Raw genomic sequence first — 57,671 nt, forward strand, 5'->3', positions numbered from 1 at the left:
AAACAAATCTTCGGTCGGGGAACGCCCAGCGGCAAGGGGCGGGACCACCCGTCCCGACGAGCGTTGGTTTTCAGTGTTTACAAACATAGTAACTATTTTATGCATTAAATGGTCATTAATTATAGATTCTAATATCCCGGATTCTGATCCTCTTCGCTGATATCTTCATTGTTTTTAATCTCTGTATCCGGTATAGGATAGCGCATATGGAAATCTTTGATTGTTCCCGACATCTTAGCCCAAGGATTGCGTTCTTTGATTAACTCTACAAATTTACCGGTACGAATCAAATCCATTCGTCTCCATCCTTCAAAACAAAGTTCGCGGATACGTTCATTCATAATCTGTGTGCGGAATTCATCCTGACCATAGCTCCAAGCCATTTCATTAGGTAAAGTTCCACCCCAAGCACGGGCTCGTACCTGATTTACAATCGTATTTGCCTGTCCGGTTTCTCCAAGTTCATTTAGACATTCGGCATAACATAGCAAAACATCTGCATAGCGCAATACAATAAAGTTCTTGCCGGAATACCATTCGTTAGCCAAATTCCCGTTGAACTGGTCCGTACGTTCGTCTTCATACTTCTTGATATGCGGATCTAATTCGTCGGCTCCCCACGAAACTTCAGTAAGTGTAATGCCCATATAGGTAAAATCATAGCGTATACTTTCATCTCTGCGTAAATCACCTTCTTCCCAAATACCTCCTTCAGATTTTGATTTATAAGCATATTCTGTTGGTAATGCCACATCATAGCCGGCAAAATAACATCCCTCACCCAATTGAGCAACCACCGTACGGGATCCCATATCAAACTGCCAATGGTTGATGCGATTCACATTGTCATAATCTAACTCAAAGATCGACTCTGGGGAATTAAACTCTAAGTTTTCATCAAAAAGATTACTAAAATCAGGATCCAGCTCATAACTATTCAGCATTGCTTCAAAACTCTCTTTCGCCAGTTTAAAATCTCTCATTCCCGTCTCTACGGGCACCGACATATATGCTTTACCCAACATAGCAAAAGCTGCACCAGAAGTCGCACGGGTTTTATCACCGGCCTCTGTATACTTTTCTTTCAAGGATGTTGAAGCAAACGTAAAATCATCAAAGATCTGTTTCCAAACCTTCTCCAATGGATGACGGGCAGAATCTTCCATCTTTGCAATATCAACTACCGGAATTTCTCCCCAATACATAGTAAGCTCCATCATCACCATGGCGCGCATGAAACAAGCTTCACCTCTCAGGCGCTTAATTCTGTCTAAGGTTTCTTCATCCTGAGTTGTTTCGGCCAATATATCAAGCGCATAAACCGCATTAGCGGCAGCAATAACGATCGGCCATCTTTTTGACCACATCTTATCTACCTGTGTAGACATCGGATTGAGCAAACCGTTGTAAAGATCCAGACTTGCTTGTGGTGCATCATCCATCTGTACGATACCTTGTTTGCTCTCATCCAATCCCAACAATGAAAAGGTCAATCCTTCGCGTCCCGATTTCGAGTCGCGAAAAGCAGTATATAAACCATCTACGGTTGGTGCTATATTTTCCAGACTGGAAAAGGCCTCCTGCTCTGTTAATGATGTTTTAGGCTCTTGATTTAAAAAATCAGAACAAGAGCATATTCCTAAAGAACTTGCCAATATACAGGCTGTTACTAATTTATTTATTTTCATTACGTTTTTCATAACTAACTTTATTTTAAATATCCGTGAAGATTATTTACAATGAAACACTCAATCCAAAAACAAACATTCTTGTAGGAGGATACCAATCTCCGGTTTCCGGATCATAACCTTTATAAGGAGTCCAGCAGAACACATTTGATACGGTAGAATAAACTCGTAAGTTTCCTAACTTCATTTTTTCTGTAATTGCCTTAGGGAATGTATATGACAAGCTCAATGTGGACAAACGCAGATAAGAAGCATCCTGCACAGAAAAGTCCATTTGACTGGCAGAGTAGGTACTATAAGACAAAGTATTAATATCTTTAGGATCATTATAGATAGGGCGAGGGAACTTTGCATCCGTATTCTCTGGACTCCAGCGATCAACTAAATCGACAGAAGCAATTCCTTTTCCATTACTTGTGATCAATGATTCATAATAAGGACTCAGTTTCTTAGCACCATATGAGTAATTGAAGACTGCATTCAATGTTAAGCCTTTGTATGAAAAATCGGTTGAGAAACCACCATAAAACTTAGGATCGGGAGAGCCCACAATCACACGGTCTTTATCATCAATCACTTTATCACCGTTTACATCCAACGGATAGAGATCTCCCGGATTGACCTGACGCCCCGGAAACTTAATATCCTTCAAACGATCCATATCTATTTCCTGAGCAATACCTCCAGTTCTCCAGATATAAATTGTATTACGGGATTCACCTAAGAACAGATTACCCTCTTTCTGCATATTACGGTTATCATCAATTTTGTAAATAGCATCATTCGTGCCATAAAATTGTGTCACCTTATTCTTATCAGCAGAAATATTAGCAGAAACATTCCATTGAATATCTCTTGTCGTAATCAGTTTGGCATTCATAGAAAACTCGATACCTTTGTTCTCTATTGCTCCGATATTTTCTACAGCCGAGCTAAAGCCAGAAGTCAACGGTAAAGAACGCGTCATCAGCAAATCCTTATTCTTTATAAGGAACGCATCCAATGAAGCAGTAATACGTCCGTTCAGAAATCCCATATCCACCCCTACGTTAAATTGTCGTTGAGACTCCCAGGTAACATCTTTTGTTCCACGACGCCCCTTAGGAACATAAGTCACTTTACCGTCTTCAAGTCTGGCATCGTAAAGTGTATAATAAGCAAAATCATCAATATTTTGATTACCTACCAATCCATACCCTAAACGCAGTTTCAACTGGCTTAACACATCTTGTTCTTTCATAAAACTCTCTTCTGCTATGTTCCATGCTGCAGAAAAGGAAGGAAATAAGCCCCAACGATTTCCGTCGGCAAACTTTGAAGAACCATCATAACGCGCAGTTGCAGTCAGGTAATACTTACTTGCATAATTATAATTGGCACGTACTACATACGACATCAAAGTAGAATTGACAAAGTCTGAACCAATAGAACGTTCACCTGTCTTATAAGAACCTCCTATATTGTGATAAGAAAATCTATCAGTACCAAAACCTTTACCGGTTGCATAGGTATAATCACGACTGGTTTGAGTTGCACTGGTACTGAAGAGAGCATTAATTTTATGATTGCCAAAAGTACGGTCATAAGAGACAGAGTTGTCCCATTGCCAAGTCGTTCTCTGATCACGGGTATGCTCTGCCTGCCCGTCTTGCGAGTTACGAATAGATTCCTGAATATCTTTCGGAGTGTATTTAAAACGATCTTCCTGAAAAAAATCAATAGAGAATGTGGTACGGATATTCAATCCTTCAATAGGATTGACATTCAAAAAGTTAGTAGAAGACAAACGATTGCGTCTACGATCATTCTCTATTTTCAAAGTACGAATTGGATTAAAGTAGTTGTTATCTTGTACTCCACCATAATTCAAGGTATAAATCTCTGAATTTACCGGCAACATTGGATTAGCACCACGCGCTTTGTCATAAACACCGTCGTCCGAAAAGATGTCAGAGTCAGTATGGGTAAACGAAGTATTGGTACCAACTTTTAACCAAGATTTTATCGCATAATCCGAATTAATACGTCCGCTATATCTCTTATCTCCAAGATTTTCAACCATTCCTGTTCTATTAGAATAACCAAAGCTCAAATAATATGCACCCTTTTCGGAAGCTCCACTAAAGCTTAATGCATGATTCTGTTCGATACCGGTACGGGTCACTGCGTCCAGCCAATTATAATTATCATTATTCTTATAAGCGTCAAATTCGTATTGGGCAAAAACATATCCACCCTCTTCAAGGCTCACATAAGGTGTCATCACCCGGTCATTCAAAAATGTATTAATCTCATCCTGTGTAGCACCCGGATGGCGTGCAGTAAAAGAGTTCATCGCTGCATCTTTTCTCAATTCAAAAAGGTCTTTTGTTCCCATAGTCTTGGGAAGTTTTGCATCTGTCTGAAAACCGACCCAACCATCATAAGTAACTTTTCCGATACCGTTTTTACCTTTTTTAGTTGTAACTAAAATCACACCGTTGGAAGCACGAGAACCATACAGGGCCGTAGCAGATGCATCTTTCAATACCTCAATAGAAGCAACGTCATTCAAGTTGACTGAATTAAACCCACCTCCGAAGTTATCCATAACCTGGCCATCTATTACATAGATAGGGTCAGTACTTCCATTAATAGTATTAATACCACGGATTTTAATCGTTGCGTCATCACCAGGTTTAGCAGCATTGGAAATAAATACACCAGCAACACGTCCTTGCAATGCCTGATTAATGTTAGTAACCGGTTTCTCTTCCAATACTTTGGCGCTCACACTTGAGACAGCACCAGTCAAATCACTCTTCTTCAGAATAGTACCAACCACTACTACTTCTTCCAAATCCTGAGCATCTGCTTTCAAAGAGACATTTATTAATGATCTGTTTTTTACAGCAACCTCTTTCGTTTCATATCCAAGGTAACTGAATACCAATGTAGCATCAGCTGCTACGGAAAGTGAATACTTTCCATCCAGGTCTGTAATAGTACCTTGAGTAGTACCTTTTACAGAAACACTTGCTCCCATTAGCACTTCAGAATCAGGAAATCCTGTAACAGTCCCTTCAACTGTCACTTTTTGAGCAGCTAATAGAGTACAACAAAATAACAGGGAGAAAAACCAAATTAATCTGTTTCTTTTCATAATACATTAAGATTAATAATTAAATGAATTTTATATTAATATCCTGTCATCGGCTACCAAACAAATACATAGCCAATAAATAGAATTAGATCAGACTGTTATCAAATCGTAGTTTTATACTTTGCTGTTTCTCAATAAACTATTGATAACATAAAATCTATTTCACATATGCAAAATTAGGCGAACGCATAGGAGTACACAATGGAGAAATATACTATAAACATGGACAATCTTACGATAAATAAAAAAAAGAAAGTATAAGTATTCTCAACTCTATAAATAGATGTAATATATGGGCTCATCAAGCATTCGCGTCCATCCAAGAAATCTTTTTTAGAAATAAATTAAAAAAAGAAGAAGACATTTATGGAATCTTTCCACTAATAGCATCTATAAAGTAAAACATCGGATTTATGTATCACATTAAAACAATAAAAGGCATGAAAACAAATCAATTAAAAGCAATAATGCTGGGATTGCTGATAGCAATCATTTCTTTGGGAGCAGTAAATGCACAGACACTCACAGTAAAGGGTAAAGTGACCGACGCCGCAGACGGTTTTGGCATTACAGGATGCACGGTACTGGTAAAAGGAACTACGCGTAGTACAATAACCAATGTAGACGGCGAATATACAATCCGTGCTAATAAAGGTGAAAAGCTGATATTCTCCTACATTGGTTATGAAACACAAACAGTGAAAGTTACTTCTGAACGGCTGAATATCACCATGCAGGCAAATAGTCAGATACTTGAAGAGTGTGTTGTAGTAGGTTATGGCATGCAAAAACAGGTAAGCATGTGTGGTGCTGTATCGAACATTATGCCTGGAATAATGACAAGAAGGGCCTATGCCTACGATATGAGTACGGAAGAATATAAAAACATTGAAGAAAACGGTTTCAAAAAAGTAAACGAAAATCCATTATCAACTTTTTCTATCGATGTAGATGCCGCCTCTTACAGTAATATGCGCCGTTATCTAAACAGAGGTGAACTACCGCCTGCTGATGCTATCCGCACAGAAGAGTTAATAAACTATTTCTCGTATAATTATCCCCAACCTACGAGTAAAGATCCGGTAAAAATCACTACTGAGGTAGGTTCTTGCCCATGGAATAAAAATCACCGCTTAGTACGCATCGGGTTAAAAGCTAAAGAAATTCCTACCGAAAAGCTTCCGGTATCCAATCTCGTTTTCTTAATTGATGTATCGGGATCCATGTACGGACCACAGCGGCTGGGATTAGTTCAGTCTTCTCTCAAACTATTAGTAAACAATTTGCGCGATGCAGATAGAGTGGCTATCGTTGTTTATTCCGGTTCAGCAGGAGAGCGTTTGCCGTCAACCAGCGGAAGTGATAAGCAGAAAATCCGTGAAGCGATTGATGAATTGACTGCCGGAGGTTCTACAGCCGGAGGCGAAGGTATAAAACTTGCGTATAAAATTGCGAAAAAGAATTTTGTGAAGGGAGGAAACAATCGTATTATACTTTGTACGGACGGCGATTTTAATGTAGGGTTATCTTCTAACGAAGGTCTGGAAAATCTGATTGAACAGGAAAGAAAAAGTGGTGTATACCTCACTGTTTTAGGTTACGGCATGGGTAACTATAAAGATAGTAAAATGCAGATACTTGCTGAAAAAGGAAATGGGAATCATGCCTATATTGATAATCTGCAAGAAGCCAACAGGGTATTGGTAAATGAGTTTGGAGCTACTATGCATACAGTAGCCAAAGATGTAAAATTACAAATAGAATTTAATCCATCTCAAGTGCAAACATACCGCCTCATCGGTTACGAGAGCCGCCTATTGAAAGATGAAGATTTTAATAATGACGCAAAAGATGCCGGTGAAATGGGAGCCGGACATACAGTAACTGCTTTTTATGAAGTAGTACCCGTAGGTGTGGAAAGTAATTTCGTGAACAAGGTGGATGATTTGAAGTATCAGAAGAAGGTAAAACCTGCTCTCCAACCAGCAACTGGTTCAAAAGAACTACTTACAGTCAAATTGCGCTATAAAGCACCGGACGAAGATATCAGCAAGAAATTAGAACTCCCACTTGTTGATAATAAGGGAAACAATGTATCCTCTGATTTCCGTTTTGCGGCGGCAGTAGCCATGTTCGGGCAGTTACTTCGCGATTCTGACTTTAAAGGAGATGCAACATATGCACAGGTTATCGCAATGGCAAAAACAGCATTGGATAATGATGGAAAAGGGTATCGGAGGGAATTCCTCAGACTAGTAGAAACAGCAGATGGATTGAAGCAATAAAGTATCAATAAGAGCGAACGCAGATTAACGCTAATTTTCGCAAATTTAATCTTTGCGTAAATTAGCGTTAATCTGCGTTTCTAAAGTTACATATTAATAACTTTATGAGACTTTTAAGTCATCTACTTCCTTGTTAAATAAGTTCGTAACTACTACTCTGAATGGGCATATCAAGATTATGTAATACCTTTTCCAGAAGAATGCCTTCACGATTATCGTACTCGTAACCAAATGTAGCACGGATACCCTGAAGGATAAATTGTGTAGCACGATCAAGAGCAATAGGCAGGCTGTCACCTTGTAATAAAGCTCCGGTAATAACACTGGTGAAAGTATCTCCCGTTCCCGGATAATGAGCCGGTAGATAAGGACAGGTTATTTTCCAAAAACGATTCCCGGAACGATTATAGGCATACACAGACGTCTTATGGATATCATTCAGCACAGGGACGCTGGTAATAATCACTACCTCCGGTCCCTGATCTGAAAGTTGACGGAGATAAGATTTCAGCTCTTCATCTGTATTCTGTTCTTTATATGGTAAATCGAGCAAATAAAATAATTCAGTAAGATTAGGAGTGATGACATCAGCTTTAGTTATCAGCTGGCGCATCTCCTTTATCATAGAATCATGAAAGTTGGCATACAGTTTACCATTGTCACCCAAAACAGGATCTACTACCACAAGACTTTCCGGTTGACGAAAATCGTCAATGAAGTCCGACACAATTTGTATCTGAAGCGGAGAGCCGAGATAGCCTGTATAAAAAGCATCAAACTGCATACCCAGTTTTTCCCATTCGGAGATAATCTTAGGCATCTCTTCCGTCAAATCAAGGAATGAGAAACTGGGATATTGTGTATGACTTGATAATACAGCCGTAGGCAACGGACATACCTGAAAACCCATAGACGAAAGAATGGGAATAACAATTGTAAGAGATACCCTTCCAACTCCCGAAAGGTCATGAACAGCAACTACTTTCTTTACTTTATTTGCATACATAGATACTAATTTTTCAATGTGCTAATATGCCAATGTGCCAATTGGCCGCGCTATCAACAGACGATAAATCATGCCGCATTGCACATTGGTACATTATTTAAGAATAACCAGCACATCTCTTGCCCCATGTGCTCCCATCACCAAAGCCTGCTCTATATCAGCTGTTTTGGAAGGGCCGGAGATAAATGTACCGAATTCATATTTTTCATTTTTTACTATTTCATAAGCTTCATGCATATTGCTGACAATCCGGTTACGATCAAGAATTATCACCAGTTTTTCTGCTATGAAGTAAAGGGCTTTATACTTTACTGTCTGGGGTATCCATACAGCAGCATTTTCAGCAACACCCAATTCTCCTGCTACTACAGCTATGTCCGTACCATCCAGATCTTGTGCACGATCTAATTCATCAAGATTGAATGTAGCACAAGTCACTTCATCTAAATCCGAAGCAATACGTGTAGCCTCAGGATAGGTCCGGCGGATGACAGCATTGACATCTTCTTCCTTTCCCAGAAGCATCGCCTCACCACCTACTGCACGAGTCATTTCACAAAATTCAGTTACCACATCAGGATAAACCGTTGTCTTTATTTGCCACTCCGGATAGTCAAAACGCTTTTGCGTATTCTTGCGAATATTGGCTAATATTTCTTCTCTGCTACTCATTTCGTATTCTCCTTTCCTTGTACTTTATTCTTCTTCCACATCTCATTGAATGACTCACCGGCAAATTTCGGAAGTTCTCGCCCTTTCCCCCATGCATCGAGATCATTATACTTGATGAAACGTGGTAAATGATTGACCACCGGAGCTGCCCACAAAGCTGCATTAAACAACACAGGCCGATCCATCAATGCCTTCATTCCGCCAGACATGATCTTCTTTCCGGTATCCGCTTTTCCAATTTTATCGAGTATCTGACGCCATTTATAAATTTGCTCGGCAAGATCTACCTTTACCGGACAAACATCAGAACAAGACATACAGAGTGAACAGGCCGAAAGATTATCATAATACTTCTCCGGATTGTGTGCCATCCCCAGATTGATACCGATAGGACCGGGAATAAAATACGTATACGAATAACCACCACTACGACGGTATACCGGACAAGTATTCATACAAGCACCACAACGAATACAGTTCAATGTCTTGATATGATCGGGATGGGCAAGAATCTCACTACGTCCATTATCCACAATGATAATATGATATTCACCCCCTTCACGAGGTTTACGATAATGCGAAGTATAAGTAGTCACGGGCTGCCCGGTAGCCGAACGAGCCAATAACCGGGTAAATACTCCCAATGACTCCATATCAGGAACTATCTTTTCAAGACCGAATGCAGCAATATTCAGTGTAGGACAAGAGGTTCCCATATCAGCATTCCCCTCGTTAGTACATACCACAATATCTCCGGTAGAAGCTACGGCGAAGTTGGCTCCTGTCATGGCAGCCTCCGCATTCAGAAATATATTTCGCAGATTCTTACGCGCAGCATGTGTCAGATAAGTAGGGTCAAAATTGCCTTTCTCCGTCCCCATCTCCTTCTCAAAGAGCTCACCTACCTGTTCACGTTTAATATGAATGGCAGGCAACACGATATGACTCGGTGGCAAATGCATCAATTGCAGAATACGTTCACCAAGATCGGATTCCACAACATCAATACCTCTCTCTATAAGGAAAGGGTTGAGTTCGCACTCTTCGGCAAGCATGGATTTACTTTTCACAAAACGGTGTACCCCATGACTATTAAGAATCTCATAAACAATAGCACAGTATTCATCGGCATCTTTCGCCCAATGAACGATAGCACCATTGGCAGTCGCATTCTTCTCAAACTCTACCAGAAGCTCGTCAAGGTGGCTATTAGAATAAAGTTTCAGCTCACATGCCTTTTCCCGCAAATCTTCCCACTCGGGGACCTCTTTGCTCATCTTATCTCGTTTGGCACGAACCATCCAAAGGGTTTCATTGTGCCACGCTGCCATTACAGGATTCTCTAAGAATTTCTCGGCAGCCTTTGCATGTTTGGTACTCATAATTGCGACGCTAAGATTTCTACTACGTGAATAATTTTAACAGGCAGTTTATCACGTTCGATAACGCCTTGCATATGCATCAGACAAGAACTATCGGCTCCGGTAATATATTCCGCTCCGGTTTCCATATGGTGCCTTATCTTATCACGGCCCATACAGACAGATACGGCCTGCTCTTCGACAGCAAACATACCACCGAAACCACAGCATTCATCTACATGACTGGGCTCAAAGATTTCTATTCCTTCAACCAGCTGAAGGAGATCGCGCAGTTTATTAAAGTAAGGAATATTCAGCTCGCTCGGAGCAGATAACATGAGTTCGCGCACACCATGACAACTATTATGGATACTCACTTTATGCGGAAAACGGGCTTTCAGTTTTTCGGGTTTAATCACATCATGAATAAAAGCACAAAGATCATAAATCTTGCCAGCACTTTCACACTGATGCCCTTCCTTCGCCAGGATACCCGGATGATTCAATTTGACAAAAGCCACACAACTCCCGGAAGGACCTACAATGTAATCGTACTGTTTAAACAGATCATCAAAACGAAGCGCCAGTTTAGAGGCTTCGTCTTCAAACCCCGCATTTGCCATCGGTTGTCCACAGCATGTCTGATCTAACGGATAATCAACATCTACCCCCAAACTCTTCAGAAGTTTATACGATGCCACCCCCACATCAGGATAAATAGCATTAATGTAACAAGGAATAAATAAACCTACTTTCATAATTAGTCAGTTATTAGTTATGAGCTATGAATTACGAGCCGATAACTTGTAACTCATGGCTACTGAATATCTATCAGTTTGTGCGTTTGCAGGCTTAGTCTCCATTTGGGATGTCGCATCACGCAGTCCACCGTCAATGCGGTGTTACTACAAGAACAAGGTTGGAGGAAAAAATGTTCGGCGGGAAGTAACTCATAAACGTCAATATTTTGTCCTTCATAGACAACTTTCACTTCATCTATCTTGTTTAAGCTTAATTTTACACCCTGCTTGGGCGAACAAGTTATCCAGTCGATAGAATCCGGCAGCGGACGAGTACCATTCGTTTCAATACAAACGTACTTCCCTGCCTGATGTAAAAGATCAATAAAATTATCATCAATCCACAGAGAAGGCTCACCTCCGGTAAGTATCACCATAACTGCCGGATATCTTTTCACTTCAGCTATGATTTCTTCATCCGTCATCATCGTACCTTCTTCATGGCGGGTATCACAAAAGCTACACTTCAAATTGCATCCGGAGAAACGGACAAAAACAGCAGGGGTACCTGTATGATACCCCTCACCTTGCAGACTATAAAAAATTTCATTAATCTTTCTCATAGATAGCCGTGTTTGATTCAGATTCCTGTACTTCTACCTTAAAACAATGCGGAACTCGTTCACAAACCCAACGGGCTATATTCTCAGCGGTAGTATTAAAAGGAAGTACTTCATTCAGATTCTGGTGATCCAGCTTTTCTTTTACAGCCTTCTTGATATGGCTAAAATCCACTACCATCCCATCGGCATTGAGTTCCGCAGAGCGACAGTAGACTGTGATAACCCAATTGTGACCATGAAGATTCTCACATTTGCTGCTGTATGAAAGGTTCAGGCTGTGCGCAGCCGACACTTCCAGGCGTTTAATTACTGTATACATCGTCATATATATTTAAAAAGTCCTGCATCTAATGTCACCTCGATGCAGGGGCAAAGGTAATACAAAATCATATTTCCATTCTGCAAACATCGTTATTTTTTCTACATTTGCAGAATGAAAACTATCTGTATCATTTTAGGAACTGTATCACTGGCACTGGGCATTCTGGGTATTTTTCTACCACTGCTCCCCACAACCCCTTTCCTGTTGCTTACTGCGGCACTCTATTTCAAAGGGTCACCACGTTTGTATCAATGGTTACTGAATCAGAAACATCTCGGCCCTTATATTCGTAATTTTCGCGAAAACAAGGCAATACCGTTACGGGCAAAAATCATCTCATTACTACTAATGTGGGGCACTATGCTTTATTGCATCTTTTTCCTCATCCCATTGGTATGGGTTAAGATACTACTATTTCTGATTGCTTCAGGAGTTACCTATCATATACTTTCTTTCAAAACATTAAAGAAATGAGATAATCCGGTACGGGCATCAGCCAGTTTGTCTTCCCAATGTTTTACAGAGTTCTGTCCAATCACGTCCGATACATATTTCACTGAAATAAAAGGGATCTCTTTGGAAGTACAAACAAACGCCTGTGCATAGGCTTCCATATCAACCACATCTCCTTCAATATCGGTCAATTCGGTAAGAAAACTATCACCGGTATTACAGGTAGCCGATTCAGTCCAATGCCGACAGAAACCTTTCTGCTCAAGCAATGCAGAGGTATCCAACTCATAACTTAATCCCAATCCTGCAAGTTTATGCATATCCCGATCAATGAAATGGCGGCAAACAAATACATCTCCTACCTGATGATTGATTGTCCCTGCTGTACCCATATTTATCACAATATCCGGCTCTACCTGACGAATTGCTTCGGCCAGATGAAAAGCTGCTTTTACTTTACCAATACCGGTACGCACATAATACACTTCCACATCGGGCCATTTGATCTCTGCAAATTCGCCTTGTACGGCGTAGGTTACTAATATTTTCAACATATACTATTTTTCAAATTGATTATTTGGAATAACGTGACACCACGATATTCATACAAATATAAAAGAATAATCTTGGGCGTACAAATAAATTCAGAAGATATAGTATGGAAAGCCTTAAAATTAAGAATGAATTACTGGTATATTTTTCATAAAAAGCAAGATCGGCTACGTACGTTGTTTTATTCCAACAATTTCTAAAATTAAAATATATTTCTTAACTTGCAACCGTTAGCATTATTCACTATATTGACGGCTAATATTTTTTACCACATTCACCATCCGGAACACCTGATCCTTATCGCCTTTAAAATAATAATAATCAAGCACAACTGAGCGTGCAAGTATCTGATAGTAATTATTATGTTCAGCATTGGCACGCTGATAAAGTGTATCTGCCATTTTCAGGACTTCCGGTGAGTGAAGCTGAGACATGCATGCATTGAAATATTGTTTTAATACAGCATTCTGTTCTGTCAATCTGTCGGCAAAGCTGCATTGATTAACAAAAAAAATGAAAAGTAACGACAGCATTATGCGTTCGACAAACGAAAGATGTAATTTCATATATACATGAATATTTGTGTTCATGGAATTGAATGCAAATGTACATATAAAATATGAATATTGTTATGATTTGCTTTCTAATAATAAAGCCGTTTACTGTTTAAAAAAGACTTCTAAAAAGCTCAGAAAAAGAGTTTAACATTAATGCTTGTTCCCCTACAAATCATCAATGTATTTTTGCCTCATTTTCCCAACATCTCCCATTTGTCTTTAACACTTTCCTCTCCGTCAAAATAACCAAGCTGAACATCTTTATCAAATATCTCTCCCGATGGAACAAGATATATCTTATTTGAGTCCGGATATTCACACACATCGTATCCCAAGAAAGTTCGTATATCCAAATAAACGCAAGGTTCTGTAGTGTGATTATACAGTTGATGCGCCCCTGTTTCACCCTTTTCAAAAAACACAAGATCTCCCTTGTTCACAACTTCCAGACCTTTAGGAGTTCTCAAAGTAGCAGCACCCGAAATTATCATAAATAACTCTTCTGCAAATCTATGATAATGATATGCCGAACAATATTGCCCGGGATTTAACCGGCGCAAATCAAAGTTTAAATTTTGAGGTTCTACTCCTTTACTCATCCTAGAGATATCAGTAAATAATCTGAAGTTATCTATTCTGTTTTCATTCTCTTTAAACTCTCTCTCGGTTGATTTCAGAATTGTTGCCATAAGTTATTTCTTTATTAAATTATTAATCTGTATGTGGGGATTAATTCAAATCTGAAAATAATAAACTATTACATTAATAACTATATTGTATCAGTACAACTTCCGTTAGAAATTATTTACTTTATAATATAGCTCTTCAACGCCTCCACATACTCTTCAAAAGCATCTACCCCTTGCGGCGTAATTTTACAGATAGTACACGGCATCTTCCCTTTAAAAGTCTTTGTCACTTCCACATAACCCGCTTTGTTCAGTTTATCAATCTGCACACTCAGATTCCCTGCCGTAGCTCCTGTCTGCTGACGGATATAGACAAAGTCCGCTTCCTCTACAGAAATAAGCAACGACATCACCGCCAGGCGAAGTTCGGAATGGAGTAACGGATTCAGTTCTTTAAACATTGTTTCTCTTTGCTTTATGATTGACAATATGTCCCGGAATGATCATCACCACTACAATAGCAAGGGCAAAAGCAAAAACCTGAGGTAAAGGACCTTCTACGATGGTGTTAATATTAAAAAGCATACCCAAAGAAATAGCAATACCAAAAGCGGCACAGTTATAGAATGACTTTTCCTGAATGACAGAGCCTGTTATGCCTGCACCAACGGATAACACAAGTAACAGCAGAGGTAATATAGCAATGTTGTTTCCATAATTCAAGGCCAACAGAGCAATAATGGCACAAGTTCCCCCCACTATTTGCCATACATTAGAAATCACTTTATCGACATAACTCATAGTTCTTTTCCCATCTCTCCGGGACATCCACCAGATATACAAACATCCTATTACCGGAATGACACTTCCAATCCAGAACCAACTCTGACTTCCTGTGAAATAAAGTAATACAAAAATTGCAATAGAAACGGCAAGCGTTAAATATCCCCAGAACAAAAAGGAGTTACCACTTCCTACTACCAAACCTTTTTTACTATTTTGAATCATCTGTGCTATCAGCGCCAGGCTCTCTTGTTCATTCAATTTCTTATCTTCCATTTTTCTTAACTATTTATTTCAACCGTTTGCTACTCAACAATGCATATAAAGAAACAAGCAACAAAGGTAAATGATACATTCCTAAATAAAAACCCGCAGGGGAAGCAAATTGCCCTATATTATAAACTCCGATAATGAGTCCTACCATTGCTGTCACCCTGTAAGTAGTCATATTAATTCGGGGACGACATAGCGTAAGCAATGTCAGAAACACAGGAGTCATTGGGCAAAAAGCCAGCGATGCATAGCCCGAAAAGAGATAGGCCGGATTAAAATCCGGTTTCACATTCAACAAATCCATAGGAAACCATAAGCAGAAAAAAGCTACAGGAATCAGCCATGATGTTCTCCAATTGAGATTGGAGAAATCATACTCATTCTCCCCCTTCCAGCAATCCCGAAACCAGACAAAAGCAACAAATGACATCATTACCAGATTAACCGTTACCACGCTGACTCCATATTTATTGGTAATGGCTATGCTCTGAATAACTGCATACAACAAATAACAGGCCCCCACATAAGCCGAGAAAAAACGCCCGATTCTATTTCTAAAAAACAGCAAGGCTACAATCAATGCAAGTGCCATCCACTGAAATATAAAGGAATAAGGATAAAAGCGGTTTATCAAAGCATGTCCCAGTGTAGTAAAAATAATCTGCCCTATCTCTTCAAAGCGAAAACCTTTAGTGGCTATCGGCATTAATATAAACTGCAAGACTATCAGTACCAGAAAGAGTTTCCAGGAAGTGCAAAAACGCTCGAAACGTGTCGAAGTATCTTTCATAATCATTTCCCCTTCTTATTTCCTTATATTTGTACTGTAATTTATCATATGTCCGGGAATAATCATCATAAAGATGAAAGCAGGAGCAAAAGCAAGTATCTGATTTACACCTGTTACCCAAATGCATCCCAAAGAAGATAGCACCCCCAGCAGACCACCTATCAGTGCTATTTTAGAGTGTATCAGCATTCCGGTCAATATCACTCCCATTCCCATAAGCAAAAGAATAATAAACAAAATAGGAAGAGGATAGACAATAGAAACACAAGATACCAAAAAACCAGCACTCCCAAATACAATCCAGATATAGCTTACAACCCGATCTATATAAGTCTTTACAGCCGATTCATTCTTTCTGCTCACCCAAAGAGTGCCAGGAAATCCGATAGCCGGCAAAAGAAACCATAAATATTGCCACTCATACTTTCCGGTCGACGCAACCATATACCATACCAGTAATGAAATAATCACTGTTCCATACCCCCATATCAAAAAAGGAGTACCACCGTCCTTTTCAACTCTTGTCCGCGTGTTTTGAATCATTTGAGAAATAAGCTCTAAACTTTCTTTCTCATTCAGTTTTTTGTTTTCCATATATCTTATGTCCTTTAAATTATTCAACTACCTGTTGTACTCAAAACTATAATATAAGGCTACGATAACCATAGCACACCAAACTCCCAATATTTTCAAAATAATGTCTTCCATCGTATTTTCTGATTTAATAAACGAATTAAATACATTGCATCAAAGATTTAAATCCGATGCAAACATAAGTAGTTTATTTTATAAACCAAACTATTTAATAAATTAATTTATAGAAATATTAGTTCATCCAATTTCAGTAACAATAAAGAGGGCGATTAAGTATAGGTTTAAACTACACTCAATAACATACTTTATTAGCAACTGTATACCAGTTTATTACAAGTATAGCTCGTGTAGTAAGAAAGTAAAACACCCGGATGTTATACACTACAACATGGGGATGTTTTCAATAAGAACATCCCCATGTTTTGATAGCAGACTTCAGAAGTTAATGATAGCAGGATATAAAGAACGAACCACTAAAAAGTATGCACTTTGTCTCTACTTAACTCCGATAGTAAACATCCATCTAATAGCTATTTTCGCCCCAAACGACTAATTTCTGCAGAAAAGTTTTTGTAATCTCAGACTTAATTGTATTTTTGTGTACAATTTTGGTGTAGTAATGACAGAAGAAGCAAAAAAGCTATTAAGTACCTTTGAAGCGAGACTACGGCATTTAATCTATCTTCACGATGAATTAAAGCGTGAAAATGCTGAACTTAAGCAACTTCTCGAAGAGGAGAAGAAAGAAAATGAAAGGATACTGGCTGAATATAAAGAATTGGAAACAAGCTACACGAACCTAAAAACAGCTACGGCAATCAGCCTTAACGGCAGCGATGTAAAAGAGACAAAGCTGCGATTGTCTAAATTAGTGCGTGAAGTCGACAAATGCATCGCTCTGTTGAATGAATAAAAGAAGAGATGTATGAACGATAAAATAAAGATAAACCTGCAAATTGCAGACTCATATTATCCTATCACAATCAATCGTGACGAGGAAGAATTGATGAGAGAAGCAGCCAAACAGGTAAATATCAAGCTCAATGCTTATCGGGAGCATTACAAAAGCCTGGAACCTGAGAAATTAATAGCTATGGTAGCCTATCAGTTTTCACAGGAGAATCTAAAACTAAGGCAACGTAACGATACCGGTCCGTATACAGAGAAGATAGAAGAATTGACGGAAATGCTCGAAGAGTATTTCAAGGGTGAGTGAAAACACGCCCTATCAACAAATTTATAGAAAACCCACGCACTGCAAGATACTCGGGAGAAAGAATTTCCTCGTATTTGCGGTGCGTTTTTATTTATACTTAAATTAAATTACAATGTTAGTAACAATAGTAGCATCCATTGCTTGCTTCATCGTAGGTGGCATATTGTCATACGTATTATTCCGATACGGACTAAAGGCCAAATACGATAACGTCTTGAAAGAGGCGGAAACCGAAGCGGAAGTGATAAAGAAAAACAAATTGCTGGAAGTTAAGGAGAAATTCCTCAACAAAAAGGCAGATCTGGAAAAAGAAGTAGCGCAACGTAACCAAAAAATTCAGCAGGCTGAAAATAAACTGAAACAGCGCGAAATGGTATTAAGTCAACGTCAGGAAGAGATTCAGCGTAAGAAAGCAGAAGCTGACGCCGTAAGAGAAAATCTGGAAGCTCAACTGGGAATTGTTGATAAGAAGAAAGAAGAACTGGACAAACTGCAACATCAGGAGATAGAAAAGCTGGAAGCACTTTCCGGTTTGTCTGCCGAAGAAGCAAAAGAACGCCTGGTAGAATCTTTGAAAGAAGAGGCCAAAACACAGGCACAGTCCTATATCAATGATATCATGGACGATGCCAAGCTGACAGCCAGTAAAGAAGCAAAACGCATTGTGATACAGTCTATTCAGAGGGTAGCTACGGAAACAGCTATTGAAAACTCTGTAACCGTATTCCACATTGAATCTGACGAAATCAAAGGACGTATTATCGGTCGCGAAGGACGTAATATCCGTGCACTGGAAGCTGCTACAGGTGTAGAAATCGTAGTAGATGATACTCCGGAAGCAATCGTTCTTTCTGCATTTGACCCTGTACGTCGTGAGATAGCCCGCCTTGCTTTGCACCAGTTGGTAACCGACGGACGTATCCATCCTGCACGTATTGAAGAGGTAGTATCCAAAGTACGCAAACAGGTTGAAGAAGAAATCATCGAAACCGGTAAACGTACCACTATTGACCTCGGTATCCACGGATTACATCCGGAATTGATCCGTATCATCGGTAAGATGAAATACCGCTCTTCTTATGGTCAGAACTTGCTGCAACACGCTCGCGAAACCGCGAATCTCTGTGCTGTAATGGCCTCGGAATTAGGCTTGAACCCCAAAAAAGCAAAACGTGCCGGATTGTTGCACGATATTGGTAAAGTGCCTGATGAAGAACCAGAATTGCCGCACGCATTACTTGGTATGAAGTTAGCCGAGAAATTCAAAGAGAAACCGGATATCTGCAATGCTATCGGTGCTCACCATGACGAAACGGAAATGACAAGCTTGCTCGCTCCGATCGTACAGGTGTGTGATGCTATCTCCGGTGCACGTCCGGGAGCACGCCGCGAAATTGTAGAAGCGTACATCAAACGTCTCAACGACCTGGAGCAATTGGCTATGGCTTATCCGGGAGTAACAAAGACTTATGCCATCCAGGCGGGACGCGAACTCCGCGTTATCGTAGGTGCAGATAAGATTGACGATAAGCAAACAGAAAGCCTGTCGGGTGAAATTGCGAAGAAGATACAGGACGAAATGACTTATCCGGGACAGGTGAAGATTACCGTAATCCGTGAAACACGTGCGGTTAGCTTTGCTAAATAAAAAAACGAATAAAGAAGAATATCAAGATAAGGGCGAAGCAATTCGCCCTTTTTTAATAACGTTTTCCTGCTATGAGAAAGTATAAATTCGAAATATGTACCAACTCGGTAGAGAGTTGCCTGGCTGCACAGCAAGGTGGAGCAGACCGCGTAGAGTTGTGTGCCGGAATACCGGAAGGAGGAACAACGCCTTCGTATGGTGAAATTGTTGTTGCACGGGAACTATTGCATATCAAACTCCACGTAATAATCCGTCCTCGGGGAGGTGATTTTCTCTATTCACCCTTAGAAGTGAAAACGATGTTGAGGGATATAGAAATGGTAAAGAAAACAGGTGCAGATGGTATTGTATTGGGCTGTCTGACACCAGACGGAGAAGTTGACATGCCTTTAATGAAGGAGTTGGTAGCAGCTGCTGACGGGTTATCGGTTACCTTTCACCGGGCTTTCGATGTATGCCGTAATCCACAGAAAGCATTGGAAGAAATTATAGAATCAGGTTGTAACCGCATACTGACTTCCGGACAACAAGCAACCGCAGAAGCCGGGATTCCTTTATTAAAAGAGCTCCGGAGACAAGCTGCCGGACGGATTATCCTACTTGCCGGCTGTGGTGTAAACGAAAAAAACATAGCACGTATTGCCTCAGAAACAGGAATTGAAGAATTCCACTTCTCGGCACGTGAAACAGTGATCAGTGGCATGCAATACCAAAACCCTACCGTTTCAATGGGAGGAACAGTACAAATTGACGAATACACCAAACAGATAACTACCGCAGAAAGGGTGGAAAAGACGATAAAAGCAGTGAGTAGTGATAAGTGATTAGTGATTAGTGATTAGTACCATGCGGCAATACGATGGCGCAGTTTACTTATCACTACTCGCTTATCACTAATCACTAACTACTAATCACTAATCCCCCCCTATCTTACAAGTATGGTATAATCGTTATATAGATACCAGTTATGATAGCAGAGGTGATGACGCCGGAGATATTGGCTCCTAAAGCATCACCAAGAATAAAAGAGTTAGGATTGTCTTTACTTACTATCTTCTGTGCTACTTTTGCAGTTGTCGGCACACAGCTTACAGCAGCAATACCAATCACCGGATTATAATTACCCTTTTTGATAAAGTACATAACATACCCTCCCAAGATGCCTCCTATGCCAGAGAAAAGCAGGGCGATAACACCTAAAACCAGCAATTTCAGAATCTTTGGATCAAGTAACAAATGGGCATCACAAAGTACCCCCAGTAACAATCCAAGCATAAAAGTAGAACCATACAGTAACGGGCCACTCACAAAGTCATAAATATGCTTCATCCCGGACTCACGCACAGCCACACCTATAAATAAAGAGAAAAACAAAGGAGATGCTACCGGAAATAAGAAACACAACACTGCGCACAGAATAGCAGAGAAAGCCAGTTTTACTTTTGCATCGTAATTTTTAGGGGCCTTCTTTGTAGTCATCTTAATAGCACGCAGACGTTTGGGAACCATTAGTTTTACTAAATAAGGATACCCACCATACGTCAACCCCAAATAGAGATAAGCTACTACTGTGATAGGAACAAACAGATGCTTTGCGAGTGCCAGTGAAGTAAAGAGCACCATTGGTCCGTCTGCTCCGCCAACCATAGCTACCGAAGCACTCTCTTTAAGCGTCAGTCCCAAAGCAGAAGCAATAGGAACGGTTAGGAAAGTACCCAGCTCAGCACACAATGCCAGAAATATACTTGCAAATGGTTTCTGGAGCAGAAAACCTACATCAAGCAACGTACCGATACCCATAAACACAAAACAGGCTATCAATCCATTACTGAAAGTCAATGTATAAACCGGTTGCAAAAAGTCAATCTGCATGGTATTCATCAACTCATCTGTATCTGAGAGCATCGGATCGAGAAATAAGTTTCCCAATGTACCGTCCGGCATTATCAGCGTACCACAGTTGATAGCTACCATTCCCAATCCCATCGGTATCATTACCATCGGTTCCAGCACACCTTTCCAGCCCAGATAAATAAGCAGAAAACCTAAAGCGACAAGAAACACACGGGCACTTGCGAGTAGCCAGCCACTCTCCATCATTGTTCCCACTCCTTGGAACAAGCTCATAAAGTCTATATTTTCCATGATATGATAAGTTTATTATTTGGTATTGGCAGATGATTTCTTACTGTTATCTTTATGCTGTTGGAGCATTTCTTCTCGTTTTTCAAGATAAACGATGTGGGTATCTTCAGGGTAATAATACTCCAACAGATTATCATCGGATGCACCCGGACTTACCCCATGATAATATCCGTGGTAACGAATGATATCCCGATTAATACCACGACTGTAATCTTCCCGTTTATCGCCCGAACCATCCTGTTCAGCTATGGCATTGTGCCACAACAAACGCTCCACATTCTGACGTACTTTCTTTAAACGCCGCAATCGTTGGAGTTCTACCTGATGAGAGCTATAGAAATCGAGTGAATCGGCTGCACTTGCAATAAGTTTTATCACTGCAGCTACAAAAAAGCCTATGACGAACGTAAGTCCCATCATGGCAAAAGTGGCTAATAATAATTTTAACATAGTAATATATTTTAAGTTATTAGTTCGTTTCAAAGTAAAGAAGAGGCGCCCAATGGTAAACCATTATTTAGACACACATGAAATTCTTTTAATTCCATTGGGCTTTCCTCATTCATCCACATAAGGGCAATCGGCTGATGCACTGCCTGAATCACTTCGGTTACATCTTGTCCTTATATGATGCTTATCCCGTTATCACAACGGAACTACAATATCTTTTATCCCCGGATATCAACTAATATTCGGGAGGTATATCATTCAATTCTGCTTTCGTGAATACCGGGCCGTCCTTACAAACATAAAGTTTTCCGACATTACAACGTCCGCACTTACCTACACCACACTTCATTCTATTTTCCAAGGTGGTATAAATGTTCTCGTCTTTAAAACCTAACTTCTCCAATACCGGAAAAGTGAATTTAATCATCACCGGAGGACCACAGACAATAGCCACCGTATTCTCACTATCGGGAGCTGCTGCTTCCAGAACCGAAGGAACGAAACCAATCTTACCTTTCCAGTCGGATGTTTCGCCTCCCGGATCAACCGTAGTAATCAGATTGACATCCGGACGGTTCTCCCACTCCTTCAGCTCTTCTTTATATACCAGATCGTTGACAGACTTTGCACCATAAACAATCGTAATATCTTTAAAATTCTCCCGCGTATCCAAAGCGTTCCAGATGACGCAACGCATAGGAGGAAGTGCAATACCACCGGCTACGAACAGCAGATTCTTACCCTTCCATTCATCTATGGGGAATGTATTTCCGAAAGGTCCCCGAAAGCCCACCGTTACTCCTTCTTCAAGTTTAGATAACCCGGTAGTCACCCTTCCCGCCTGGCGGAAAGTACATTCTATATATCCCTCACGCGTAGGAGAAGAGGCAATACAAAAGGTAGACTCTCCTTCACCAAAAGCAGAATACTCACCAAACTGTCCGGCTTTGAAGTGAAAGTTTCGCCCTTCCTCTTCATCCTTAAATCTCAACCGGAAAGTTTTGACTCCCGGAGCTTCCCGGGTTATCTTTTCCACCACCATCAAGTGTGGAAGATATATGTTTGACTGCTCATTCATGATTGGCAATAGAAATTAAATGTTCAAGTATATTCATATCTACAGGACAGGCACGGGAACAACGTCCACACCCTGTACAACCTGTTTCGTGTATCCTCTCGGGCATATAAGAAAACTTGTGTAATATCCGCTGACGCCAACGGGTACTTTGCGTAGGACGCGGATTATGCCCGGAGGTATGTTGTGTAAAGAGAGAAAAGCCACATGAATCCCAACAACGGATACGTCTGCCGGATGATCCTTTGGCATCTTCCTGAATATCAAAACAGGCACAAGTAGGACATACAAAAGCGCAGGCTCCGCATCCTAAACAACGTTCCGACTGTTGTTTCCAAACCGGACTATCAAAGGCATCAGTAAGTTTCTCACGAATTGCTTCGGGAGTGAAATGTGTTGTAACGGTAGCTAAATATTTATCTTTATCGATATCACCGGCAGGTTCAAATTCTACAATATAGAGTTTTGCCAGTGCCTTTCCTTTCATTGTCAATATCTCCACAAAAGCACTTCCATCAGGCAGGAGTGTTACCTGTATATCACTTCCGTTGGTATTTCCCGGTCCTCCGTTCACCGAAGTACAAAAACAGGACTCATCACAACGGGAGCAACTAAAGCTGATCAGCGTAGTTTTAGCACGCCGTGCATTATAAAGTTTATCTTTATAATCCCAATTAAATATCCCGGAAAGCGGGGCAAAGCCGGCAGCATCACAAGGACGGATTTTCCATAACACCGTTTCAGGGAGAGCATCGGGATTAGAATCTTTCAGCGTAGTATCTTTGCCTTCTTTATGATAAGAGAACAACACTTCGGCTGTCGGAAAAACAACCCGTTTGACCGATTGAGTAGTCTGTACATAGTCTGTTGCCACCTCATCCGGTGAAGTAATTTGCCGGAAGTCTATTTTATCTCCGTGCTGTACGGGAGCCAGTACACGCATTCCTTTTTTCAGCATCTGGTTCAGCCACTGTTCAAGGCTATTCTTACTTATATGTAGATTTTCCATGACTGCAATTTAATGTATAAAGTTCTCCTTATCCCCCACATTGAATGTAGAGAGTACATTCCCATTCTGAGCAGTTTGTCCGGGAGTAAGTCCGAACTCACTTCCGATATCCTCCATCATCTTATGAGTCAGAAGATGTATCGGAATACCTACCGGACAGGCTTCACCACAAGCACCACAACCAGTACAACGTCCGGCAAGGTGCATAGCACGATTTATCTGCCATTCAAAATTCCCTATCGGAGCAGCCCAGGGTTGAATCCATTGAGGACAATTCACCTCAACAATACAACGTGTACAATAACACAAAGGACAGGCTGCCCGGCAGGCATAGCATTTGAAACATTGAGAAAGTTCCTGCATCCAGAAAGCCCAACGTTCCTCACGGGTCATCCCCTCCAGTTTGAGAATCATTTCCTGTTCCTTCTGTTCCATTGCATATTGAAACTGAACCAGGTATTCGCTCATTGCATCAAAACCTGAAAATTCGATCACTTCCCCCTTCTGATTCACCGTAAGAAAAACAAAATTATCTTCTTTCAACTGGTGTTCTACTGAGAGTTGAACAATACTGCGCAATACCGGAATAGTGGTTACTACTGCTACTTTTCCGGTTCCCAACAGTTCCGGTTTAGTCAGATATACAGCCAGGTTATTTATGCAACGACTATCATAAATGAGGCGTTGTGCATCTTCGGCACTTTCACAAAAAAAAGGACGGGGTTTCTTATTTCCCTCTTCATAACCTATCACTTTGGTTACAATACCTTCGGACAGCAATGCTGCCGCTTTTTCAGTTAACGCACTCATTGATAGTCTCCTCTCCCAAATAGTTTGTAACTTTCTGATACTCTTTATAAGGTCCCAGTTCACGTATTTCTGCTACTGTACTATTCACCAGATCCGCCCACTTGGCTCCTTCGGCAGCCGACACCCAGGAATAACGGATACGACGTACATCAATGCCCAGAAAATCCAGTAATCCACGAAATACAATCCAGCGACGACGGGCATGGAAGTTACCGGAAGTATAGTGGCAATCATTAGGATGACAACCGGAGACGATAATTCCATCGGCACCTCCTGCAAAGGCTTTCAGCAGCAGCATAAAGTCGATGCGCCCTGTACATGGGAAACGTACTATTTCCACATTTGTGGCATATTTCAAACGGCTTGTTCCCGTGAGGTCTGCTCCGGCATACGTACACCAGTTGCAGACAAAGGCAACAATCCGGGGTTCAAATTCAGTTTTATTTTCGTTCATAGCCTGTTCTTTTTTAGTTTTGCAGCAATGCCATCACTTCGGCATAAACCTGTTCATTGGAATACCCTTGTATATCTATTGATTTGGAGCGGCAGAAAGCAACACATGTTCCGCATCCCTGACAAAGACCGGGATTGACCCGCGCCACTGTCTTAATCACATTGCCTCCACGGTCTTTTATCTCTTCACGCTCAATGGCTTGATAAGGACAGGCAGTCTGGCACATGAAACATCCTACACAAGTGCTGAACATCGGCGGTGCCGTACGATTGACCACTGCAATCAACGGTTCACGAACCAGATTAGCTTGTGAGAACAATCCGGCAACCTTAGCGGCAGCTCCTGATGCCATTCCTACTGTTTCGGGAATGTCTTTCGGCGCCTGACAAGCTCCGGCAAGAAAAATACCTGCCGTGTTTGTTTCCACCGGTTTTAATTTGGGATGTGCTTCGGCAAAGAACTTGTAAGGATCATAAGAGACATGCAGCTTCTGCGCCAACTCCTCAGCACCTTTATTGGCAACTCCGGCTGTGGCAAGTACTACCATATCGGCCTCTATCTCCACAGGCGAAGCTCCCAGCAAAGTGTCTACTCCTTTTACAATCAATTTACTATTTTTCTCATAAATGCGCGAAACACGTCCACGTACATAGTTCACCCCATCTTCTTCGATGGCGCGGCGTACAAACTCTTCATAGTTTTTACCTCCGGCACGAATATCCATGTAGAACACATAAGACTCGCCCTCATGCACTTTGTGCTGATAAAGCATGGCATGTTTAGCCGTGTACATACAGCAGATTTTAGAACAATAAGGGATTCCTTTGGCCGGGTCACGCGAACCGGCACAGGCCACAAATACTATTTTCTTAGGAATCTGTCCGTCAGAAGGGCGACGTATTTCCCCCAATGTAGGACCGGATGCCGAAGCCAGACGCTCAAACTGAATACCTGAAATCACATCCTTATATTTTCCATAACCATATTCCGGAAAGAAGTCCGTATTTAATACATTGAATCCGGTGGTCACTACCACTGCTCCCACCTCTTCGGTGATGATACGGTCTTCCTGATCAAAACGGATAGCACCGGTAGGACATAGCTTCTCACAAACCCCACACTTCCCGGTACGATAGTGTGTACAATGCGCCCTGTCAATAACCGGTTTATTGGGTACTGCCTGAGGAAAAGGGACATAAATAGCAGTACGCATACCCAAACCTGCATTAAATTCACTTGGAATCTTCCTGGTGGGACATTTAGTAGTACAAAGCCCGCAGCCGGTACATAGTTTTTCGTCGATACTCTTTGCTTTCAACCGGATACTCGCTTTGAAGTTTCCAATGAATCCTTCTAAAGAGTCCAGTTCGGCGTATGTATAAAGAATGATATTGGGATGTTGCGCAACTTCCACCATCCGGGGAGTAAGGATACATTGAGAGCAATCCAGTGTCGGAAAGGTTTCGGAGAGTTGCGACATATGCCCACCAATAGAAGGCTCTTTTTCCACCAGAATCACCTGATGTCCACAGTTGGCTATATCCAGACTGGCCTGTATACCGGCAATACCACCCCCAATAACCAATGCTTTCTTTGTGATAGGTACCTGAATAGGGGTCAGCGGATGATTGCGCTTTACTTTCTCCACCAGGCTCTTTACTATATCGATGGCTTTATGAGTGGTATTCTCTCCTTTCTCGTGTACCCATGAACAGTGTTCACGTATATTAGCTATTTCACAGAGGTAAGGATTCAACCCTGCTTCTGCACAAGCTCTGCGAAATGTAGGTTCGTGCATACGCGGTGAACAAGCTCCTACCACAACACCGTCCAGCCCATATTCCTTAATCGCTTGTTTGATCAGTGTCTGTCCCGGATCGGAACACATATATTTATAATCAATAGCACAGGCTACTCCATCCATCTTTGCAGCTGCTTCGGCCACCTTTTCACAATCTACCGTAGCACTGATATTCTCGCCACAATGGCATATAAAAACTCCTATTTTTGACATACTTCTGCTTCCTTTAGATTGACGGTGATAAAATGGCGGTTCAAACCTAACTCAGCGGCAGTAAGGCCGATAGCCAGCCCGATAGCCTGAGTGATATACAGAACAGGAATATCAACCGGCTTTTTAAGATAACTATTAATGGCAGGACGCCGCATATCCAAATTAGAATGACACATCGGACAAGCTACAATCACAGCTTCTGCCCCTCTGTCGTCCGCATCTTTCAGTATATTACCAGAAAGACGTCCGACAAGATCTGTACGAGAAACCGACAAACCAGCTCCACAACATTCGGTCTTAAAAGCCCAGTCCAGAGGGATAGCACCAATCAGAGACATTAATTTGTCCATACTCTGAGGATCTTCCAGACGATCAAAATTCAAAATCTTATGAGGACGTACCAACAAGCAACCATAATAACAGGCTACATTGTGGGCAAATGGATGTACAACTTTATCAGAAAGTGTACCCAACATATATTTCTCTATCATCTGAATGACATTGAGTATCTTTACAGTACCCAGATAAGTCATACCGATAATTTCCAAAACTCTCTCTTTCAGTGTTTCATCACTTGCCAGTTCATGCTGAACTACACTCAAGCGGTTATAACAGGAAGCACATGGAACAACTATTTCATCCAGCCCCTGCAATTCAGCCAATGCCAGCACCCGGGCAGGCAAAGAAAGAGCAAGCTCCTTATCCATAGAGTGAGCCGCTGTTGCACCACAACAGTTCCAATCTTTTATCTCTACCAACTCAAGTCCGAAAGCCTTTGCCAGTGCTTTGACCGATTCATTATATTCCCGTGAAGTGCCTGTAAGCGAACATCCCGGATAAAAACCTGTTCTCATAGTCTGCATATTATCTGGACTTTTCAATGGTTCGTGCAAATATCTTTTTGATTCTTCCGGTATCTTTTATTGAATCAGGAAGCATATGTAACTTTCCTTTCATCAACATAGAAGGAACTACATTCAGGTCTTGTGTCAAACGGAAAGTACGGACCTTGAATCCAGCCACTAATCCTACTTCGTACAACCTCCCCGTATACTTCACCGAATCAAGAAAAGCGGAATGAAAAGCAACCACTGGTTTTGCTTCTTTATTAATAGCTCTCGTTTTACGGGCCTCTTCGCGCAGATAGTCCATAACTTTGGGGATGTCAACTTCTTTAGGACATCTGGCAATACAATTTTCACAGTTTAAGCAAATCCAAATGGCATTGGAACTCAAAACGCGACGATCGTTCGCCTCGTTCTTTGTTTGTAACAGTCGTATGATGTAGCTGGGGGCATAGTCCATATCCTGAGCCAGTACACACCCGGCAGTACACTTACCGCATTGATAGCAATAAGATACTTTCACACCAGTTTTCTGCTCCAAACCATTGGAAATACATTTTTTGTTTTCCATGTGGGCATGAATAAAAATAGGTAATAAAAAAATAGATTATCGAAATCGCAGAGAAACTGAGAAAGTATAGAAATTACTTACTCTGCAAATGGATAGAATAGTGAATTGACTAAATAAGAATATGAGCTAACGTATAGATATAGTATCCACACGAATACTTCATGCAACTGGTACTGCAAGGTAAATTCCTGTACTTGTTCTCGGGTAACTGAACACTGAGTGCACTAAGAATCTGTATAACAGAAGTTGGCTTATTAAATTTCAAAAGTTTAAACGGTGCCACATTCCTTGAACCGGAGAGGCTGGAAAGAATCCCGTCACAAACCTTATAACCAGATGATTCATCATGAAATACAGAATGCGTATCTCTGACACAATCATTATCTGTTCTGGAAGATAGAATGCAAGCAGACTTTACAGATTGAGAGGTATCACCTACCCGGACTTCAATTTCATTCTGAAGTCCGGATAATTCTTGTCCGGGAGCGATGGTCAGTCCCAATACAAAAAATATACCTATCAATATGTAAAATGCATACTTTATCATAATCGCTGCAAACGTAATAATTATTTTTAATGAAAAACACACTCTACACAAATAATTAACTATTATTGCAACTTGTCTTTCCTATAAACCATGCACCACCTTCATCAATTGTTCCCCCAATCCAATAGTATATCCCTGAGACACAAAGACTACCCTGTTAAATGTATCGGCGATGATAAATATCGGCAATGTTTCGGAATTCGACAATTTCATAGATTCCGCAATTTGCTTTTGAATACTTCCGTTCACATCCACCCCATAAAGAATAATAGAAGGTAATCCTGGGAATTCTGCCGGATGAAACTTTTTATACTGTTCTTCATCGGGGAAAAGAAATACCATTTTACGTCCCCACTTCTCGAAATCGCTACCCAATGCAGCAATATCTTTCAGAGCATGATTGGTGGGCTCCTGCCCTGCGCCCAGTATACCCACAACAAAGTAACCACGTCCACAGGCTTGCAAGATACTTTGCATATCACTACCCTCTACCGGACGATACATAGACTCAGAATTAAAATTACCGATAACCTGCACCTGAGTTTCACTTTGCCGCATTGTCAAAGCAGTCGTTGTCACCTGGTCTTTCTCTACATTGAAGAAAGAGAGATTAGCAAGTACAGAGCCATTGGCAAGGCGGGTCCCGGTGGTAAGCATATAATAACCGGCATCCAGTCGTGTACCGTTCTTCAACAGATTTTCCCAGGAAGTAGTACCTTCATCATAGTTCAACAGATGAAAAGTACCCTCTTTAAAACGTGACAGTGTAAAATGAGAGTAATACTTGGGATTATCGAGTGAGCGGATAGGCCGATAAGTGGCTTTTACAACACCCGAAGGTGCCAGGGTCTGTTCGGCCACCTCAAAATCCACATCGAAGGTTTCTCCATTCTTCAATCTGTTATTAGCAAAATCTTTATACTGTATTTTCCCCGTCACCTCGTCTATCCAGGCAGGAATGCCTAAAGCACGTGCCAAGGCTACAAAGAAAATATCCCTGGATTTTTCATCAGCTACCGATGCTTTCCATACACCTGCAGGCGACATAGGAATACGTTGTGAATTCAACTCATTATTAATAACAATATTCTTTTTGCACCAAGCTACCAATGCTTGTGGATTTTTTCGATAGTGTTCCACTTCATCAGCCGAAACAGCTTTCTGGAAAAACTCCTTATAAGGAGTCAGCATTTCATTTGCTATCCGCGGATTGAGAATAGAATAATAATAATCTCCGCAATACCCGGCAACGGAATGGCGGAAATGATCTTCCAGAACTTCCGGTGTTACATCGCGCAAATCCTTATCCGATACCAACCTGAGCAAACTAAGTGCAAGCTCTGCCTTCTTCTCTTTGGCAGCAACCGAAAGAAAATCGGTCAGCGTTTGATGATTACCCCTCGAAGCAACCAACAGACGAGATACAGACTCAGCATTCATAGCATACTCACGGGCAAATGCCACTCCTTGCTCTTCTGTGGCAAAGGTAGCCACATATGCATTACGAATAGAATCCTCCTGTACCATACGACGATTGTTTTCTGCCCGCTGTTCCGGAGTTACTTCAGGCAAATCCGTACCTTCGGCAGGAGGAACAATATCCAGTGTCAGTGAATACGTCTCACCCGGTTTCTTATCAAGGACAAGCGTCAGTTCACTCTCTTTTCCAAAAGATAGTTTACTGAATCCGAAATTATCTCCTTTTGAAGCCCACACCAGCATATCTCCTTTACCCGCTGTCAACGAAACCCGGCCGGTGTCATCTGTATACTTGGTAGCTACTGAGTAGAACTCGGCATAATTGTATACCTTAAACTCCACCTTAGCCTCCGACACAGGATTACCACCGGCATCTACCACCATAACAACTGCTTTTGCCGTAGGGGCATAGTTCTCAATAACATTAATTTCAGTATAGTTGGGTGTTTCATACATGATTTCTTCTGCTCCTTTATAACGTCCAAATACTTTTGTATGCATCAGCATCCCCCGGCTGGCAGGTGCGTTAAACCATCCCAGATTCAAGACAGGCTCCGGTTCGCAAGCTCCGAAAAAATACCATTTACCATCTGCCCAAGCCTCTACCCAGGCATGATTATCATCTGTGTGTGCCCAACGCGGAGTATATACCTGCCGGGCAGGAATCCCCACCGCCCGAAGTGCAGCTACGGTAAAGGTAGATTCTTCACCACAACGTCCGTAAGCCGTCTTGACAGAAGCTAACGGTGAACTGGTACGGGCATCACTCGGACGATAAACTACCTTCTCATGGCACCAGTGATTTACTTCAAGAATAGCATCCTGCATCGAAAGTTTTTTAATGCGTTCTTTCAGCTCACCATAAAACACACTACGGGAATTATCCAGGTTCTCATTATTCACCCGGACAGGAAGTACAAAATGACGAAAAACATCTTCTGGGATCTTCTTTCCCCAGGGCATTTCTTGCCGGGCCTGTTCAGACAAACGGATATTTTCCAGATAATAGTCTCCCGAATAGTCAGTGATATCTCCTATAGGCATATAAGCATACAAAAACATCAACGCTTCCCGTTCCGCAGTAGTCAACGTAGAATCATTAAAGATAGCAAACAAGTTACCCAAAGGAAGTTGCAATTGTTTTATTCCGAAATCAGCTTTCACCTGATTACGATATGCTTCCTCCTTCAGGAAATGAGTTTCACCACAGGATAATAAGAAAACAGCCAACAACAGGCACGAGAAAAAGTGAATCGATGTTTTCATTTTATTTCTATATTATATAATAAGGTACAATCAAAATCTGCTCAGTTAGAATAGTATCATAGAGCACAAAGTTATGTAATATATTTGTAATATCCACTTGTCATTTCGGCCTCTTTCAAGAAAAAAGAGGGTAAAAAGCATAATTTTTATGTTGCACAACATGTTTTTCGTGAACTTTTCGTATCTTTGCAGTGTTAATAGAGAAAACAAGATATAAAACCGCTCTTCAAAACGTGGAGGGCAAAAAAAGATGAAGATTATGAAAAAGAATGCAAATGAAAAAATTATGATGTTGCAGTATCGTATTAAACGTTATCATGCAATGGGAAACGGAACAATGTGCCAGACTTTGAATGGCCAACTTCAAAAACTGCTTTCAAAGCAGATTGCCATGTAATAAACACACCACTATATTATATGTAACAAAAGCGGAGAGTCTGAAAAGGTTCTCCGCTTTCTTTTTATCTACACAATTCATTTATGCGCAAGAGTTTATTGCAAACTGATCTGTACCGTAACAGATTTTATCCCCAGTCACTAAACTCAAAACTAAGCTGCTCCCACACTCCGTGCTGTTCTTCTATTTCATCTTTCGGATTGGAAACAGAAAGCCCTATCAACCGAATGGGGTGATGTTCATAATCCACCTCTTTTAATAACTGCTTTGCTAAGGGAAGAATCTTATCCAAATTTATCAGTTCATTAACCTGGGTGATACTACGCGTTATCTGACTAAAATCATGAAACTTAATCTTTAACGTCAATGTATTTCCTTTAAATTCCTTTCGGTGTAACCTCTCTACCAGCTCCACAGCCACATGATACAGTTCAATAATAACTGAAGAGCGTAAAGAGATATCTTTCTCTAATGTTCGTTCGCAACCAATCGATTTACGGATGCGAATAGCTTCCACCGGGCGAAGGTCTATTCCGCGGGCAAAATCATAATACAATGTACCAACCTTACCAAACTGCCGGATAAGCATTTCCACCGAACATGTGCGTAACTGTAATCCATTATGAATACCCAAAGAATGCATTTTTTTTGCTGTCACCGGCCCTACTCCCCAAAATGATTCAATAGGTAGAGTACCTATAAAATCCATAGCCTGATCCGGATGAATGGTACACAACCCGTCGGGCTTACGATAATCCGAAGCAATCTTTGCCAAAAACTTATTGTAAGACACACCGGCAGAAGCTACCAGGTTCAATTCTTCCCGAATACGTTTTTTTATTTCACAAGCTATGTCTACAGCAAGCCGGATCCCTTGTTTGTTCTCCGTCACATCCAGGAAAGCCTCATCCAGTGAAAGTGGTTCAATGATGTCTGTATAATCATGAAATATTTCATGTATCTGACGTGATACAGATTTATACACTTCCATTCGTCCGGGAACAAAGATCAAGTGCGGACACAAACGTTTGGCCTTCTGCGATGCCATGGCCGAACGTACTCCATAACGACGAGCCTCATAACTGGCAGCCGCCACTACACCCCGCTCTTCCGAATGCCCCACAGCAAGCGGTTTACCACGCAGTTCCGGATTATCCCGCTGCTCTACGGAAGCATAAAATGCATCCATGTCAATATGAATTATTTTTCGTTCCACAATCTTCAGTTTCGAAGATCAAATATAAGAAAATCCGCATATATCCTAATAGGATTTACACGGATTTTCATTTCACTAACCTCCGGTTATAAACTATTCACAAACTTTTTGGGCGATTCTCCGTAATACTTCTTAAAAACCTCCCGGAAGTATTTCGGATCACTAAATCCTGTAAGATCTGCTACCTCGGCTACCGTATATTTTTTACTCATCAATAGAATCAAAGCTTTATTCAGCTTCACCGTACGAATATAGTCGGCCGGTGCCTGATGAGTGATCGATTTGATCCTGGTATAAAAACCGGATCGGCTCATATTCATCTCAGCACTAAGTACATCCACATTAAAATCGGGATTGGAAAGATTCTCCTCTACGAGCCTCCGTACTTTATCAAGAAAATTTTGTTCATCTCCGGAGAAAGCATCTTCAAGATCGGATTTAGCCTCATCTTTACCGCCAAGCACTAATGTTATATATCTTTTTCTTATAATCCGACGATTAAATATCAAGTTGTTTATCTCTACCCGCAGGCGAGATATATCGAGAGGCAACGCCAAACAACAATCTGCCACTCTTTGAGAATCATCTTCCACATTCACAGGATCTTTGAATAGAATAACAGGAATATGAGCAGTTTTCACATCAGATTTTATTTGAAGACAAAGTTTTTCTCCCGAAATCATATCAAAAGCCTCAGCCAAAAGTACAACCTCCGGTCGTTCTTTACGCATTACATCACAGATCGACTCTGCTTTAGATACCGTATGAACATTGTATTCTTCTGATAACACCTGTATTAAGAACGAACTGAATTCTCGATTTTCTTCCACCAACAGGATAGAATGCTTCTCTCGATTTTCTCTTTCTGAAAACTTCCCGCGAACGGTGTCTCTTAACAAAAAAGCCTCCTCATCCGGATGTTTTTTATAAGTAGAAAACGAAGTTCTGAATAATGAAGTAACTGACAATGAATGCTGCACACTTGAGAATTTTCTGAAAACGATAGGGAAAGTAAGCATGACAGATGCTTTTTTATTTTTGTTTGAACAGAAAAGAATTTTTCCTTTATGTAATTGTATTAATCTGCGGATTAGTAACCAACTTATTACGCCAAATGAGTAAGTTTCCGCCCCTTTTTTGTGATATAGCATTTTTTTTTAATACAGTCATTATCTGTAAATTCTAATTTAATTTTCCAGTTTCGCAAAGTATATACAGTAACTATTTCGATACTTTCTCCCTCATTCATACAATCAACTATCATTTCTAATAGTCCCTGTAATATTGCCGTCATCTTTTCTTTATCAATCCAAACATGTACAAAACCGGGGGTTCCTTCCCAATGCAGTTTTATTTTTTTCTGCTTTACAGAAGAAGATATGGATTCTATTGTTTCACCCAAATAAGTATTCAACTCTGTTTCAAGTAAAGAGAGGCGCCGGGAATGAGAAGTTATACGCCCAACAGTAACTAAATTAGTAAACATACTATCAATACCTTTGATCTGTTGCAAAATATTTTTAAGAGTATCCGAAGAGTACTTCCGACATAGATTTTCCAATGGATTTTTAATCAATGTCAATGGCATGCACACATCACGGGCGGCACTAACAAAGACTTTCACTGTTTCCCGGGATAAGTTTCTCTGTCTCCATACCAACCAAACATAAACAAACAGAAAGCCCAATAACACGATCAATATGCCGTAGCATAAAAAAGCCCCTCTCGTTTGCCACAAGGGGGGATGTATGATGACCCGCATATTTCTTTGTGAAATCGGATTACCATTCTGCGCGGATACTGCCCGCACAGATACCAGATGTTCTCCCGGAGTTAGATTAGAAAAAGAAATAAGATTTTTTCGGGTAAGTGGAGTCCACTCCCGATTATTTAATTTCCATGAATACAAAATCAAATCAGATGCATCATAATTTATAGCAGCAGCTGTAAATGAGAATGTATTTTGATCATAACTCAAATTCAGCACTTTCGTATAATTCAGAGCATGATTTAGGGGAGTATTCTTCGTGGTAGTAGTAATCAGTTGATGTAAAATACTAAAATTATCCAGATACAGATATGGATGAATGCTATTCAACGAAAATGATGCCTGCTTATCAAACCGGAATGCTCCCATAGAGGTGCCCAACATAAAAATTCCGTCCTCCAGAGAACTTCCGGAAGTAAGATAGTCAATTCCCCCCAACAGTAAATGAAATTCCTTATTCACCGGATTAAAATTATAAAGTTCTTTTCCGGTTCCTATCAGCATACAATCTCCATCCGGTACAATCAAGGAAATGTCACGAATGTATTCACTGGCATAAATTTCAGTCTGATCCTCTTCCTGATTTATAACTAATAATCCCTTCCCTCCTGTACCAATATAGAGTTTACCATATTTATCCTGATAGAGTGAACGGATAAAAGGTTGTGAAGACACGGGTAATTTAATCCTTTTCCATTCCTGAGTTTTCCCATTTAGTAAATATAACCCACAGTCAGTACCTATCCATACATAAGTATCGTCTTTTGGAAAAACTACATTGGCAGATATTGTATCAGCAAATTTATCCCCTATTTCCATTTCATCTTTACGAATCAGAAATAATCCATGCATATAGTTGGCCACACAAATATCTCCCGAAGGTAATTCACAAAGAGAGGTGTATAACTTACAAGGTAAGTTTGATGTCAGCTCCTGCCACTGACTGGTTTCAGGAGAAAAACAACAAACGCCCTTATCTGTAGCAAACCAGATGTGCCCTCCCGAATCCTTCAGCACAGCATTTACCCTGTCATTAATCAGTGACTGACTATTTCCGGCAATGTGTCTGAACCATTTATATCTTTCCTGACCAGGTGGCGTATACATCGTTATTCCATCCGGAAAATCAGCAACCCATAGGCGTTGGTATTCATCCACATACAAATCGGCAATTCGATTACTGCGGATACTCATTTCTTTTCCAATATCAGTATCAAGAAAAGGAGTGATCCGATAATTTTCCATATTCATTTGAAAAACCCCTACTCCATCGGTAGCAATCAGAAGATTATCCTCTCCCAATAACTTCATGTTATTTACCCGAAAATCCTTCCAGCTTTTATGAGAACAGAGTAATTCACCATTATTGCAATCAAAAATATTTATCCCTTGCGACCGGTCAACAATGACAAGACTATGCCACTTGGGAGAGTAAAACAGATTATATATCTGCTTACAGTGCCCTCCCGACAGTTCCTGAGAAATATTTGTAATACTCTCATCCAACAAAGAAAAAGAAAAAACGCCCCGATCAGAGCTGAGATAATATTGACTATTCCCCACAGGCAATATTCCTGTTATATACCCCAAAGGGTGCTGTATCCGACGTACGGCCTTGGTAGGTAAATAGCAGACATACAATTCATTTTTACTACAAAACCAAAAATTATCCAAACTGTCAAGAGTCAGAAACGTGAAATTTCCTTCTATCTGCTTCCGAAAGTCAAAATAGCCTTCAAAACGGTCGTCTATCCTGTTATAAGACAATAAATAGCCATTTCGGGTAACTACCCACAACTCTTTTTTACTATCAGTAAAAAGTTCACTATTAACTGAATAAAAGTCAATCGAGTCATTATCAGCATGTAAATCATAGTGTTTCAAAGAAGTGCCATCATAGCGATTTATCCCGTTATAAGTCAAAAACCACATGTATCCGCACACGTCTTGCTGAATTCGGAAAATAGACCGGTTATCTGTATCTCCATTTCCTGATACGTGTTTACAGATGCCGGCATTACACACTAAGCCGTACATCATTATAGCAATAAATAATGCATATTTCATTTTTTTATAAAATTTAAATTGAAAGAAAGTAGTTTGTAAAAATCAGAAACTATTCAGCAGACTTTAAAAAGAAGTAATGCTGCCCTATTCACAGCGTGAGTAGGTGATCTTATTTTACGTGCTCCTTCACGATTCAAGCCCTGCCCCTTCATGGTATAGGAATTAAACAAAATACTATTTATATTCTTATATCAATCTTATTGATCAGACATTGAGTATAATGGAGATGAGGGAAACGTACAAAATCAATCCGACTGATATAACAACGAATGACACATTCAAATTGTTTAGCAGACTCTACAAATATTGAAAAATAGAAAGGAAAAGAGTAATTATACAAACTAAAAGAACAATATAAAGATCAAGAAAAGAGAAAATGAAGTATACAAGAGTGAAGCATTCACGACAAGAAAACAGATATAAAAATAAAAAAAGTTCTCCCATACCTTTGAATCTCAAAAAAATGAGTAATTTTGCATGCCATAAAAATAAAAATTCTTATGGCAATCTACGTAGAAGAAGTTTCCAGAACTTTTGGTGAATACTTACTTATTCCCGGTCTTACTACCAAGCAGTGTGTACCCTCTAATGTTTCATTGAGAACACCGTTGGTAAAACACAATGTGGGTGCACAATCGGCAATCGAGTTGAATATCCCTTTTGTTTCAGCAATCATGCAATCTGTATCTGGTCCTGAATTGGCTATTGAGCTGGCACGTAACGGAGGCCTTTCTTTTATCTTTGGTTCACAACCCATTGCCAGCCAGGCAGAAATGGTGCGAAAAGTGAAAAAGTTTAAAGCTGGTTTTGTAACAAGCGATTCAAACCTGACACCGGAACATACGTTGGACGATGTACTCCGTCTGCTTGCACAAACAGGGCATTCTACTATTGGGATTACAGACGATGGTACCCCGAATGGCAAACTATTAGGCCTTGTTACCAGTCGTGACTATCGTATATCAAGAGATGCACGTGACAAAAAGATCAAAGATTTCATGACCCCTTTTGAAAAACTGATTGTAGGTGAAGTAGGGCTTACATTAAGCGAAGCCAATCAGATAATCTGGGATCACAAACTCAACACCCTTCCTATTATTGATAAAGAACAACATCTGGCTTATTTCGTTTTCCGTAAAGACTATGACAGTCATAAAGAAAATCCCAATGAAGTATCCAGCCCGGACAAAAAACTGTTGGTAGGTGCCGGAATCAATAGCCGTGATTACATGGAACGTGTTCCCGCTCTGATAGAAGCCGGTGTAGATGTACTTTGCATCGACTCTTCAGATGGTTACTCGGAATGGCAATATGAAACTTTGAAATGGATCAAAACAAAATATGGCAACAAGGTACTGGTTGGTGCCGGTAATGTTGTTGATAAAGAAGGTTTCCGTTATCTGGTAGAAGCCGGAGCCGATTTCATAAAAGTAGGCATTGGCGGAGGTTCTATCTGTATCACCCGCGAACAGAAAGGTATTGGACGTGGACAAGCAACCGCTTTGCAGGATGTAGCCAAAGCACGTGACGAATACAAAGCTCAAACAGGTATCTATGTGCCTATTTGCAGTGATGGTGGCCTGGTACAAGATTATCATATGGTGCTTGCTTTGGCTATGGGAGCTGACTTCCTGATGATGGGACGTTATTTTGCCCGTTTTGACGAATCTCCTACTAAAAAGCTATGTATCAAAAACAGTTATGTAAAAGAGTACTGGGGTGAAGGCTCCAATCGTGCACAAAACTGGCAACGGTATGATATGGGTGGAACGGAGTCATTGAAATTCGAAGAGGGTGTAGACAGTTACGTACCTTATGCAGGCAAGATGAAAGACAACCTTGCTGTAACTTTGGGCAAAATTAAAGCAACCATGTGTAGCTGTGGTGCTGTCAATATCCCGGAATTGCAACAAAATGCCAAGATTACCATGGTTTCATCAACAAGCATTACCGAAGGTGGTGCACATGATGTGATTCTGAAAGAAAAAGGGTAATAATTATTATCTATCATATACACCCCGAAAGTTCATTCAACAAATACGCAGTTTGTTAATAGTGTTAATACATTTTTTAACACTTTGGATTTACTTTACAAAAATGTACATTTTAGTCTGTCAAGAATGTACAATGTAGTATAGCAAAAGTGTACAATTAACATTCGCATAAGTGTACACTCTTGCTTACCTTTAAACAGGATATGTATATTAGCTATAAATCAATCGATTACATAAGAATAAATATTCATATACTATCTTACATCTCTTTTTTTAAAATCTTGTACTTACTTTTTTGACAACCACGTATTTGTTGGATGAACATAAAAAAGAAACCACCCTTAAAAGAGTGGTTTCTTTTTTTTGTGTGGAGCTGGAGGGAGTCGAACCCTCGTCCAAACGAGGAAATCATAAGCTTTCTACATGCTTATCTTTGCCTAATTTTTCGTGTAACGGCAGAACCAAAGCCATCAACCATTACCTTATCCTCTTAAGTTTCACCCAAAACGCGAGGCCGCTTCAGGCTATCCCCGATGTAACTGCACCACTGAACCGGAATGCTTCGGAGCAACAGCTTCCGAGTGATGTCTCGTCCTGGCACCTGGTGCCTGGATTAAGCTAATCTACTATGATTCGATTAAGCAGCAAGAGCGTAATTAGTTTCGCCAGATAAAATTTTGAGGACTGAGATTTAAGTGCCAATCAACGACGCACTGCATGCTTACTCACTATTTCTGCCCGCTGTCAAATCCAGTCAACCCCAGATATAGTTCTGCAAAGATAGAAAATCTTTCGTGACATTGTGTCATGTATTCACAAATATTATCAATCATTCTACACTACTTCCTAAAAGTAATAAACAAAAGTACCTCTCCGGATCATTTTTCTCCTGTTTTCGGACTATTTTACCCCTTCCTTATCATAAACATACACTATCTTTGACCCTCAGAATATTATTAATAAAACCACATACCATGAAAAGACTTATCATTGCGACTCTGCTCTTGGGAAGTACTCCGATACTTTCGGCACAAAAAACAATGAAGTTACCTGCCGTATACAAACCTGTAAAAACCGAAATGTATAAAAAAGGCTGGATAGATTTTAATAAAAACGGCATTAAAGATGTATACGAAGATCCCACTGCTCCCATCGATGCACGTATTGAAGACTTACTCAGTCAGATGAACCTGAACGAGAAAACCTGCCAAATGGTGACCCTCTATGGATACAAACGGGTACTGAAAGATGCATTACCCACTCCCGAATGGAAACAAATGTTATGGAAGGATGGTATGGGAGCTATCGACGAACATCTCAATGGATTCCAGCAATGGGGATTACCCCCCTCGGATAATGAGAACGTATGGCCTGCTTCGCGTCATGCCTGGGCTTTAAACGAAGTACAACGTTTCTTTATCGAAGAAACCCGATTGGGTATTCCCGTAGATTTCACCAATGAGGGAATTCGCGGAGTAGAAAGTTACAAGGCAACCAATTTTCCTACCCAATTGGGATTAGGACATACCTGGAACCGTAAACTCATCCATCAGGTAGGACTCATCACCGGTCGGGAAGCACGCATGCTGGGATATACCAATGTATACGCTCCCATACTCGATGTAGGACGTGACCAGCGTTGGGGACGCTATGAAGAGGTATATGGAGAATCGCCCTATCTCGTAGCCGAACTGGGTATCGAAATGGTAAAAGGCATGCAACACAACTATCAGGTAGCCGCTACGGGAAAGCACTTTATCGCTTACAGCAACAACAAGGGTGCCCGTGAAGGTATGGCACGTGTAGATCCGCAAATGTCTCCGCGCGAAGTAGAAATGATACACGTTTATCCCTTCAAACGGGTCATTCAGGAAGCCGGATTGCTGGGTGTGATGAGTTCGTATAACGACTATGACGGACTCCCTGTTCAAAGCAGTTACTACTGGCTGATGACGCGCTTGCGCGGACAAATGGGTTTCCGCGGATATGTGGTTTCCGACAGTGATGCAGTAGAATACCTCTATACAAAACACGGTACTGCCAAAGATATGAAAGAAGCTGTGCGCCAAAGCGTTGAAGCGGGACTGAACGTGCGTTGTACCTTCCGCTCTCCGGATTCATACGTACTTCCTTTACGGGAACTGGTGCAAGAAGGCGGACTAAGTGAAGAGATTATCAATGACCGTGTACGTGATATTCTGCGGGTAAAATTCCTCGTCGGACTTTTTGATACTCCCTATCAGACAGATTTGAAAGGAGCAGATGAAGAAGTAGAGAAAGAAGAAAATGAAATCGTAGCTTTGCAGGCATCCCGCGAGTCGATTGTACTACTAAAAAATGACAAGAACACACTTCCATTGGATGTAGCTTCTATCAGGAAGATAGCTGTCTGCGGCCCCAATGCAGACGAAACAGCCTATGCACTGACTCATTACGGACCATTAGCAGTGGATGTAACTACCGTGCTCAGCGGTATCCGTCAAAAAGTAGACGGAAAAGCCGAGGTACTCTACACCAAAGGTTGTGAATTGGTAGATGCCAACTGGCCGGAGTCAGAAATCATTGATTATCCGTTGACAAACGACGAACAGAACGAAATAGACAAAGCAGTGGCACAAGCCAAAGAGGCAGATGTAGCAGTGGTGGTACTGGGTGGCGGACAACGGACCTGCGGAGAAAATAAATCCCGCAGCAGTCTTGATCTTCCGGGACGTCAGCTTGACCTGCTGAAAGCAGTACAGGCTACAGGCAAACCAGTTGTACTGATACTTATCAACGGACGTCCGCTCTCTGTAAACTGGGCAGATAAATTTGTACCTGCCATTATAGAAGCCTGGTATCCGGGATCGAAAGGAGGAACGGCAGTAGCCGATGTACTGTTTGGTGATTATAATCCGGGTGGTAAGCTTACAGTCACTTTCCCGAAAAGTGTAGGCCAGATCCCCTTTAACTTCCCCTGCAAACCTTCTTCGCAAATTGACGGTGGTAAGAATCCCGGACCGAAAGGTAATATGTCGCGTGTGAACGGTGCCCTTTATCCATTTGGGTATGGGCTGAGTTATACTACATTTGAATATTCGGATATCAGTATTTCTCCCAAAATCATTACTCCCAACCAAAAGGTGCAAGTGCGTTGTAAAATAACCAATACCGGAAAACGTGCCGGAGATGAAGTGGTGCAACTTTATGTACGCGATATCCTGAGTAGCGTCACTACCTACGAAAAAAATCTTGAAGGATTTGAACGTATTCATCTGCAACCGGGCGAAACGAAAGAAGTATCGTTCACTCTCGACCGCAAAGCACTGGAACTTCTCAACGCCAAAAACGATTGGGTAGTAGAACCGGGAGACTTCAGTATCATGCTGGGTGCTTCTTCGGAAGATATTCGGTTAAGTGATATCCTGACTGTAAAAGAGTATGGTGCCATAGAGACAGGACAAACAAAAACAGCCGACCCTGTCAGTGCCAGTACTAACGGAGAAATGAAGAATAATGTACTTGATAACAATTTATCCACTGTCTGGGAAGGAAATAAAGGAGATTATATTACCTTTGCTCTTGAGAACGGAGCCAAAGTAGACGGAGTTTCCATAGCCTTCAGCCGCGCCAACGGACTACCAGCCGAATTTGAAATTCAGCTCTCGGGTGGCGGAGGGCAATTCCTTACCGTATACTCAGGCACTGTAAAAGAGTATAACAAACTGCTTCCTTTCCGTTTCAAGGGAACCACCGCAAGCGACCTGCGTATCGTACTGGGCAGTGACCGCGTGGGTATCTCAGAAGTGAAACTGGAGCAGTTGAAAAAGAAATAAATTATGTTCAGATTGGTTATCGGCCTGTGTGCCGCCAGTATGCTGTCATCCGCCTGTACTACCCGCAATGCATCTCAACAACGGGCAGAACATGAATTGACTATGCTGGTGGGTACTTATACATCAGGTAGCAGTAAAGGCATTTATACATTTCGTTTCAATGAAGAGAGCGGCGTGGCAACTCCACTTAGTGAAATAGAAGTATCAAACCCCTCCTATCTCACCCTCTCACCCGACAATCGATTTGTATACGCTGTCAGCGAAGAGAACGACACAACAGCTTCTATCAATGCTTTTGCCTTTGACAAAGAGAAGGGTACATTGACCCTTTTGAACAAACAAAGAACAAAAGGAGAAGATCCATGCTACGTAGCTACCGATGGGAAAAAAGTGCTTACTGCCAATTACAGTGGTGGCACAATGTCTGTTTTCCCTATCCGGTATGATGGTTCTTTGGAATCAGTCGATACGCTGTTTCAAGGTACAGCTTCAGGACCGGACCTGGACAGGCAGGCTACTCCACATATTCATTGTACGCTCTTCTCTCCGGATGGTAATTATATTTTTGCTACAGACTTCAGTGCCGACCGTATATTACGTTATGCGGTACATTCAAAAGAGGAGTTGCCACGACCTCTGTCCGAGGCTGTAAACATTCAGCCCGGATCTGGTCCAAGACACCTGATATTCAGTAAAGACGGAAAGTATGCTTATTTAATAAACGAATTGTCCGGAAAAGTAATTGCTTTCACTTATTCGGACGGGAGACTGAATGAAATACAAACAATTGTAGCAGATACCATACAGGCAAGAGGTAGTGCAGATATCCACCTGAGTCCGGATGGAAGGTATTTATATGCGAGCAACAGACTGAAAGAGGATGGAATTGCCATCTTTGAAGTGAATCCGGAAAAAGGCACACTGGCTAAAGTTGGTTATCAGCTAACAGGCCTTCATCCACGTCATTTTAATATAACTCCTAACGGAAAGTTTTTGTTGGTAGCCTGCCGGGATAGTAATATGATCCAGGTTTTCGAAAGAGACACAGTAAGCGGATTACTTAAAAATACCGGTAAGGATATAAAGATGAGCAAACCTGTATGTATTCAGTTTGCTAAGAATAAATAAGTATGGACATGAAGCTGTTCACCACGGAGGACACGGAGAGCACAGAGATATTATTTTCTCTGATGAAACGCGGATGATCACAGATGAACGCAGATTAAAAGACTGCAGTTCTTTGTTTTATCGTTATTTCCCTTTGTGGGAATCTGCGATCATCTGCGTTTTAAAAGATTTAAACTCCGTGTCCTCTGCTACCTCTGTGGTGAAATACCATACAGAAATGAATCTATTTAAACAAGCTAAATTGTATTTGCGTAAATCTGCGTTTCCGAAGACACCCATTAAAGGTCCTATCAGACTTTTAACACCCTCACTAAAAACAGTTGAGCCTGTTTCAACCCATTACTTTTTGGCTATTGCTTTCACCAATATTCCATTTCCTTTTTTTGCACATTGAACGCACTCTTTACGTAAAGTACCTTCTTTCAAATTAAAAATGAGATCCGGATTAAAATGTTGTCCGTTAATTCGGGTTTCAAAATGCAAATGCTCTGTCGTAGCCCGTCCTGTACGTCCGGTCAAAGCCACTGGTTGCCCGGCTAATACCCTATCTCCACTCTGCACCAGATTCTTCACATTATGACTATAAATGGTCTCAAGTCCGTTCGAATGCCGAATCACCACTACATTTCCATAAGCAGCATAAGGTTTTGACATTCGCACAACTCCGCAAAAAGCAGCACGTATCGTATCGCCGGCACACGTTTTTAAGTCCGCTCCACTATGTCCTCTCCGGGTTCCATACGGAGAAATAACCTTTGCACCAGGCAATGGAAAAGCGTATTCATTCTCTGTCAGAGTGTCTAAATGCAACAAGAGACTCTCATCCTTAGTAAATAATCCCGGTGTCGCTACCCGGATATGATTGATCTCCATACTTGAAAAGTGTGGTTTCTCGGGTAAATCTACATTATTTACTATAGAAAAAAGAGTGCATAATAGCCAAATCAATGTGTTTTCCATGCTTTCGATAATTATTCAAAGAAAAATAGTTGCGCACTATCACAACCGGCATATTTTTTTAATAATTCCTGTATCATATCAGCCGCTTCAGCCAATCCGTCCACACCACTATATCCATTGACTATTGCAAGGATATGAGTAGTATCCAATCCCATCTTTGTTCGTTCATTATCACTGGTAGGCGTACCTATGCCTCCTATTTCATCCCTGTATACGGGTAATCCTTCAATATTCAGCACACCTCTGCCAATACCTTCAAAAGGTTCATTTGCTTTTCCGATCCCCAATTCCAATGTTGTCCCCTTTATTTTATCGGCATCAAAACCACCAATGGAATAACCGGTACGAAGCGACACCAGATTAATCAAATCAACCAGCGTATCTATCTGATACAATGGAATACCACGCATTAAACGTCTGCGCAAAGCCTCAGCCGAAGGACGGTAACGTCCCGGATCTTTACCACAACGTTTATATGCCTCACGTGTAGCAGCAATAGCTGGCTGCAACTTAATATCTTCCATCCGTGTAGTCGAAGTCAATTCTTTAGTAAAAGCATTTATCTCCTCCCAAAGTCCTTTACAGTAAGCTGTGTTTTTGACTTCTGCATAGACTGCTACTCCCGCAAAACCGGGACATGCTTCTTTTATTTCTCCAGATACTGTTATCATAAAAAAATTATAGAATTATAGAGCTATGGAAGAGGTGAGGATTATAAAGTTATAGGGTCATAGGTATGAAGACTATAAAAGCTAAAAACATAACTCTATAACTTTATAACCTATCACTCTATGGCTCTGTTACTCTCTTCATTATTCCCGATAAAATACGCCCTGAGGTGATGCCCAACCTTCGTGCCGAAAAGAATTCATCATGATGAATATAAGTACAAATGCCCGATACTTCGATCTGGCAACCGGGGACACCAAAGTCAAGCAATTGCTGGCGATTGGCCTCCCACAGATCGATATGATATTTTCCCGTCTCCGCCTTACGATAAGAGATACGTGACATATCAAAACCATTCAACCGAAAGGTATCATATACCTCATCACCGACTTCAAAGGATTCCAACGAAATACCAGGACCGATGCAGGCCACAACCTCCGAACCTTCCGTTCCATAAACCGTCCGCATCTGTTCCAGTGTATGACCAACGATAAAATTCACCGTCCCCCGCCACCCGGCATGAACGGCAGCTGCCACCTGATGCTGCCTGTCATATAGCAATATAGGAACACAATCTGCCGTAGAAACGCAAATACAACAACCTTCCTCACGAGTTATCAGGGCATCAATACCTTCCAGACGCATACATCTATCCTCTTCAGAAAGAGCAAGAAAGGCTTCATCTACCACCAGATTCTTCGTTCCATGTGTCTGGTGTGGGATAATCAATTCATGAGGCTTCTCCGGCATTGCTTCAAACAAGATCTCCTGATTCCGGCGGACACATGCCATCTCGTCACCAGCAAAAGGCGAGCAATTGAATGTAGCATATGTCCCCTCACTGCACCCGCCTATACGGGTGGTTACAAAATGAAAAATGTCGGAATACACATCCAATGATGCATATCCCAACATTCTTTTATCTTTTGTAAGTGAAATCATTTCTCTTCCCAATCCTCTTCTTCGTATTCATAATCCAGATCATCGTCATCATCGCCGTCCTCATACTCATATTCAAGATCTTCATCCTCTCCCATGGCTTTGAGTTCTTCCTGCAAGCGACTTACATCCTTAGGACGATGTACAATAGCCTCTATCTTATTGCTTTCTTTATTCAACTCTTCCCACAGGATATCTTTCAATGCTGAAATTCCCAAACCAGAAACAGAAGAAATAAACAAATGCGGAATCCCCTGAGGCAACGTAGGTTCTATCTCATCCATCAACTCCTGATCGAGCATATCACTTTTTGTAATAGCGAGTACACGCTGCTTATCAAGCATTTCCGGATTAAAGGTACTCAGTTCATTCAGCAGTATTTCATATTCCTTACGGATATCATCACTATCTGCCGGGACCATGAATAACAAAAGAGAGTTGCGCTCAATATGACGCAGGAATCGCAATCCAAGTCCCTTACCTTCACTGGCACCTTCAATAATTCCGGGGATATCGGCCATCACGAACGATTTCCCGTCGCGATAAGAAACAATACCTAAATTGGGTTCCAGTGTAGTAAACGGATAGTCGGCTATTTTGGGCTTAGCAGCAGAAACAGCAGACAATAGTGTAGACTTACCCGCATTGGGGAACCCCACTAACCCCACATCAGCCAAAAGTTTCAACTCCATGATTACCGTCATTTCCTGCATCGGCTCACCGGGTTGTGCAAAGCGGGGTGCCTGTCGGGTAGCCGTTCTGAAATGCCAGTTTCCTTGTCCACCGCGTCCACCTTTCAACAAGATAACTTCCTGTCCATGTTCGGTCACATCACAGATATACTCTCCTGTTTCAGCATTGTATACCACTGTTCCACAAGGCACTTCAATTATTTTGTCTACACCGTCCTTACCAAAACTCTTGTTTTTACTACCGGATTCTCCATGAGTAGCCATCGCATGACGGTCATACTTCAGATGGAGCAACGTCCAGTAGTTACGGTTACCTCGCAAAATAACATGGCCTCCTCTTCCGCCATCGCCCCCATCAGGACCACCGTTAGGAACATATTTCTCGCGCCTCATGTGCGTAGAGCCTCTTCCGCCCTTACCTGAGCGACAGTATATCTTTACGTAATCAACAAAATTCGATTCAGCCATAATATTTAGTAGTTAGAATTTAGTAGTTAAGTAGTAAGTAGAAGATGGATTTAGTAATATTTCAGCAGACCTTGACAATAAGCATTCAGCATTCTACTCACTTCAGAAGCCAACCCCAGGAGTACTGTTTTATCTTCTTCTGAAATATATCCCAGGTCTTTGGAAAGAATAACGAAGTTTCTTGTTTCCTCCAATGAGCCTTGTGATATGTTGTAAAAGTGTAATTTATCTTTCTGCCCTACTCTTACAAATCCTTCTGCAATGTTAGCAGTAATAGAAGCAGAGGCACGTCGCATTTGATTAACCAATCCGAACATCTCTTCTTTAGGAAAGCCTTTAGTCACCCGATAAATATTTAAAACATATTTATGAGCTTTTTGCCATACTAAAAGATCTTCAGATGATTACGCCAGCATTCCTACTTAACTACTTACTACTCACTACTTAACTACTCTAATTATTTATAATGTATCTACCGCCTTACATATTTCCTCAAAAATACCATCCATTGAGCCAAGCCCATTGATGTGTTGGTATTTTCCTTCACCTTTATAGAATTCTTTCAAGGGTGAAGTCTGAGTATTATATACTACAAGACGTTTTTTGATTGTTTCTTCGTTGTCATCGGCACGTCCTGAATCCTTTCCGCGTTTGATAAGGCGAGTCATCAACTCATCTTCGGGAACATCCAGGTCAAGCATTACAGAAATATCCTGTCCACGTTCTTTCAACATTACTTTCAACGCTTCTGCTTGCGGAATAGTTCTTGGGAAACCATCAAAAATAACTCCCTTACTATCCTCAAAACTATCAAAAACGCTGGCCAGAATGTCTACCATCAGTGCGTCGGGAATCAGTTGTCCCTGATCAATATAACTTTTAGCAGTCTTGCCCAACTCTGTACCATTTTTAATTTCTGCACGCAAAACATCTCCGGTAGAGATGTGATTGATACCATACTTTTCTACAATACGTTCACTCTGTGTTCCCTTTCCTGAACCGGGAGCACCGAAAATTACAATGTTCAACATCTTTTTTACCTATAAATTAGTTTGTATTTGAATTTAGTCTACCACAGTATAAATGTCCGGATAGTTTCGCCCGAAACCGTCATAATCGAGTCCGTAACCAACAATAAAATCGTTCGGTATTTCCATTGCTACATATTCGATATTCAAATCCACTTTCAGTTTGTCGGGCTTCACCAGCAGAGAAGCAATATGTATAGTCTCCGGATTTCGGGTACCCAATGTCTCGAGCAAACGCTGCATCGTAAAGCCTGTATCTACAATATCTTCTACGATAACTACCGTGCGGCCGGCAATGTCTTCGTTCAGACCGATCACTTCTTTGATAACTCCCGTTGAAGTGATTCCCTGATAAGAAGCCAGTTTCACGAAAGAAATCTCGCAAGGGATAGTGATATGTTTCAACAGATCGGCAGTAAACATGAACGAACCGTTCAGCACACTGAGGAACAAAGGGTTCTTACCTGCCAGGTCCCGGTTAATTTCGTTCGCTACACGAATTACTTCTTTTTGAATATCCTGTTCTTTAATGGAAACAGTGAACAATTTGTCTTTTATCTGAATGGTGTCCATAACCGATTATTTAAAAAAGTTGGATGCAAAAATACAATTTTTATTCCACTCCATGCATCATCTTTTGCAATTTCTTCGAGAGAAGGAACAGAATAAGGGACGCAATGCCCGACATAATGACGAACACCATAAAGAAGTCGTACATATTTGCAATCTGATATCCAAAGAGTGTTTTTACTTTACCTGCCTCGGGGTAAAGCCCGGCAAGCATCCCGGCAAATTTATTGGCAGTAGCAGTAGAAAGATACCAGATTCCCATCATAAGGGAGGCAAAACGAATCGGAGTCAGTTTATTTACTATCGACAAGCCAATGGGCGACAAAGCTATCTCACCCATTGTATGAATAAAATAAAGCCCTGTCAGCCAGATGATACTTACTTTCACACCCGGTTGGGCATCTTTCACTCCAAAGCAAATAAAGAGGTATCCCAAAGATAAAAGTAACAGACCAATAGCTTGCTTGGTAGGTGAAGAAGGCTCCATATTCCGTTTGTTGAGAAAAGCCCAGACGCCCGGCATTATATAGGCAAGTATTACCACAAAAAACGGATTGAAAGACTGAAACCAGGAAGCCGGCATCTCCCAACCTAAGATATCACGATTCGTCTGGTCGGCAGCAAAGAGAGTTAAGGAAGCACCGGCCTGTTCATAAGCTGCCCAAAAGAAGATGACGAAGAATGCTACAATGTAAATTACAAAAATACGGCTACGTTCGATCTTTGTTAATGAACCATCCAATAAAATGGTGGTAGGAAACACGATGCAAGCGGTGAATATACCGATACTGACCCATTCGTCGCCAAACCAAAGATAAAAGAGACTGCCCAATACTAGTGTAAGAAGCACTAATAGAAAAATATTCCGCCTTTTCTGGCTCCGGCTTAGTTGCGGATGAGCTATTTTTTCTTCAGTATCCATCTTTTTCTCCTTCTTCGCGTCCGGAATTATACCCAGCGGTTCACCGTCAGGAGATATCAAATACTTGTTCTTCTGCGTTTCAAACAAAAGGATAGTAAATACAATCATACATGCAGCAATCAGAAAACCCCATTTAAAATCTTCCGGATTACCGGTATCTCCAAAATAGCCACAAACCAAAGGAGCAATAAAAGAGCCCACATTCACTCCCATATAAAAAATGGTATAGCCTGCATCAAGACGCTTATCTCCCGGTTTATAAAGTTGTCCTACCAATGACGATACAGTAGGTTTGAATGAACCATTTCCTAATATAAGAAAGGTCAGGCCACCATACATCAACCAATGTGACAGTTCCGCTTTATCGAGCATGGAGGCACTCAGAAACATCATTAACTGTCCTACCCCCATCATTACAGCACCCCAAAAAACAGAACGGCGTATCCCCCAATACTTATCGGCTATATATCCGCCAATCAACGGAGTTAAATATACCAATCCGGTATAGCTACCATAAATGGATGCTGCTGCTTCGGTATCAAAAAGTAGAGCCTGAGTTAAAAAAAGAATAAAAATAGCACGCATACCGTAATAGCTGAAACGTTCTGCTGTGCTTGTTGCAAAGATTAAATAAAGGCCCTTTGGATGCCCTTGTAATGCTCCCATAAGTAGAGTGTTTAGTAGTTTATGGGACGCAAAGGTACGAAAAAGTACTTTTATTCCGTAAAAAATATGCAACTAAAGGTGAAAGAAACAATGTGTTTCATCCTGTTTCATTACTATGAGAATTTTGTTTCAACCTATTGAGAATTTACTCTCAACCTATTGAGAAAAGTTTCTCGACGTATTGAGAATTTTTTCTCAATGCATTGAAACAACTACAAAAAAAAGTATTGTATGAAATCTTTCGGGTTACTTAAGTAGCCGAAAGGAGCAAAGGATTCATACTAAAACAAGTTTTAATCGGACAAATAATTACTATCTTTGCGAGTCAGAAAATTAAAGAAACAAATCATGAAAATATTTCCAAGTAACACTATCAAGAAGCTGGATGCTTATACCATTGAGCATGAACCCATTCAGTCAATCCAACTGATGGAGCGTGCAGCCAATGCACTAACAGAAGCCATCACTAACCGCTGGGATAACGAAACCCCGGTTACTGTATTTGCCGGACCTGGCAATAATGGAGGAGACGCCCTTGCCGTAGCCCGTATGATGGCAGAAAAAGGGTATAAAGTAGAAGTTTTCCTTTTCAACACCAAAGGAGAACTTTCACCCGATTGCCAGGCCAATAAAGAACTGGTAGAGATCATGGACGAAATAACCTTCCACGAAGTAAGTACGCAATTCGCTCCACCGCCCTTGACGGATGAACATCTGGTTATCGACGGTTTATTTGGTTCCGGATTGAACAAGCCTCTCAGCGGAGGGTTTGCAGCAGTAGTCAAATACATTAACTCTTCACCTGCTACTGTAGCATCCATTGATATTCCTTCGGGACTGATGGGAGAAGAGAATACATTTAATGTCCGGGCCAACATCATCCGGGCCGATGTTACCTTCAGCCTGCAACTGCCTAAACTTGCTTTTCTTTTTGCTGAAAATGCTGAATTCATCGGAGAATGGGAGTTACTTGACATCAACCTGAGCCAGGAAGGCATCGAGGAGTTAGATACCAACTATGAAATGTTGGAAGTGGAGGATATACGGTCTATTATCAAACCCCGAAAGAGATTTTCGCACAAAGGAAACTTTGGTCATGCACTATTGATAGCCGGTTCACGCGGAATGGCAGGAGCATCGATACTGTCGGCTCGTGCATGTTTACGCTCGGGGGTAGGTTTACTCACTGTGCATGCTCCTATTTGCAACAATAACATTTTACAGACAGCGGTTCCCGAAGCAATAGTGGAGCAAGACGCCAGTGAGACTTGTTTTGCCATACCAACAGATACGGATGACTATCAGGCAGTAGGCGTAGGACCGGGATTGGGACGAAACGAAGAAACAGAAGCTGCACTGCTGGAACAATTGAATGGCTGCCAGACTCCTTTGGTAGTAGATGCGGATGCACTGAACATATTGGCCAATCATCGCCATGCACTGACCAACCTACCCAAAGGTTCAATCCTTACTCCTCATCCCAAAGAGTTGGAACGCCTGGTAGGTAAATGCCAGGATTCTTATGAACGCCTGACCAAAGCAATAGAGCTTGCCCGTACCGCCAAAGTACATATTGTATTAAAAGGTGCCTATTCTGCTATCATCACTCCAACCGGAAAATGTTTCTTTAACCCCACCGGCAATCCGGGAATGGCTACTGCCGGAAGCGGAGATGTGTTGACAGGCATCATTCTGGCATTACTCGCTCAGGGTTATACGGCAGAAGAAGCTGCCAAGACCGGAACATTCGTCCATGGACTTGCCGGTGACTTCGCTCGTAAAAAGTTAGGTACAATTGGGCTTACAGCAGGAGATATCGTCAACAATCTGCCTATGGCATGGAGACTTGTAAGCGAATAAAGGTTAAGAACTTATGAATTTCCGAATAAGTTCATTAACTTTGTTTTCTAAACCAGTTAAAAATAGACAGAAATGAAAAAACTAATCATATTGACAGGACTGTTGGCTGCCACCACTATGATATCTGCTCAAACAGATGTTGTGGCTGGTGTAATGCGAGGCAAAGATTACGGAGTAACCTATGCACTTCCCAAAACACAGATAGAGCTCGAAGTCAAAGTTAATAAAACAACATATACACCGGGAGAATTTGGTAAATATGCAGATCGCTACCTGCGGCTAAACAACATATCTGTTGATCCGAAAGAATATTGGGAATTAACAAGCGTAAAAGTAAAACCGGTAGGTATACCCGATAAAGAGAATGTATATTTCGTAAAGATGAAAGATAAAACCGTAGCTCCGTTAATTGAACTGACAGAGGATGGAATTATCAAATCAATCAATGTACCTATCGAGGGAAAAAAGACTCTGCCTGCCAAGACAATTGTACCTGCACAGAAAAAGGTTAATCCAAGAGATTTCCTCACAGAAGAGATCTTAATGGCCAACTCAACAGCTAAAATGGCAGAACTCGTGGCAAAAGAAATCTACAACATCCGTGAAAGTAAAAATGCGCTGGTACGCGGACAAGCAGACAACATGCCCAAAGACGGAGCACAACTCAAACTGATGCTTGACAATCTGGAAGAGCAGGAGCGGGCTATGACAGAAATGTTCTCTGGCACATACAATAGAGAAGAGAAAATATATACGATTCGCCTGAATCCCGCAAAGGAGATGAATAATGAAGTAGCTTTCCGATTCTCAAAGAAACTGGGCGTGGTAGCCAACAATGACCTTGCAGGCGAACCGGTTTATATTACCCTGAAAAATCTGAAAACAGTTAATATTCCACAGGACGACGGTAAGAAAAAGGTAGATGGTGTGGCCTACAACGTACCAGGCAAAGCTTCTATTTTACTGACTCAGGGAAAAGATGTGTTATTTGAAGATGAAGTGCCTGTTACTCAATTCGGAACAGTAGAATATCTGGCACCTACATTATTCAACAAAAACTCAACGATTAAAGTAACATTCAATCCGGTTACCGGTGGTCTGGTTAAAGTTGACAGGGAAGAAGGGAAATAAACGACTATTATTCATTCTCTAAATAACTTATAATATGGGTGGCGAAGGACATATGCTCGACATGATCCGTCGATTGAAAGAAGGCAGAGACTCTGCCAACTTACGCAGAGCGCGAACCAACGAGAGGATGAAACGCTTACAAACGAAAACACCCTATCCCCTACCCGACACGACTCCTGAGGAAATGGGACGTATCATCCGGCAATCCAAAGAAAAGAAAGAAGCCGATGACCGTTACTTTGTGTTCGGAACTCTCATTATCATCGGGGTTCTATTGGCATGCGCCGTTATATTATGGGCTATTTTTATTCGTTAATTGTCAGTTTGACAAATCCATCTTTTTGTAACTGAGAAAAATAAGCAAGTATCCGAGACTCGTAGTTCTCTTCATGGTTGAAGTGATCTGCGAGTTTTTCTATTATCTCACGTATCGTACTTTTGCCATCTATTTGCTCCCACACGGCAGTACCATGTTCTTCAAGATGTACATGAATATCAGAGGGCATTCCTTTGGGTAGTAAAAAACGTTGCATCCATTCATACTTAAACCGGGGAAAAGCGATGACAATAGTGCCATCGCTTTCCTTTTTGGTTGTAATGTGTGCACTGCGGAAGGGAATAACCTCCAACAAGTTGATCTTTTCTTTCGCAGCCATACATTTATTTCTTTATATTGGGTAATTCCAAACCATATCCCTTCTTTTTATCAACTACCTTTAACAAGAAAGCGACAAACAAAGACAAGGTGGCTAAACCTGTAAAAATACACATCGGGATTGTATAGTCATACTCGTTAGCATTTCCACTTGTTCCCACTACACAATAGGTATCAAGTACCCAACCAATAAGAGTAGGAATACCCCACAGACCTATATTCTGTATAAAGAAAATAAGAGCATATGCCGTTCCTAACTGATTTACAGGGAATATTTTTGCCACAGAAGGCCACATGGCCGAAGGTACCAGAGAAAAAGCAATGCCCAGAATAATCATCAAAACAATTGCTACAAGCCAATTATCAATGCTGGGAATTGCATAAATAAAGTGAACACAAATCAACATAGCTGCACCCAACATCATAATAGAAGCAGCTTTTCCACGTTTATCAACCAGACCACCAAAAACCGGAGTCAGTATCAATGCTCCCAAAGCAGGCAGGCCCACAATAGAACCAGCCACGCTTTCATCAATCCCATATTTACCAATCATCAGCTCGGATGCAAACTTCTGGAACGGAAAAACACAAGAATAGAACAGCACGCACAACAATGCAATCAACCAAAATCCCGGATTGGTAAGAATGTGCTTTACATCTTTAAAGGAGAACTTGTCCTCATCTCCATCCTCAGTAGAAGCCTCTACTTGCTTATCCAGCTTTTTGTCCATCATAGAGAAGGCAAAAAAGGCAACTAACCCTCCTATAAGTAATACAAAACCAATCAACAGAGGAGTATCAATACTAAAATTACGTGCCAAAGGTATAGCTACAGAATAAGCAGCCTGGGAACCGATACGTGCCAAGGCAACCTGTACCCCCATAGCAGTGGCCATCTCCTTTCCACGAAACCATTTAGCTATAATTTTAGAAACAGTAATACCGGCTACTTCAGCTCCCACTCCAAAAATAGAGTAACCGGCAGAAGCGACAAATACCCCGGTTTTATATCCAAATATAAGTGATTCATCTCCAGCCAGAGCTGTAATAGCATAGTATTCCAATCCCGTACCTACTACCATCAGGATAGCTGCCAACTTTCCGGTGAAACGAATACCAAAGCGATCCAGAATCAATCCTCCCCAAATCAGCATCAGCAAGAATACATTCAGGAAGCTGTATGCTCCCGTGAAAAAGCCAAACTCCGTACTGGTCCATGCCAAATCTGATTCCAACATGTTTTTCAATGGCGCCATTACATCATTCACATAATAGGCTGCCATCATAGTAAAGGCAACAATGGCTAATGCTCCCCAACGGGTAGCCACAGAGTCATTCAATTTCTTTTTTAATTGTTCCGTCATAGTTCTATTTTATTAACAAAAAAAGGCTACAAATCCCCTGGATTTATAGCCTCTTCTCTTTTTCTTTAACTTTCCATCTGTAATTATTCTGCCACAGGAGTTTCTGTTGCAGGTGCAGTCGGTGTTTCTGCAGCAGGTGCTTCAGTAGCAGGTGCAGCTGTACCCGAAGGCAGGTTATACGGATTTGTTTTTTCTTCTTGCTGAGCTTGTTCCAGAATTACATCCTGTCCTCTGGATGCATTAGTAGGGACAACATAAGCTGTAGCAATACTCATTATAACCATGAATGCTGCCAATCCCCAAGTAGCTTTTTCCAAAAAATCTGTAGTTTTGCGAACGCCCATTATTGCATTGGATGATGAGAAGCCGGATGCAAGACCACCACCTTTAGAATTTTGAATCAGTACAATAAAGCACATCAATATGGCTGCAATGACCATTAAGATAACGAATAATAAGTACATTTTTTGTTATTTTGATTTAGCGTTAATAATCAGTTTTTCTAAAAATCTTATTTGATCTGCAAAGTAAGCATTTTTTTTTGGATATTTCAAACTTAATTTTTTAATAATTTCAAGAGCTTTGGAATATCTTTGCTGTTTAACATAGATTTTAGCCAATGTTTCTGTGAAACAGCTATCATCCTCCTCTTCTTCTTCGGTACTCAATTCTTCGGAAGAAGATTGTTCCGGAGATTCTTCTCCTGATAAATTTCCATCTGGCAAAGGTTGTAACTTAAGAGCCGGTTCACTCTCACTTTTTTCAATAAACCCATCAATCAGTTCAAAGCCACGAAGTTTGGGTGCTTCGGTTTCATCATCGGTAGAAATACCATCATCCTGTAGTAAATAAGCCGTATAGTCCGTCGTATAATCCAGGCTGGTCTGAGAAGTTACTTCTTCCGGTACAGTAGACAAAAAAGCATCTATCAACGCTAAAGTGCGATCAAGATTCGGCTCTATTTCCGGCAATTCATCTACAGAGGTTGTTTTCTTTTTACGGGATTGCAATATATACTTATCTCCTTCTATGAGGTAGAAAAGTGAGCGTCGGTCGGCCACATAAAGAGTTGCTTTACGTAATTCGGCCCCGAATGTAATGTCGTGTAATAAATACAAATTCTTTAAATATAGTAACCACAGCGTTTGAAAATAAGGATAGCGTGTAAGCATCGTCCGAAGCTCATACAACGTATCCTTATTCAGCATCTCGGGGTGCTGAATCCATTGTTGAAGGTTAGCAGAAGTCATTCAAATTACCAATTTGCCACTGTCGCATTAAATATCTGATCAGTTATCTCTTTCGTTATTTCAGCAATCGTTGCATCCGGTATATTCGGTAATAATGAATTCGGATCGAGGTC

At 41.1% G+C, this 57,671-nt stretch carries 54 protein-coding genes, 1 other RNA gene and 1 pseudogene (1 of these 56 running past the window's edge); 13 read left to right on the forward strand and 43 right to left on the reverse strand.

The features are described 5' to 3' along the window. Positions 1–128 precede the first annotated feature (128 nt). Together QX565_RS02345 and QX565_RS02350 are read right to left on the reverse strand one after the other, a co-directional pair. Positions 129–1,700: a RagB/SusD family nutrient uptake outer membrane protein gene (locus QX565_RS02345; RefSeq protein ID WP_289291073.1), complete on the reverse strand. Its 1,572-nt coding sequence runs from the start codon at positions 1,698–1,700 to the stop codon at positions 129–131. A gap of 34 nt (positions 1,701–1,734) precedes the next feature. Beyond that, positions 1,735–4,830: a SusC/RagA family TonB-linked outer membrane protein gene (locus QX565_RS02350; RefSeq protein ID WP_289291075.1), complete on the reverse strand. Its 3,096-nt coding sequence runs from the start codon at positions 4,828–4,830 to the stop codon at positions 1,735–1,737. A 440-nt stretch (positions 4,831–5,270) separates the two neighbouring features. Here QX565_RS02350 and QX565_RS02355 point away from each other — a divergent pair, with 440 nt between their 5' ends. Then, positions 5,271–7,115, forward strand: coding sequence for a vWA domain-containing protein (locus QX565_RS02355; RefSeq protein WP_289291076.1), 1,845 nt, complete (start codon positions 5,271–5,273; stop codon positions 7,113–7,115). Positions 7,116–7,248: 133 nt separating this feature from the next. On the opposite strand, the gene QX565_RS02360 is transcribed toward QX565_RS02355, so the two are convergent. The 6 genes from QX565_RS02360 to QX565_RS02385 all read right to left on the reverse strand — a co-directional run bounded on the left by QX565_RS02360 (position 7,249) and on the right by QX565_RS02385 (position 11,836). Beyond that, positions 7,249–8,121, reverse strand: coding sequence for a pyridoxamine kinase (locus QX565_RS02360; RefSeq protein ID WP_289291078.1), 873 nt, complete (start codon positions 8,119–8,121; stop codon positions 7,249–7,251). A gap of 93 nt (positions 8,122–8,214) precedes the next feature. Continuing rightward, positions 8,215–8,793: a LutC/YkgG family protein gene (locus tag QX565_RS02365; RefSeq protein ID WP_289291080.1), complete on the reverse strand. Its 579-nt coding sequence runs from the start codon at positions 8,791–8,793 to the stop codon at positions 8,215–8,217. Further along, on the reverse strand, positions 8,790–10,175 hold the full coding sequence (locus QX565_RS02370) for a lactate utilization protein B (RefSeq protein ID WP_289291081.1): 1,386 nt from the start codon (positions 10,173–10,175) through the stop codon (positions 8,790–8,792). Before QX565_RS02370 ends, QX565_RS02365 begins: the two co-directional genes overlap by 4 nt. Next, positions 10,172–10,912, reverse strand: a complete 741-nt coding sequence (locus QX565_RS02375) for a (Fe-S)-binding protein (RefSeq protein WP_221648676.1) — start codon at positions 10,910–10,912, stop codon at positions 10,172–10,174. The genes QX565_RS02370 and QX565_RS02375 overlap by 4 nt, the downstream gene beginning before the upstream one ends. A gap of 59 nt (positions 10,913–10,971) precedes the next feature. Next, entirely contained in the window at positions 10,972–11,517 is a 546-nt protein-coding gene (locus QX565_RS02380; protein WP_221648677.1) for a 7-carboxy-7-deazaguanine synthase QueE, read from the reverse strand. Continuing rightward, positions 11,504–11,836 (reverse strand): 6-pyruvoyl trahydropterin synthase family protein, encoded by a 333-nt coding sequence (locus QX565_RS02385; protein WP_221648678.1) that lies wholly within the window; start codon positions 11,834–11,836, stop codon positions 11,504–11,506. The genes QX565_RS02380 and QX565_RS02385 overlap by 14 nt, the downstream gene beginning before the upstream one ends. 114 nt (positions 11,837–11,950) lie before the next feature. On the opposite strand from QX565_RS02385, the gene QX565_RS02390 reads away from it, so the two are divergent. Next, positions 11,951–12,313, forward strand: a complete 363-nt coding sequence (locus tag QX565_RS02390; RefSeq protein WP_221648679.1) for a YbaN family protein — start codon at positions 11,951–11,953, stop codon at positions 12,311–12,313. Here the strand turns inward: QX565_RS02390 and QX565_RS02395 are convergent. The 7 genes from QX565_RS02395 to QX565_RS02425 form a co-directional block, all read right to left on the reverse strand. Beyond that, the gene (locus tag QX565_RS02395; protein WP_221648680.1) at positions 12,280–12,846 is read right to left on the reverse strand and encodes a 5'-methylthioadenosine/S-adenosylhomocysteine nucleosidase family protein; all 567 of its coding nucleotides are present in this window, start codon (positions 12,844–12,846) and stop codon (positions 12,280–12,282) included. The two genes, QX565_RS02390 and QX565_RS02395, sit on opposite strands and share 34 nt — an antisense overlap. Before the next feature lie 234 nt (positions 12,847–13,080). Continuing rightward, positions 13,081–13,410 (reverse strand): hypothetical protein, encoded by a 330-nt coding sequence (locus QX565_RS02400; RefSeq protein ID WP_289291084.1) that lies wholly within the window; start codon positions 13,408–13,410, stop codon positions 13,081–13,083. A 182-nt stretch (positions 13,411–13,592) separates the two neighbouring features. Continuing rightward, positions 13,593–14,090: a cupin domain-containing protein gene (locus QX565_RS02405; protein ID WP_289291086.1), complete on the reverse strand. Its 498-nt coding sequence runs from the start codon at positions 14,088–14,090 to the stop codon at positions 13,593–13,595. Positions 14,091–14,206: 116 nt separating this feature from the next. Continuing rightward, positions 14,207–14,491 (reverse strand): winged helix-turn-helix domain-containing protein, encoded by a 285-nt coding sequence (locus QX565_RS02410; RefSeq protein ID WP_002559717.1) that lies wholly within the window; start codon positions 14,489–14,491, stop codon positions 14,207–14,209. Further along, complete coding sequence (locus QX565_RS02415; protein ID WP_289291089.1) at positions 14,484–15,089, reverse strand: hypothetical protein; 606 nt, start codon at positions 15,087–15,089, stop codon at positions 14,484–14,486. The genes QX565_RS02410 and QX565_RS02415 overlap by 8 nt, the downstream gene beginning before the upstream one ends. A 13-nt stretch (positions 15,090–15,102) precedes the next feature. Then, complete coding sequence (locus QX565_RS02420; protein ID WP_289291090.1) at positions 15,103–15,882, reverse strand: hypothetical protein; 780 nt, start codon at positions 15,880–15,882, stop codon at positions 15,103–15,105. A 9-nt stretch (positions 15,883–15,891) separates the two neighbouring features. Continuing rightward, positions 15,892–16,470 (reverse strand): hypothetical protein, encoded by a 579-nt coding sequence (locus QX565_RS02425; RefSeq protein ID WP_221648685.1) that lies wholly within the window; start codon positions 16,468–16,470, stop codon positions 15,892–15,894. 619 nt (positions 16,471–17,089) lie between these two features. Here QX565_RS02425 and QX565_RS02430 point away from each other — a divergent pair. From QX565_RS02430 to QX565_RS02445, 4 genes are all read left to right on the forward strand, one after another. After that, entirely contained in the window at positions 17,090–17,383 is a 294-nt protein-coding gene (locus tag QX565_RS02430; RefSeq protein WP_221648686.1) for a coiled-coil domain-containing protein, read from the forward strand. A 12-nt stretch (positions 17,384–17,395) separates the two neighbouring features. Continuing rightward, positions 17,396–17,686: a cell division protein ZapA gene (locus tag QX565_RS02435; RefSeq protein WP_002559712.1), complete on the forward strand. Its 291-nt coding sequence runs from the start codon at positions 17,396–17,398 to the stop codon at positions 17,684–17,686. Positions 17,687–17,798: 112 nt separating this feature from the next. Beyond that, positions 17,799–19,334 carry a ribonuclease Y gene (gene rny / locus QX565_RS02440; RefSeq protein WP_002559711.1) on the forward strand — a complete coding sequence of 512 codons (1,536 nt, stop codon included), beginning with the start codon at positions 17,799–17,801 and terminating at the stop codon, positions 19,332–19,334. A gap of 71 nt (positions 19,335–19,405) precedes the next feature. Continuing rightward, positions 19,406–20,158 carry a copper homeostasis protein CutC gene (locus QX565_RS02445; RefSeq protein ID WP_221648688.1) on the forward strand — a complete coding sequence of 251 codons (753 nt, stop codon included), beginning with the start codon at positions 19,406–19,408 and terminating at the stop codon, positions 20,156–20,158. A 106-nt stretch (positions 20,159–20,264) separates the two neighbouring features. On the opposite strand, the gene QX565_RS02450 is transcribed toward QX565_RS02445, so the two are convergent. The 11 genes from QX565_RS02450 to QX565_RS02500 all read right to left on the reverse strand — a co-directional run bounded on the left by QX565_RS02450 (position 20,265) and on the right by QX565_RS02500 (position 31,999). Next, positions 20,265–21,479 carry a sodium ion-translocating decarboxylase subunit beta gene (locus tag QX565_RS02450; RefSeq protein WP_221648689.1) on the reverse strand — a complete coding sequence of 405 codons (1,215 nt, stop codon included), beginning with the start codon at positions 21,477–21,479 and terminating at the stop codon, positions 20,265–20,267. 15 nt (positions 21,480–21,494) lie between these two features. After that, positions 21,495–21,929 (reverse strand): LapA family protein, encoded by a 435-nt coding sequence (locus QX565_RS02455; protein WP_289291094.1) that lies wholly within the window; start codon positions 21,927–21,929, stop codon positions 21,495–21,497. A 235-nt stretch (positions 21,930–22,164) separates the two neighbouring features. Then, entirely contained in the window at positions 22,165–23,007 is an 843-nt protein-coding gene (locus tag QX565_RS02460) for an FAD/NAD(P)-binding protein (protein WP_289291096.1), read from the reverse strand. Then, positions 23,000–24,013, reverse strand: a complete 1,014-nt coding sequence (locus tag QX565_RS02465) for a 4Fe-4S dicluster domain-containing protein (RefSeq protein WP_289291098.1) — start codon at positions 24,011–24,013, stop codon at positions 23,000–23,002. The genes QX565_RS02460 and QX565_RS02465 overlap by 8 nt, the downstream gene beginning before the upstream one ends. A gap of 9 nt (positions 24,014–24,022) precedes the next feature. Further along, complete coding sequence (locus QX565_RS02470) at positions 24,023–24,823, reverse strand: 4Fe-4S binding protein (protein ID WP_289291099.1); 801 nt, start codon at positions 24,821–24,823, stop codon at positions 24,023–24,025. Then, the gene (locus QX565_RS02475; RefSeq protein WP_195350406.1) at positions 24,807–25,277 is read right to left on the reverse strand and encodes a hydrogenase iron-sulfur subunit; all 471 of its coding nucleotides are present in this window, start codon (positions 25,275–25,277) and stop codon (positions 24,807–24,809) included. The genes QX565_RS02470 and QX565_RS02475 overlap by 17 nt, the downstream gene beginning before the upstream one ends. Positions 25,278–25,290: 13 nt before the next feature. Next, complete coding sequence (locus QX565_RS02480; protein ID WP_289291101.1) at positions 25,291–27,291, reverse strand: CoB--CoM heterodisulfide reductase iron-sulfur subunit A family protein; 2,001 nt, start codon at positions 27,289–27,291, stop codon at positions 25,291–25,293. Next, the gene (locus QX565_RS02485; protein WP_289291103.1) at positions 27,279–28,145 is read right to left on the reverse strand and encodes a CoB--CoM heterodisulfide reductase iron-sulfur subunit B family protein; all 867 of its coding nucleotides are present in this window, start codon (positions 28,143–28,145) and stop codon (positions 27,279–27,281) included. The genes QX565_RS02480 and QX565_RS02485 overlap by 13 nt, the downstream gene beginning before the upstream one ends. Positions 28,146–28,155: 10 nt before the next feature. After that, positions 28,156–28,707 (reverse strand): 4Fe-4S dicluster domain-containing protein, encoded by a 552-nt coding sequence (locus QX565_RS02490; RefSeq protein WP_289291104.1) that lies wholly within the window; start codon positions 28,705–28,707, stop codon positions 28,156–28,158. Between the two features lie 109 nt (positions 28,708–28,816). Then, positions 28,817–29,254, reverse strand: coding sequence for a DUF8440 family protein (locus QX565_RS02495; RefSeq protein WP_289291106.1), 438 nt, complete (start codon positions 29,252–29,254; stop codon positions 28,817–28,819). 81 nt (positions 29,255–29,335) lie between these two features. Further along, positions 29,336–31,999, reverse strand: coding sequence for a transglutaminase-like domain-containing protein (locus QX565_RS02500; RefSeq protein ID WP_289291108.1), 2,664 nt, complete (start codon positions 31,997–31,999; stop codon positions 29,336–29,338). 259 nt (positions 32,000–32,258) lie between these two features. Here QX565_RS02500 and QX565_RS02505 point away from each other — a divergent pair, with 259 nt between their 5' ends. Beyond that, on the forward strand, positions 32,259–32,396 hold the full coding sequence (locus tag QX565_RS02505) for a hypothetical protein (protein ID WP_002559705.1): 138 nt from the start codon (positions 32,259–32,261) through the stop codon (positions 32,394–32,396). A 127-nt stretch (positions 32,397–32,523) separates the two neighbouring features. Here QX565_RS02505 and dinB read toward each other — a convergent pair whose 3' ends face one another. The 3 genes from dinB to QX565_RS02520 all read right to left on the reverse strand — a co-directional run bounded on the left by dinB (position 32,524) and on the right by QX565_RS02520 (position 37,447). Then, the gene (gene dinB / locus QX565_RS02510) at positions 32,524–33,615 is read right to left on the reverse strand and encodes a DNA polymerase IV (protein ID WP_289291128.1); all 1,092 of its coding nucleotides are present in this window, start codon (positions 33,613–33,615) and stop codon (positions 32,524–32,526) included. Between the two features lie 83 nt (positions 33,616–33,698). Continuing rightward, positions 33,699–34,631, reverse strand: a complete 933-nt coding sequence (locus tag QX565_RS02515) for a response regulator transcription factor (RefSeq protein WP_255585307.1) — start codon at positions 34,629–34,631, stop codon at positions 33,699–33,701. 86 nt (positions 34,632–34,717) lie between these two features. Beyond that, on the reverse strand, positions 34,718–37,447 hold the full coding sequence (locus tag QX565_RS02520; protein ID WP_289291110.1) for a ligand-binding sensor domain-containing protein: 2,730 nt from the start codon (positions 37,445–37,447) through the stop codon (positions 34,718–34,720). A gap of 500 nt (positions 37,448–37,947) precedes the next feature. Here QX565_RS02520 and QX565_RS02525 point away from each other — a divergent pair, with 500 nt between their 5' ends. Then, complete coding sequence (locus QX565_RS02525) at positions 37,948–39,441, forward strand: IMP dehydrogenase (RefSeq protein ID WP_196039932.1); 1,494 nt, start codon at positions 37,948–37,950, stop codon at positions 39,439–39,441. A 365-nt stretch (positions 39,442–39,806) separates the two neighbouring features. Here QX565_RS02525 and ssrA read toward each other — a convergent pair. Beyond that, positions 39,807–40,203, reverse strand: a transfer-messenger RNA (tmRNA) gene (ssrA, locus tag QX565_RS02530). A 212-nt stretch (positions 40,204–40,415) separates the two neighbouring features. On the opposite strand from ssrA, the gene QX565_RS02535 reads away from it, so the two are divergent. Together QX565_RS02535 and QX565_RS02540 are read left to right on the forward strand one after the other, a co-directional pair. Next, positions 40,416–43,256 carry a beta-glucosidase gene (locus QX565_RS02535; RefSeq protein WP_221648703.1) on the forward strand — a complete coding sequence of 947 codons (2,841 nt, stop codon included), beginning with the start codon at positions 40,416–40,418 and terminating at the stop codon, positions 43,254–43,256. A 3-nt stretch (positions 43,257–43,259) separates the two neighbouring features. Then, the gene (locus QX565_RS02540; RefSeq protein WP_221648704.1) at positions 43,260–44,384 is read left to right on the forward strand and encodes a lactonase family protein; all 1,125 of its coding nucleotides are present in this window, start codon (positions 43,260–43,262) and stop codon (positions 44,382–44,384) included. A gap of 339 nt (positions 44,385–44,723) precedes the next feature. Here QX565_RS02540 and QX565_RS02545 read toward each other — a convergent pair whose 3' ends face one another. The 8 genes and pseudogenes from QX565_RS02545 to QX565_RS02580 form a co-directional block, all read right to left on the reverse strand. Continuing rightward, positions 44,724–45,344, reverse strand: a complete 621-nt coding sequence (locus QX565_RS02545; protein WP_221648705.1) for a M23 family metallopeptidase — start codon at positions 45,342–45,344, stop codon at positions 44,724–44,726. A gap of 11 nt (positions 45,345–45,355) precedes the next feature. After that, the gene (locus QX565_RS02550) at positions 45,356–46,015 is read right to left on the reverse strand and encodes a B3/B4 domain-containing protein (RefSeq protein WP_221648706.1); all 660 of its coding nucleotides are present in this window, start codon (positions 46,013–46,015) and stop codon (positions 45,356–45,358) included. A gap of 118 nt (positions 46,016–46,133) precedes the next feature. Continuing rightward, a complete protein-coding gene (gene pgeF, locus QX565_RS02555; protein WP_221648707.1) occupies positions 46,134–46,955 on the reverse strand; it encodes a peptidoglycan editing factor PgeF in 822 nt (273 codons plus the stop codon). Beyond that, a complete protein-coding gene (gene obgE, locus QX565_RS02560) occupies positions 46,952–48,112 on the reverse strand; it encodes a GTPase ObgE (protein ID WP_002559659.1) in 1,161 nt (386 codons plus the stop codon). Before obgE ends, pgeF begins: the two co-directional genes overlap by 4 nt. Positions 48,113–48,162: 50 nt before the next feature. After that, a pseudogene (locus QX565_RS02565) lies at positions 48,163–48,516 on the reverse strand (four helix bundle protein); the annotation flags it as partial. Positions 48,517–48,573: 57 nt separating this feature from the next. Further along, positions 48,574–49,143 carry an adenylate kinase gene (locus QX565_RS02570; RefSeq protein WP_221648708.1) on the reverse strand — a complete coding sequence of 190 codons (570 nt, stop codon included), beginning with the start codon at positions 49,141–49,143 and terminating at the stop codon, positions 48,574–48,576. A 33-nt stretch (positions 49,144–49,176) separates the two neighbouring features. Continuing rightward, a complete protein-coding gene (gene hpt / locus QX565_RS02575) occupies positions 49,177–49,713 on the reverse strand; it encodes a hypoxanthine phosphoribosyltransferase (protein ID WP_221648709.1) in 537 nt (178 codons plus the stop codon). 40 nt (positions 49,714–49,753) lie between these two features. After that, the gene (locus QX565_RS02580; RefSeq protein WP_289291115.1) at positions 49,754–51,298 is read right to left on the reverse strand and encodes a peptide MFS transporter; all 1,545 of its coding nucleotides are present in this window, start codon (positions 51,296–51,298) and stop codon (positions 49,754–49,756) included. A 348-nt stretch (positions 51,299–51,646) separates the two neighbouring features. Here QX565_RS02580 and QX565_RS02585 point away from each other — a divergent pair, with 348 nt between their 5' ends. The 3 genes from QX565_RS02585 to QX565_RS02595 all read left to right on the forward strand — a co-directional run bounded on the left by QX565_RS02585 (position 51,647) and on the right by QX565_RS02595 (position 54,605). Next, positions 51,647–53,158, forward strand: a complete 1,512-nt coding sequence (locus QX565_RS02585) for an NAD(P)H-hydrate dehydratase (protein WP_221648711.1) — start codon at positions 51,647–51,649, stop codon at positions 53,156–53,158. A 72-nt stretch (positions 53,159–53,230) separates the two neighbouring features. Continuing rightward, positions 53,231–54,289 (forward strand): DUF4831 family protein, encoded by a 1,059-nt coding sequence (locus QX565_RS02590; protein ID WP_221648712.1) that lies wholly within the window; start codon positions 53,231–53,233, stop codon positions 54,287–54,289. 34 nt (positions 54,290–54,323) lie between these two features. Next, positions 54,324–54,605 (forward strand): hypothetical protein, encoded by a 282-nt coding sequence (locus QX565_RS02595; protein WP_221648713.1) that lies wholly within the window; start codon positions 54,324–54,326, stop codon positions 54,603–54,605. On the opposite strand, the gene QX565_RS02600 is transcribed toward QX565_RS02595, so the two are convergent. The 5 genes from QX565_RS02600 to QX565_RS02620 all read right to left on the reverse strand — a co-directional run. Beyond that, entirely contained in the window at positions 54,595–54,945 is a 351-nt protein-coding gene (locus tag QX565_RS02600; protein ID WP_221648714.1) for a PqqD family protein, read from the reverse strand. The genes QX565_RS02595 and QX565_RS02600 overlap by 11 nt on opposite strands. 4 nt (positions 54,946–54,949) lie before the next feature. Continuing rightward, positions 54,950–56,308: an MFS transporter gene (locus QX565_RS02605; protein WP_221648715.1), complete on the reverse strand. Its 1,359-nt coding sequence runs from the start codon at positions 56,306–56,308 to the stop codon at positions 54,950–54,952. Between the two features lie 83 nt (positions 56,309–56,391). Beyond that, positions 56,392–56,772: a preprotein translocase subunit SecG gene (gene secG / locus QX565_RS02610; RefSeq protein ID WP_007484465.1), complete on the reverse strand. Its 381-nt coding sequence runs from the start codon at positions 56,770–56,772 to the stop codon at positions 56,392–56,394. A 6-nt stretch (positions 56,773–56,778) separates the two neighbouring features. Further along, complete coding sequence (locus QX565_RS02615; protein ID WP_221648716.1) at positions 56,779–57,558, reverse strand: DUF8458 domain-containing protein; 780 nt, start codon at positions 57,556–57,558, stop codon at positions 56,779–56,781. Between the two features lie 5 nt (positions 57,559–57,563). Then, positions 57,564–57,671 carry the final stretch of an LptE family protein gene (locus QX565_RS02620; RefSeq protein WP_025867397.1) on the reverse strand. Its footprint extends 420 nt past the window's final position, so 108 of the gene's 528 nt are visible here — the last part of the coding sequence; its start codon lies beyond the right edge, outside the window — the gene reads right to left on this strand; it ends in the stop codon at positions 57,564–57,566.

Origin of the sequence: Bacteroides sp. 41_26 (assembly GCF_949740115.1) — a bacterium.
GTDB classification, from domain to species: domain Bacteria; phylum Bacteroidota; class Bacteroidia; order Bacteroidales; family Bacteroidaceae; genus Bacteroides; species Bacteroides nordii.

Excerpts from the sequence above, each read along its gene's own strand:
- QX565_RS02345 (WP_289291073.1), bottom strand. The coding sequence starts at position 1,700 with ATGAAAAACGTAATGAAAATAAATAAATTAGTAACAGCCTGTATATTG.
- QX565_RS02350 (WP_289291075.1), bottom strand. The coding sequence starts at position 4,830 with ATGAAAAGAAACAGATTAATTTGGTTTTTCTCCCTGTTATTTTGTTGT.
- QX565_RS02355 (WP_289291076.1), top strand. The coding sequence starts at position 5,271 with ATGAAAACAAATCAATTAAAAGCAATAATGCTGGGATTGCTGATAGCA.
- QX565_RS02360 (WP_289291078.1), bottom strand. The coding sequence starts at position 8,121 with ATGTATGCAAATAAAGTAAAGAAAGTAGTTGCTGTTCATGACCTTTCG.
- QX565_RS02365 (WP_289291080.1), bottom strand. The coding sequence starts at position 8,793 with ATGAGTAGCAGAGAAGAAATATTAGCCAATATTCGCAAGAATACGCAA.
- QX565_RS02370 (WP_289291081.1), bottom strand. The coding sequence starts at position 10,175 with ATGAGTACCAAACATGCAAAGGCTGCCGAGAAATTCTTAGAGAATCCT.
- QX565_RS02375 (WP_221648676.1), bottom strand. The coding sequence starts at position 10,912 with ATGAAAGTAGGTTTATTTATTCCTTGTTACATTAATGCTATTTATCCT.
- QX565_RS02380 (WP_221648677.1), bottom strand. The coding sequence starts at position 11,517 with ATGAGAAAGATTAATGAAATTTTTTATAGTCTGCAAGGTGAGGGGTAT.
- QX565_RS02385 (WP_221648678.1), bottom strand. The coding sequence starts at position 11,836 with ATGTATACAGTAATTAAACGCCTGGAAGTGTCGGCTGCGCACAGCCTG.
- QX565_RS02390 (WP_221648679.1), top strand. The coding sequence starts at position 11,951 with ATGAAAACTATCTGTATCATTTTAGGAACTGTATCACTGGCACTGGGC.
- QX565_RS02395 (WP_221648680.1), bottom strand. The coding sequence starts at position 12,846 with ATGTTGAAAATATTAGTAACCTACGCCGTACAAGGCGAATTTGCAGAG.
- QX565_RS02400 (WP_289291084.1), bottom strand. The coding sequence starts at position 13,410 with ATGAAATTACATCTTTCGTTTGTCGAACGCATAATGCTGTCGTTACTT.
- QX565_RS02405 (WP_289291086.1), bottom strand. The coding sequence starts at position 14,090 with ATGGCAACAATTCTGAAATCAACCGAGAGAGAGTTTAAAGAGAATGAA.
- QX565_RS02410 (WP_002559717.1), bottom strand. The coding sequence starts at position 14,491 with ATGTTTAAAGAACTGAATCCGTTACTCCATTCCGAACTTCGCCTGGCG.
- QX565_RS02415 (WP_289291089.1), bottom strand. The coding sequence starts at position 15,089 with ATGGAAGATAAGAAATTGAATGAACAAGAGAGCCTGGCGCTGATAGCA.
- QX565_RS02420 (WP_289291090.1), bottom strand. The coding sequence starts at position 15,882 with ATGATTATGAAAGATACTTCGACACGTTTCGAGCGTTTTTGCACTTCC.
- QX565_RS02425 (WP_221648685.1), bottom strand. The coding sequence starts at position 16,470 with ATGGAAAACAAAAAACTGAATGAGAAAGAAAGTTTAGAGCTTATTTCT.
- QX565_RS02430 (WP_221648686.1), top strand. The coding sequence starts at position 17,090 with ATGACAGAAGAAGCAAAAAAGCTATTAAGTACCTTTGAAGCGAGACTA.
- QX565_RS02435 (WP_002559712.1), top strand. The coding sequence starts at position 17,396 with ATGAACGATAAAATAAAGATAAACCTGCAAATTGCAGACTCATATTAT.
- rny (WP_002559711.1), top strand. The coding sequence starts at position 17,799 with ATGTTAGTAACAATAGTAGCATCCATTGCTTGCTTCATCGTAGGTGGC.
- QX565_RS02445 (WP_221648688.1), top strand. The coding sequence starts at position 19,406 with ATGAGAAAGTATAAATTCGAAATATGTACCAACTCGGTAGAGAGTTGC.
- QX565_RS02450 (WP_221648689.1), bottom strand. The coding sequence starts at position 21,479 with ATGGAAAATATAGACTTTATGAGCTTGTTCCAAGGAGTGGGAACAATG.
- QX565_RS02455 (WP_289291094.1), bottom strand. The coding sequence starts at position 21,929 with ATGTTAAAATTATTATTAGCCACTTTTGCCATGATGGGACTTACGTTC.
- QX565_RS02460 (WP_289291096.1), bottom strand. The coding sequence starts at position 23,007 with ATGAATGAGCAGTCAAACATATATCTTCCACACTTGATGGTGGTGGAA.
- QX565_RS02465 (WP_289291098.1), bottom strand. The coding sequence starts at position 24,013 with ATGGAAAATCTACATATAAGTAAGAATAGCCTTGAACAGTGGCTGAAC.
- QX565_RS02470 (WP_289291099.1), bottom strand. The coding sequence starts at position 24,823 with ATGAGTGCGTTAACTGAAAAAGCGGCAGCATTGCTGTCCGAAGGTATT.
- QX565_RS02475 (WP_195350406.1), bottom strand. The coding sequence starts at position 25,277 with ATGAACGAAAATAAAACTGAATTTGAACCCCGGATTGTTGCCTTTGTC.
- QX565_RS02480 (WP_289291101.1), bottom strand. The coding sequence starts at position 27,291 with ATGTCAAAAATAGGAGTTTTTATATGCCATTGTGGCGAGAATATCAGT.
- QX565_RS02485 (WP_289291103.1), bottom strand. The coding sequence starts at position 28,145 with ATGAGAACAGGTTTTTATCCGGGATGTTCGCTTACAGGCACTTCACGG.
- QX565_RS02490 (WP_289291104.1), bottom strand. The coding sequence starts at position 28,707 with ATGGAAAACAAAAAATGTATTTCCAATGGTTTGGAGCAGAAAACTGGT.
- QX565_RS02495 (WP_289291106.1), bottom strand. The coding sequence starts at position 29,254 with ATGATAAAGTATGCATTTTACATATTGATAGGTATATTTTTTGTATTG.
- QX565_RS02500 (WP_289291108.1), bottom strand. The coding sequence starts at position 31,999 with ATGAAAACATCGATTCACTTTTTCTCGTGCCTGTTGTTGGCTGTTTTC.
- QX565_RS02505 (WP_002559705.1), top strand. The coding sequence starts at position 32,259 with ATGAAAAAGAATGCAAATGAAAAAATTATGATGTTGCAGTATCGTATT.
- QX565_RS02515 (WP_255585307.1), bottom strand. The coding sequence starts at position 34,631 with ATGCTTACTTTCCCTATCGTTTTCAGAAAATTCTCAAGTGTGCAGCAT.
- QX565_RS02520 (WP_289291110.1), bottom strand. The coding sequence starts at position 37,447 with ATGAAATATGCATTATTTATTGCTATAATGATGTACGGCTTAGTGTGT.
- QX565_RS02525 (WP_196039932.1), top strand. The coding sequence starts at position 37,948 with ATGGCAATCTACGTAGAAGAAGTTTCCAGAACTTTTGGTGAATACTTA.
- QX565_RS02535 (WP_221648703.1), top strand. The coding sequence starts at position 40,416 with ATGAAAAGACTTATCATTGCGACTCTGCTCTTGGGAAGTACTCCGATA.
- QX565_RS02540 (WP_221648704.1), top strand. The coding sequence starts at position 43,260 with ATGTTCAGATTGGTTATCGGCCTGTGTGCCGCCAGTATGCTGTCATCC.
- QX565_RS02545 (WP_221648705.1), bottom strand. The coding sequence starts at position 45,344 with ATGGAAAACACATTGATTTGGCTATTATGCACTCTTTTTTCTATAGTA.
- QX565_RS02550 (WP_221648706.1), bottom strand. The coding sequence starts at position 46,015 with ATGATAACAGTATCTGGAGAAATAAAAGAAGCATGTCCCGGTTTTGCG.
- pgeF (WP_221648707.1), bottom strand. The coding sequence starts at position 46,955 with ATGATTTCACTTACAAAAGATAAAAGAATGTTGGGATATGCATCATTG.
- obgE (WP_002559659.1), bottom strand. The coding sequence starts at position 48,112 with ATGGCTGAATCGAATTTTGTTGATTACGTAAAGATATACTGTCGCTCA.
- QX565_RS02570 (WP_221648708.1), bottom strand. The coding sequence starts at position 49,143 with ATGTTGAACATTGTAATTTTCGGTGCTCCCGGTTCAGGAAAGGGAACA.
- hpt (WP_221648709.1), bottom strand. The coding sequence starts at position 49,713 with ATGGACACCATTCAGATAAAAGACAAATTGTTCACTGTTTCCATTAAA.
- QX565_RS02580 (WP_289291115.1), bottom strand. The coding sequence starts at position 51,298 with ATGGGAGCATTACAAGGGCATCCAAAGGGCCTTTATTTAATCTTTGCA.
- QX565_RS02585 (WP_221648711.1), top strand. The coding sequence starts at position 51,647 with ATGAAAATATTTCCAAGTAACACTATCAAGAAGCTGGATGCTTATACC.
- QX565_RS02590 (WP_221648712.1), top strand. The coding sequence starts at position 53,231 with ATGAAAAAACTAATCATATTGACAGGACTGTTGGCTGCCACCACTATG.
- QX565_RS02595 (WP_221648713.1), top strand. The coding sequence starts at position 54,324 with ATGGGTGGCGAAGGACATATGCTCGACATGATCCGTCGATTGAAAGAA.
- QX565_RS02600 (WP_221648714.1), bottom strand. The coding sequence starts at position 54,945 with ATGGCTGCGAAAGAAAAGATCAACTTGTTGGAGGTTATTCCCTTCCGC.
- QX565_RS02605 (WP_221648715.1), bottom strand. The coding sequence starts at position 56,308 with ATGACGGAACAATTAAAAAAGAAATTGAATGACTCTGTGGCTACCCGT.
- secG (WP_007484465.1), bottom strand. The coding sequence starts at position 56,772 with ATGTACTTATTATTCGTTATCTTAATGGTCATTGCAGCCATATTGATG.
- QX565_RS02615 (WP_221648716.1), bottom strand. The coding sequence starts at position 57,558 with ATGACTTCTGCTAACCTTCAACAATGGATTCAGCACCCCGAGATGCTG.